Here is a 57671-nt window from a genome sequence, read left to right as displayed (position 1 = left end):
GGTAAAATTCTTTTACATCTTCATTTTCAAGTAATCTCTCGACAGGACCGTCCATTACGATACGACCGTTTTCCATAATGTATCCGTAGTGCGCAATCGATAATGCGATGTTCGCATTTTGTTCGACGACGAGAATTGTCGTTCCTTCTTCTTCATTAATTCGCTTAATAATCGAAAAAATTTCTTTCACAAGCAACGGGGCAATTCCTAACGATGGTTCGTCGAGCAGTAAAATTTTTGGTTTTGCCATCATACCGCGACCGATTGCTAACATTTGCTGTTCTCCACCCGATAAATATCCTGCTTGGCGATGGCGTAACATATGAAGCTTCGGAAAGTAATGATACACTTTTTGTAAATCTGCTTTAATATTGTGGCGATCTTTTCGCGTATGAGCACCGACGATTAAATTTTCTTCTACCGTCAAATGTTCAAACACGCGTCTTCCTTCCATACATTGAAAAATCCCTTTTTTTACAATTTCTTCTGCGTCTTTTCCCTCGATTCGTTCCCCATATAGCTCAATATATCCATCTGTTACTTCGCCATCTTCACTTCTTAATAATCCCGAAATGGCTTTTAACGTCGTTGTTTTCCCTGCCCCATTGCTGCCAAGCAACGCGACAATTTTTCCTTCTGGAATAACCATAGACATACCTTTTAACACGAGAATAACGCGGTTATACATCACTTCCACATTGTTTAACGTAAGCATTCGTCTCCCCCTTTCTGAAAGCGAAAGGGTGCTTCCTATTGAAAACACCCTTTCATTCACTTTAATATCCGAAGTAGTCTGTAAACACCTTAAACTGTCCGTTTTCAACTTTCGCTAAACGAATTTGATTCGTTCCTGCATGATTATCAGCTGTAAACGTAACTGGTGCAGCTAAGCCGCCTAAATCAAGATCTTTTAATTTTTCTAATCCTTGACGAATGCCTTCTCCCGTCGTTGGATCGTCCGCTTGCTTAATTCCTTCTACTAAAATTTTCGCTGTAACCCATCCTTGAATAAATTTTTGATTTTTGTCCTCTAATTTTTCACCCTTGCTTGCTAAATACTCTTTCACTTCAGCCATCCCTGGTAAATCTTCATATGGAAACGCATGTGTCACCACGCCGATAAATCCTTCTGCCGCATCTCCTGCAATCGGGAGCAATCCTTCACCAGTTGTCCAGTTTAAACCAATAAATTGCGTGTCAATGCCTAATTTTTTTGCATCTTTTAAAATCGTTGCTGTCGCACCCCATGTTTGCTGAATAATCGCATAATCCGGTGCTTTTTTCTTCATGTTCAATAGTTGAGATGTCGCATCAAGCGCTTTTAAGTCAACAATTTGTTCATCCACAATCTCTACACCAATTTCTTTCGCAAAGTCTTTTGCGTCTTGAATTGGTGATTTTCCAAATGCCGTGTCATTGTAAATAAGCGCAACTTTTGGCGTGCCACCTGCATGATTTTCTTTAATCCAACGAAGCACGGAGCGTGCCTGATCAGAATACGACGCCGCTGTCAAAAAGTTGTATGGGCTTTCTTTTATGTTTTTTAAATTTTCTGAATAAGAAGCTGAGAAAAATGGTATTTTATCTGCTGCAACTTGTTGTCGCAACGCTTCCGTATCGGCTGTTCCCCATCCTAAAATCGCCGACACTTTATCGCTCGCTTTATATTTTTGATACAGCTTTTGCGCTTCAGGAATTTTATAAGCGTAATCTTGTCCGACAAGCTCAATTTTATAGCCGTTTACCCCACCTTTTGAATTAATGTATTCAATATACGCTTTTTCTCCTTCAGCATACGGTGTACCAACATCTCCCGTTGCGCCTGTAATATCAAACAATGCACCAATTTTAATCGTTCCTTGCTCTTTTCCTCCTTCTTTTTCTGGTTCTGTCGCTGTTTTGTCACCTCCTGAACACCCGAATAACATGCTTGCCCCAAGGAGCAACGTAGCGAGTAGTGCACCTTTTTTCTTCATTCATTCATCCCCCTTATGTTTTTTGTTTGTATATAAAGCGGATATGCCGCTTTATACTACTTCGTATAAGAAAATGGCCAAAGGCGGAAATAATTTTTTATATTTGACCAAATTTTATTTAATCCATCTGGCTCATACACGAGAAATAAAATGATGACAACACCGAAGACGACTTCCTTCATTCCAACAAGTACTCCCTCTAGTCCAGGAAACGTGCCGCTCAATACATCGACAACGCTTCGTAATACAACAGGCATGAGCGTAATGAATACAGCCCCATATAATGAACCGAACACGCTTCCTAAACCACCGACTAAAATCATGGCCAAATATTCGATTGAAACAGAAATGCTGTAAAGCTCAGGGCTGACAATCATCGTGTAATGACCGAGAAGCGCGCCGGCAATACCGACGAAAAACGAGCTAACGAAAAAGGCAAGCACTTTATATTTAAACAAATCAATACCCATCACTTCTGCAGCAATGTCGCGGTCGCGAATCGCAATGAACGCTCGCCCAACACGCGTGCGAAATAAGTTGAGTGAGAAGACGATTGTGATCAGTAAAACGACAAACATTAAATAGTAATAGCTCGTTTCGCTCATAAACGTAAACGAACCGATTTGGGGACGATTCAATACAAGCCCAGCAGTTCCCCCCGTTAACGAATCCCACCTTGAAATGACAAACAAAATGATGACTTGCGCCGCCAACGTGGCAATAGCTAAATATAACCCTTTTAAACGCAAAGACGGGATCCCAAACAGAGCACCGACAAGCGCAGTAGTTAACCCAGCAAGCGGAAAAGCAACCCAAAAGCTAAGCCCTAATTTCGTTGTTAAAATCGCTGATGTATAACCTCCTACCCCTAAAAATGCGCCAACCCCGATCGAAATTTGACCAGTAAACCCTGTCAAAATATTTAATCCGATCGCACCAATGGCTGCAATCCCACATAATGTCGCCAAACCGACTATATAGTCTGTCGCGACCATAGGAAAAAGAGCAAATAGCGCTACAATCATAAAAATGCGCCAACGCACGCGAGCAATTTTCCAAATGGCCATATCTTGCTTATAATCAACATGAAATTCACCACATTGCATCACAAACGGATTTCGCACCATTTCTCACACCCTTTCGATTTCTTTCTTTCCAAATAGCCCATACGGTTTAACCATTAGAATGATGACTAAAATGACAAACGGGATCACTTCTTTCAATCCCCCACCGACAAGCGGGTCTAAATATCCTCCTGTCATACTTTCAATAATCCCGATTAAAATACCGCCAATGATCGCCCCGGGGATGCTGTCAAGCCCACCTAAAATAGCGACAGGTAACACTTTTAATCCGATTAGTGAAAGCGAAGAGTTAACTCCGTTAATATTTCCTAATAGCACCCCGCCAACAGCTGATACGATGGCTGCAATCGCCCAAGCAATCGCAAAAATTGTTTTGACGCTAATCCCCATAGACAAAGCGGCTTGTTGATCGTCTGCTGTCGCTCGCATGGCAATTCCAAACCGCGAATATTTGAAAAACAACGTAAAAATCATGAGCCAAATCATAACAATGACAAACGACCATGCGTATACAGGTGCGATAATGACTTCTCCGAACTGCAACGGTTTTTCTGAAAAAACAGGTGGATATACGCGCGTTTCGTGCCCCCAAATAATATGGACAATCCCTGCAAGTACGCTCGATAATCCGATCGTTGCCATAATCATAGAAATGACTGGCTTTCCAATGAAAGGACGCAACACAACTTTTTCTACGCTCCAGCCAAGCAACGCACTAAACGCTAAAGCGAGCAACAAGGCAGCAATGAACGGAACGTTATAGCTAGCCACAAGCGTCAAACAAACGTACGTCCCGATGAGCAAAAATTCACCTTGTGCAAAATTAATAGCGTCACTCGATTTGTAAATGAGCACAAACCCTAGCGCAACGAGCGCATATACGCTTCCAACGACGATACCAGTGACAAGCATTTGCAAGAAAAAAGCCATTTACGCTGCTCCCTCCCCTTCATCAATCGAGACGACTTTTAACGTCGTTTTAATGACTTGTTCTTTGCCATCACGATATTTAATTGTTCCTTCTACATCAATGTGATCCGTTTCTGAGTACATCCCTTCAATAAGTGAGGCATATTTTTTAGCAATAAATTGCCTGCGCACTTTTTTCGTTCTCGTTAATTCTTCATCGTCCGCATCAAGCTCTTTATAAAGCAAAACAAACTTTTTCACACGCGCCTTCTCTGGTAACGATTGATTAATTTCGTTCACTTGTTCTTGAATGAGTTGAATAACTTCTTGTTTCGCGGACAAATCAGAATATGTCGTATACACAAGCTGATTTTTCTCTGCCCATCGCCCGACATTAGCCATATCGATGTTAATGATCGCCACAACGTACGGACGATCGCGCCCAATGGCAACCGCTTCTTGAATGTATGGGCTAAATTTCAGTTTATTTTCAATAAACTGTGGGGAAAACATCTCACCTGTTTGTAAGCGAATGACATCTTTTAAACGATCAATAACATACAAATGGCCTGATTCATCTATATACCCTGCATCGCCTGTATGAAGCCAGCCGTCTTCGATCGTCTCTTTCGTCGCCTTTTCGTTTTTGTAATAGCCACAACATACGCTCGGGCTTTTTAATAAAATTTCGCCTTGCTCAGAAATTTTCACTTCTGTTTCTGGGATTGGTATGCCAACGCTATCTACTTTAATGTCCCCGTCGCGATGAACGATCGCAATTCCTGATACTTCTGTTTGACCGTAAATGCTTTTTACGTTCACCCCAATGCTATGGAAAAAGCGAAACACATCTGGACCTAACGGAGCACCGCCTGTATATGCTCGCTTTAAACGCAACAACCCAAAATGGTCACGAATAGCGCTAAAAACGAAATAATCAGCAAGTTTATACAAGCATTTTGTCCAAAAGGAAACATCGCTTTTCGTAAAATGAGCTTCTGCTACTTTTTCACCAATCGGCTTACACCATTCATACATTTTTCGTTTAAACAAACTTGCGTCTTGAATGCGCACTTGAAATTTTGAAACGATGTCTTCATAAATGCGCGGTGGTGAAAACATAACGTGTGGTCCGATCTCTCGTAAATTTTCAAACACCGTTGAAGGTTCTTCTGGAAAGTTCACAACAATGTTGCAGTGGAATGCCATTGAAATGGTCATCATTTGTTCGCCTATCCAAGCGAGCGGTAAAAATGAAAGGTATTCGTCTTGTTCGTCAAGTGGATCGATTTTTGCGAGGTTTTTTGCCATTTCGAATAAGTTGCGATAAGAAAGTTCCGTCCCTTTCGGATTGCCCGTCGTTCCAGATGTGTATGATAAAATGGCGATATCATCATAACATCCTTTTTGCACTTCATCATCAAAATATGTCGGGTGCATTTGTTCAAATTGGCGACCGAGCGTTTGTACATCTTGAAAATACAATAATTTATCGTGCTTATAGTTTCGCATACCGCGCGAATCGTAGTAAATGATATGTTTCACTTTCGAAAGCTCTTGTTCCACTTCTAACACTTTATCAACTTGCTCTTGATCCTCAACAATGACAAACGTCGCATCGCAATTGTCGATAATATACGCTAATTCGTTTGGTAACGACTCTTGATAAATGCCAACGGAAACGCCTCCTAAACTTTGAGCTGCGAGTTGGCTAAATACCCACTCAGGTCGATTATCGCCGATAATAGCTAATTTATCGCCGCGTCGAAACCCGAGCGAAGCAAGCCCTAATGCAAGCGCTTTCACTTGTTCGTAGTAGTCTCTATATGTGTATTCGTTCCAAATGCCGTAATCTTTTTCGCGCAGAGCGACTTGCGTTGGTTTTTGTCGCGCACGAGCGGCTAATAGCTGTGGAAACGTCATTTGTTCCATAAAACTCCCCCTTTATCCCGCATGTTCTTCTCCTAAATATGCTTCTATGACGCGCGAATTTGTTTGCACTTCTTTTGGCGTTCCGTACGCGATCAATTTTCCGAAATCTAACACAGCGATATGATTAGATAAATCCATCACAACGCCCATATCGTGTTCAATTAAAATAATTGTCGTCTTTTTTTCTTCGTGAATATCGATAATATAACGCGCCATGTCTTCTTTTTCTTCGTTGTTCATGCCAGCCATTGGCTCATCAAGCAATAGTAAATCAGGCTCCATGGCTAATGCGCGACCGACTTCTACCCGTTTTTGTAGACCGTAAGATAGCGTACCAACAGGCACATTGCGCACATGTTCGAGCTCTAAAAAATCGATTACTTCTTCGACTTTATAACGATGCTCTACTTCTTCTTTTTGCGCTTTCCCCCAGTACAATCCACCTGCAAGCACTCCTGTTTTCATGCGCACATGCCTACCGAGCATAAGATTATCCAATACAGATAAATGCGGAAATAACTCGATATTTTGGAAAGCCCGTGCAATGCCTAAGGCTGCTCGTTTATGCGGCTTCACATGTGTAATGCGCTCATCTTTGAAAAAGATATCGCCCTCTGTCGGTTTATACAGCCCGCTAATACAGTTCAACATACTCGTTTTTCCTGCTCCGTTTGGACCGATCAATGAAAAAATTTCCCCTTCTTTCACTTCAAAGGAAACCGAATCAAGTGCCAATACACCGCCGAAGCGAATCGACACGTTTTGCACTTTCAATATACCCACTTCATTCCCCCCTTTTTCTTCATTTCTCTCTCTTCCGATAACACTTTATGGACGTTTTTATATCTTTATGACTTTACACAACGAAAAAACAAAAATGTAAGCGTTATCAAAAGAGTTCACAAAAACATTTCTTAATTTTAAGAAAATTCTAAAAAGAATAGTACACAATTTTTTTTAGTCCGTCAAGCTTTTTTCCGCTCCGAATAAATCGGAGCGGAATATGTTATTTTTGCATCGCTTTCATTTCACGTTCGCGCAATTCAACACGACGAATTTTTCCCGAAGTCGTTTTTGGTAGATCGTCGACAAACTCGATTTTGCGCGGATATTTATACGGTGCTGTGAGTTGCTTTACATGCTCTTGAAGTTGTGGAATTAAATTCGGATCATTTTTATCTACCCCTTCACGCAATACAATAAACGCTTTAACAACGTGTCCCCGAATTTCATCTGGACTAGCGACAACAGCACATTCTTTCACAAATGGATGTTTCACTAGCGCATCTTCTACTTCAAACGGTCCAATCGTATAGCCGGAGCTAATAATAATATCATCGCCACGACCTTCGAACCAAAAATAACCATCTTCATCTTTTTTCGCTTTATCACCAGTAATATAATATTCCCCACGGAACTGCATCGCTGTTCGCTCCGGATCCTTATAATAGCATTTAAACAAAGCCGGTGTGTCAACATGAACAGCAATATCGCCAACTTCCCCAACGGCACAAGGCTCGCCAAACTCATTAATAATTTCGACACGATTTCCTGGCGTTGGCTTCCCCATCGATCCCGGTTTTATTTTCATTCCTTTCATAACCCCGACAAGCAATGTATTTTCTGTCTGTCCATATCCATCGCGAACTTGAACACTAAAATAGCGCTCAAACGTATCGATCACTTCACGATTCAACGGTTCGCCAGCGGATACAGCGCTATGCAAATGCGGTAATTTATATTGGGAAATTGTCGGAACTTTAGCCATGAGACGATATTCCGTCGGTGTACAACAAAGGACGTTGATATGATATTTTTCTAACAGCTGCAAATATTTTTCTGGCTCAAACCGACCGTAGTACACAAACCCTGTCGCTCCAGAGCCAAGAGTCGATAGAAATGGACTCCACACCCACTTCTGCCATCCAGGGCTTGCTGTTGCCCAAACGAGGTCCCCTTCTTCAATGCAAAGCCAATTTTTTGCTGCTGTTCGTAAATGGGCATATGCCCAAGCGTGCGTGTGCACTACACCTTTTGGATTTCCTGTCGTTCCCGATGTATACGATAAAAACGCCATATCTTCTCGCGACGTTTCTACAGCCATGAATGTATCGCTTTGCTTTGCCATTTCGTCATGCAAATCGAGCCAGCGCTCAGTCGAACCGCCGACAGAAAAAGAAACGATATTTTCCATACCTTCAATCGAAGAAAATTGTTCAATATATGGAAAATACGCAACAACTCCTTTTACTTCCCCATGAGAAATGCGATATTGTAAATCTTTTGTGCGCAACATTTCAGAGCTCGGAATAACGACAAGTCCTGCTTTCAATGCTCCAATATATACTGCATATGCCTCTAACAAACGCGGAAGCATAACGAGTACTTTATCGCCTTTTTGTAACCCGTGTCTAACGAAAGCGTTTGCAATTTTGTTCGCCTGTTTCATCAATTCAACATATGTAAGCTCTTTTGTTTCTCCTGCTTCACTTTCCCATTTTAAAGCAATTCGGTTTGGATCATCTGCATACTTTTCAAATTCACTTGTCAAATTATACTTTTCTGGTGCGATTAAATTCATTTCCCTCTCCCCCTTAACCATATGATACAAGAAAATTATACAAAAAAACCGAATGATTTTGTATAACTTTTCTAAAAATTTTTAAAAGATAAAAAACTCGGTAGGACGCGCTACCGAGTTTTGTTTATTATTTATTTTGACTACTTAGTTGTTGTTCTGCCATTTTCACGAGACGTTTTGTAATCTCGCCACCAACAGAACCGTTTGCTCGTGCAGTTGTATCTGGACCTAACTGCACACCAAATTCTTGAGCGATCTCGTATTTCATTTGATCAATCGCTTGTTGCACACCAGGGACGAGCAATCGATTTCGATTTGCCATTCGTTTTCACCCCCTCGCATCTATATGTTGTGCAAAACGAATGGACTTCATACGTCATCTAAAAGAGCTCATCCAATGGTTGATCTGGTTTCAACGTAATCGTTTCGACGCGAGCGACCGTCTCCGCAATCATTTCGTCTAAAGGTAAAAACTGTTCATATTGAATGATTTTCTCTTTTTTCGGTTTCGTTTTCGGTGCTTTTGGAGTAAAAATTGTACAACAATCTTCATATGGACGAATGGAAATATGATGTGTTCCAATTCGTTCAGCAATTGCAATAATCTCCGTTTTATCCATTGAAATAAGTGGTCGAAGAATTGGTGTCGTTGTTACATCGTTCACAACAACCATGCTTTCAAGTGTTTGGCTAGCTACTTGTCCTAAACTTTCTCCCGTCACGATCGCTAGTCCATTTTCCTTTTTGCGAATTTCATCTGTAATGCGCAACATCGCACGACGAGTGGAAATGAGGGAACAGTTTTCTGGCACCTGCTTATAAATGGCTTGTTGCAACTCCGTAAACGGCACAATATGAAGGCGAATCGTTCCGCCAAATTCGGTCAAACGTTGAGCTAAGTCAATGACTTTTTGCTTTGCTCGTTCACTTGTAAACGGCGGGCTAAAAAAGTGAACCGCTTCAATTTGCAAACCGCGCTTCATTGCCAAATATCCCGCTACAGGGCTATCAATTCCACCAGAAAGCATGAGCATCGCTTTCCCACTTGTTCCAACAGGCAAACCGCCCGCTCCCGGCACGTCGTACGCTGTAATATACGTTCCTTCTTTTCGAACTTCGACACGAACATCAATGTCGGGATGATGGACATCGACCGTTAAACCTGTTGTATTTTTTAACACATAACTCCCAAGCTCATAGTTTAATTCATTTGTTGTGACCGGGAATTGTTTATCCGCTCTTCTTGCGGATATTTTAAACGTTTTCCCTTCATACGGAAGTTGTTTAACAAAAAAAAGTGTCGCTTCTTTTATTTTTTCCAAATCGCTCTCCGTTTTTAACGCTAAACTTAACGATTGAATCCCGAACACTTCTTGCAATTTTTCAATGACGGGTTGCGGTGGTGTATGATGTAAACGAACGTACATCCGATCGCGCAACGCTTCAATTTGAATGTTTGGAAAATGTTTTAATTTTTTCGCTATGTTTCGTTTTAAGCATCGTACAAATTGCAAACGGTTTTTTCCCTTTGTCGACATTTCACCGTAACGAATTACAATATGATCGTACGTCATTTCGTTCCCCTCGCTACTATTTTTAATCGTTCGTATGCTCGTTCAATAGCTTCAACTATTATTGGAATGTGCTCCATTTGTTGTTCATATGATAAGCTTATGCGAATCGAGCGCTCCGCTCGCATTTTTTCAACTCCCATAGCTAACAATGTTTTGCTTGGCGCTTTTTTCCGAGATGAACAAGCTGATGTTGTTGATACATATACATGTTGTTTTTCTAATTCATGCACAAACGCCTCTGATTTGACTCCTTCTAAAGAAAAATGGATAATATGCGGAGCCGATTGTTCAAACGGGGTATGAACAACAATGCCTTCAATCGCTTGTAAACGTTCGATAAGCGCTCGCTTCATTTGTTCGAGGCGAGCAGAGGATTCGTGATATTTTTCAACAGACAATCGCAACGCTTTCGCCATCGCTACAATGGCAGCGACATTTTCTGTTCCAGAACGCAACTGCATTTCCTGAGCCCCGCCAGATAAAAGCGGAGAAAGGCGTACACCTTCGCGCACATATAATACGCCTGCTCCTTTTAAACCGTGAAATTTATGAGCGGAAATCGTATATAAATCAACATTTGCGCGCTTTAAATGAAGCGGCACCTTCGCCGCACCTTGTACTCCATCAACGTGAAAAAGCACTTTCGGATATTTTTTTAACAACATACCAATTTGTTCAATTGGCTGAATGGAACCTACTTCATTATTGACATGCATCACAGAAACGAGAATCGTATCGTCACGCAACGCTTGTTCAATATGTGTTGGAGAAACGATGCCACGCTCATCGACGGGCACATATGTTACTTGAAAGCCAAGTTGTTCAAGCTGCTTACACGCTTCGGTAACGGACGGATGTTCAATCGCTGTTGTAATAATATGACGCCCGCGCTGCTGGTGTTGCCAAGCAACCCCTTTAATTGCTAAATTGTTTCCTTCCGTCCCACCTGATGTAAAAATGACTTCGGTCGGTTTCACCTCGAGCAGACGTGCGATTTGTTCTCTTGCTTGTGTAAGCAATCGCTCTGCCTGCATGCCTAATCCATGTAGCGACGACGGATTACCGAAATAATCATTCGCTACTTTCATAAAAGATTGCAACACTTCTGGAAACGGTTTCGTTGTGGCGCTATTATCTAAATACATCATCGCCCTTGCCTCCATATACGTTCATATACAAACAGCCTTCTTATATTATCACATCTTTATTCAAAAAAGAAATGATCAAAGAATATTTTAAAGATTGAAACTTTTGATAAAAACGACAAAATTTTTATTTTATATGGTAGTATATAGGCTGGTACGGAGACAACAAAGGAGGATCAACATGTCGAAAAAAGATTTAATCGCTGTCGGTTTCATGTTATTTGCTTTATTTTTCGGCGCTGGCAACATGATTTTTCCTCCTGCTCTCGGACAAGCAGCAGGAGAAAACGTATGGATTGCTATTGCTGGCTTTTTAATGACCGGCGTCGGATTACCCGTTTTAGCCGTAAGCGCCATCGCAAAAACAGGAAGTGATTTACAACAATTAGCTAGTCGAGTACATCCTGTATTTGGTGTTATCTTCACAACGATTATGTATTTAGCGATCGGCCCATTTTTCGGTATTCCACGTACAGGGACTGTCTCGTTTGAAATTGGGGTGACACCATTTTTACCTGAAACAGCCGATCGTTCTATCATGTTAGCCGCGTATACAGTCATTTATTTCATTGTATCGCTTTGGTTGGCGTTAAATCCATCGAAATTAGTTGATCGCATCGGTAAGTTATTAACACCGCTTTTACTTATCGGCCTCACTTTGTTTTTTATCAAAAGTGTATGGACACCTATGGGCGAGATCCAAAAACCAACCGATGCATATGCACATGCTCCGTTATTTAAAGGGTTTATTGACGGGTATTTGACGATGGATGCCATTGCTGCGCTCGTTTTTGGTATTATTGTCATTCAAGCTATTCAACAAAAAGGAATAACAAACAAAAAACAACTGACAAAACTTTGCATTCAAGCTGGGCTCATTGCTGCCTCTGGACTAACGCTCGTTTATTTATCGCTCGCTTTCATCGGCTCATCAAGCGTGCAGGCGATTGGTTATCGCGATAACGGCGGAGAAATTATTAGCCAAGCAGCCACTTACTTATTTGGGCAAGCCGGGACAGTCATCTTATCGATTATTATTATGCTTGCGTGCTTAACGACATCCGTCGGTTTATTATCATCGTGCGCAAGCTATTTTTCGAAAATTTCGCCAAAGCTCTCTTATCGAATGCTCGTCATCGTGATGAGCGTCTTTAGCGCGTTCATCGCAAATGTCGGTTTAACAAAACTTATTTCGTTATCCATTCCTGTGCTTATTATCATTTATCCGTTAGCCATTACTCTTGTCGCTTTATCGTTTTTACATGACTATTTTGGCGGGAAACAAACGGTTTACATCGGAGCGATTGCTGGTACATTTCTTGTTAGCGTCGTTGATGGGCTAAAAACAGCGGGATTTAATGTATCAGCCATTTTACACGTATACGAAAAAACATTGCCTTTGTTTGAACAAGGAATTGGTTGGCTCACACCGGCGCTCGTCGGTGGCTTGATCGGTTTATTGCTAAACAAAACAAATCATGTCACACGTACCGAAAGAAAAGCAAGTTAAAAACGAGTGAAGGGATTCCCTTTCACTCGTTTTCTTTTAACCACTCACGAATACGTTCAAACGCTCCTTCCTCCACTTGCTCTACCGTAGCAATCGCCTTTTGTAAGGCTAATTCGTATTCGTATCGTCGGAACAACTGCTCCGCTTCCTCTAATCCTTCTTTCACCGTTTGGAAACGACGACGGTAACGGTTTCCATATTGAATGACTTGTTCAGCCAATCGAGCTTGTTCAATCATTTCTTTTGTTTGGTCACATACATGTTGCACAAACAAGATCGCCTCATCTAGCGCTTGATGAACGGCCTCCATATTTAACGGCTTTCCGTCTAATGTAAGCGACACACGCGTTAAGCTTTCACGCGCCTCGCTCACTTGCAACATATAAGATTCCGGTAACCCAGGAAGTTTGCTTTTTTTCACGAGCCGAATTGCTTCAGACAATTGTTTTTTCATTTCTGCTAATTTCTCACGCGCTGCTAATTCATCTTTCCTTAGCGCATATAAGTGCTCTCGAAACTGGGCGTGCTTTTCTTTCACCGCAGCGATTTGCGCTAAAATTTCTTCCAACTCTTCACGAATAAGCGAGTAAGCTAAACGTTCCTCGATCATTTTCGTTTGAATTAACATAAATCGTTTCATCAATTGTTGCACTTGCTTTTCAATGTGTCGATATTTGTCAAGATCACTTTGTGATAAATGATAGCTTTGCTGAACAAACAACGTTTCATCGCGCGTTTCTTTCGTTTCTTCTTCTAACTCGTAAAGCGTTTGCTCAATTTTTTCCGTTTCATCATGAACGAAGCGTTCCGCATACACTTCTTTCTCTAACAAATCGTACAACGTGTCAACATCTTCTTGCACTTCCCGAAGAAGCTTTTCTGCTTCATCGACAGCAAGCGTTTCTAACAGCGCAAGCACTTCTGACACTTTTCCGCGGATCGTCTCCACTTCTTTGTCAACTGGAAGATGGTCAAGCACATACCCTTTCTCTAACAGTTCACGATACCCTTCGACAATATTGTCAAGTTGTGCTGGAATTTCAACTTGCGCATCGCTAAGTAGAAGCGGAATTTGTTCAATAAAACGATTCAACTCATTTAATTCATTTTGAATGAGCAACACTACTTCACGGGCAGCTAAATAATTTCCTTCCGCCGTTAGCTGTTCAAATGTTTGAAATTGTTGTTGAAGAGTATTTAATCGCGATTCAAGCGCAGTTTCCGTGCGCCCGAATGTATGACGTTGAGTAAGCATCGCTTTTTTTACTTGGCGATACTTTTCCTTTAACTGTTCAATTTCTTCACGATTTTTCTCTTCACTTCCAACTAATTCTTGTAACTCTAATAAAATGCGTTGAATGCTCCCTTCAATTTCTTGAAGCTGCTGTTTTGTTTGCTGTAACGCATCTTTCGCTTTCATAAACCGATATTTGACCACTGCTTCCTCAATATCAAACAACTTCTCTTCTATGTTTGGCAGTTGAACAGCGACAATGTCATCCCATTCGTTCCGCCATTTTTCAAACAGCTGCTCTGTTTCCCCCATCATATTTAATGCCTTAATTTTCGCCATTTCTTCTGGTACGGGGCGATTCATTAAAGAAATTTTCCATTGTTCTAATTGATCGATTTGTTTATATAAACGTTTTCGGTACACGTATGTATATGTAAGTCCTCCAATAAAGAGGAGCGCACTAATCGCTACAAATTCCATAATGGGCCTCCTTGTTGTCAAGCTTTCTTTTTTATGGAGAAGGCATTTTCTTTTCAATGATTTTATGATACCATGTTAGCAACATTTTTTGAGCAAAAATTTTAATTTTTTTCCTAAAAAAAACGTGATTTTGTCGAATTTTGCGCCAAAAGAGGTGAAAAACGTGCGTGACGGGCATATTCATACACCGTTTTGTCCTCACGGAAGTGACGATGCGCTGCATGAATATATCGAAAAAGCCATTTCGCTTGGTTATACAGATATTTCATTTACCGAACACGCACCGCTTCCGAAAGGATTTATCGATCCAACCCCTTATCAAGATAGCGCGATGAAAGAAGAACAACTAGCGTCGTACGTATCAATTTTACAATCATTTAAAAAACAGTACGAAAGGCATATTCGTATTCATGTCGGATTAGAAGTTGATTTCATTGTCGGATATGAACACGAAACGAAAACATTTCTAAATGAAATCGGCCCACAATTAGACGATAGCATTTTATCCGTTCATTTTTTGCACATTGACAATCAGTACATGTGTATCGATTATAGCGAATACATGTTTGGGGACATCGTTGCATCGTTTGGTTCAGTTGAACGAGTGTATGATGCGTATTATAACACCGTTCTCGCTTCTGTTGTTGCCGATTTAGGACCATACAAACCAAAACGTATCGGACATATCACGCTCGTTCGTAAGTTTCATCGAGCATACCCGTGTGAATATGATGAGAACAAAATCATCACACGTATTCTAGATGAAATGAAAAATCGTCAACTAGAACTTGACTACAACGGTGCCGGCACAACGAAACCGCTCTGCTTAGAGCCGTATCCGCCTCATTGGGTCGTAAAAGAAGCGTTAAAACGCGGCATTCCGCTCGTGTACGGTTCAGATGCTCACTCGGTTGCTGGCCTTCACCAAGGAATTGAACATATGTTGATATAAAGGAGTGGAATACATGTTTCATGCACAAACATACACAGGGACAAGAGAAGAAAATTATACACTTGTCATCGACCAATTGAAAGCGTTAATTTCAGATGAAAAAAATGTTGTAGCGAACTTAGCCAATGCTTCTGCTTTATTGAACTACTTTTTACACGATATTAACTGGGTCGGTTTTTATATGACGGAAGGAAATGAACTTGTTCTCGGACCGTTTCAAGGATTGCCCGCATGCGTGCGCATTCCATTTGGCAAAGGCGTATGCGGAACAGCAGCGGCCGAAAAACGAACCGTGCGTGTGGCGGACGTTCATACGTTTCCAGGTCACATCGCATGTGATGCTGCATCTCAATCTGAAATTGTCGTTCCGATGATAAAAAGCGGCCGTGTCATTGGTGTGCTTGATATTGACAGCCCAATCAAAAATCGTTTCGATGAGGTAGACGAACAGTATTTACAACGTTTTGTTGAAACGCTTATTCAATATGTTAACATATAAGAAAGAGGCCGAAATATTTGGCCTCTTTTTAATATTCTTGAACAACGACGCGGTTTTTTCCTGTCCGTTTCGCTGTATATAACGCTTCATCGGCACGATTAAATAGCTCTTTCACAGAGTCCGCACGATTTTTCTTCCAGTACGATACCCCACAAGAAATCGTCACCGGTGGGTTTGTTAACTCACGAACTTTTTGTACTAAGCGGTTCGCAATCGATAAACCTGCATTAATGGACACTTTCGGTAAATAAATGGCGAGTTCTTCTCCTCCCCATCGAGCTCCGATGTCATTTTGGCGAATGTTTGCTTTAATAATATTTGCTACTTGAATAATAATTTCATCCCCTACTTGATGCCCATACGTATCGTTTATTTTTTTGAAATTATCAATATCTATTAAAATAAATGTACCTAATCCATCCTCTTCCATCGAACGTTGAATACGTTCATCTAAATAATGACGTGCATATAAATTTGTTAGCCGATCTGTAATGACCATTCGTTCAAGCTCTTCACGCAATGCTGCGTTTGTAAACGCCAACGTGGAATGATGAATAAGTGACTGTAACAATTTAAACATATCAAAAGAAAAATGGTACGCCTCTTGATGTAGCACGATCGCTACACCTTTCATCATTCCGCGCATCATCGGTACGGCCATAAGCGAACGAAAACGTTTCGCATGATCGTTATGAATTTTTACATCACCTAAAAATAAATTATCCCGCGGATGTTGAATGCGATGGAAAACGAAATCTACATATGCCTTTGCTTCGCGTGATTGGAAAAATGCCGTACTTCCAGGAAGTACTTTACGCTCTTTTTCTTGCAAAATAATAAAACCGACTTCTTCCGCATCAAATGACGTTTTAATTTTTTCAATCATAAACTGCAAGGCGTCTTGGAAGCGTAAGTTCGTATTTAAGTGGTGAATCGTCTCGTTAATGAGTTGTAAATCAGCAATTAATCGTTTTGATTGTTCGTATAATTTTGCATTCTCTAATGCGCTGCCAGCCGTATTTGCTAATAAGGAAATAAAGCGCATTTCTCGTTCTGGCAGCTCCATAATTGTCGGAGCAATCATTTCGATTACCCCGTAAATGCCTTGGGCTCCTTTAATCGGAGCATAAATTACAGACTTTTTATGAACGAGCGAATCGTGAAGCTGAATTTGTCCAGTAACATACGCCTGCATTGCCCCCATGTGCTCATCTTCATTTTCAAATGTAAGTAATTTAATCGGCAAATCTCGGTCTGTTGTGCTGTCATAAGATAAAAACAAATGAAACGTAAACGTCGGATACACTTCTTTTAACGTTTTTACAATTTCTTCAAGTACATCCCCAATATTCATAGATGCATGAATTTTTGTTGCCGCTCGATGCAATTGTTCATATCTTTTTTCCTCACTTAATACTTCAGACACTTTGCGAATGCGAGCAAACACTTTTAAAAAGTCTTGTCTCATTTGTTTAATTAACGACCTCGGTATCATATCTCGCACATGAAGCTGAAAACGAATAAGACCGAGTGAATCTTCTGAAAAATGTATCCCAAACTGAACGGTTTTGATTTCGCTTTCATCATCGATGACGACAACATCATCAAACTGTCGTTTTAGCTGATCATCAAATGGAATCATATATTTTTCTCGTTGCTGTTCAATGATGTGATTTGTCGTTACTTCAGGTTCAAAAGCGTGTTTAAACGGGTTAAGCACGTAAAACGTGACATCTAATAAGTGAAACTCTTTTTGCAATAAGGTGATCAGCGCTTGGATAATGCGAGGTAAATTCGTAAAATCTTCTTCTGTTAAAAACCAGTCGAAAAACTTTTGTTTAAATATGGCGTATTGATCGCGTTCTTGAATGTTCATTTTTTTCACTCACCCGCACATACTTCCTCTCTATTATATGTATGAACCATATAAATAAAAAAATGAGAGTTTATGTCATATTTCTAAAACTGAGGACCTACCGATTATATCATACCATACTCCTTATTATAAAGACTATACAAAAATTGTTGACTTAGACACGAAAAAAAACTATAATAGCCTTTGTGTAAAATATTGCAGCCTTTGTGCTCACATTTGTATGTCCATTTTGTTCCCCATAGAGAGCGTCATTCTCTAATTGGAGGTTGTATCGTGTAACTCTCAGCTGCTAGGGCGAGGATACATGAAAACAAAATGGCGATAAATGGTGAGGCACGACTGTTTTTATTTTACCAAAAATAAAAACAAAGGAGGAGCATTTATGGCTCGTTATACAGGTCCAACATGGAAAATTTCTCGCCGCCTTGGTATTTCATTGAGCGGTACAGGTAAAGAATTACAAAAACGTCCTTACCCACCAGGTCAACATGGTCCAGGACAACGCAAAAAATTATCTGAATATGGTATGCAGCTTCAAGAGAAGCAAAAACTCCGCCATATGTACGGTGTAAACGAACGCCAATTCCGTAAAACGTTCGAAGAAGCTGGTAAAATGGCTGGTAAACATGGTGAAAACTTCATGATCTTGCTTGAATCTCGTTTAGACAACCTTGTTTACCGTTTAGGTTTTGCGCGCACTCGCCGTCAAGCTCGCCAATTAGTTAACCACGGTCATATTTTAGTTGATGGCAGCCGCGTGAACATTCCATCTTATCGTGTAAAACCAGGTCAAACAATTTCTGTTCGCGAAAAATCTCGCAACCTTCAAATTATTAAAGAAGCGCTTGAAGTAAACAACTTCGTACCTGATTACTTAACGCTTGATGCGGACAAATTAGAAGGTACTTACACTCGTTTACCTGAACGCTCTGAATTGCCTGCAGAAATTAACGAAGCATTAATCGTCGAGTTCTACTCACGTTAATAAAAAATCCTCTCTGCCGAAGCAGAGAGGATTTTTTATGCATAACGGATTAAATAATATTTTTTCTTGCCGCGGCGAATAATCGTAAAGCGTCCTTCGATGCGATTTTCTTCTGTCATGATTTTATTTACGTCTTGCATGCGCTCACCGTTCACGTAAATCGCTCCATTCGCTACGTCCTCGCGCGCTTGACGTTTCGATGGACAAATGCCACTCGCTACGAGCAAATCAACAAGCGCCACTTCCTTTTCATGACATACATACGATGGTACATCTTTAAAACCTTGTTCAATCTCATTTGCTGTTAATTTTTCTACTTCTCCGCTAAAGAGTGCTTCAGAAATGTTCATCGCCTGTTGCAACGCTTCTTCCCCATGAACGAGACGCGTCATCTCCGCAGCTAATGCTTTTTGTGCTGCCCGTTTTTCCGGCGCTTCAGCTGTTTGTTTTTCTAATTCCATAATTTCTTCGTGCGATAAAAACGTAAAGTATTTCAAATATTTTACAACATCACGGTCATCTGTATTAATCCAAAATTGGTAAAACTCATATGGGGACGTTTTGTCAGCATCAAGCCATACCGCTCCACCTTCTGTTTTACCAAACTTCGTTCCGTCTGCTTTTGTTACGAGCGGAACAGTTAATCCAAACACTTTTGCATCTTCTTCTGTTTTTCGGATTAGTTCTAGCCCAGCTGTAATGTTCCCCCACTGGTCACTTCCACCAACTTGCAACTTGCAGTGATACATTTCATACAGTTTCAAAAAGTCGTATGCCTGCAAAATCATATAACTAAACTCTGTAAAAGAAATTCCTGTTTCTAATCGCGACTGTACAGATTCTTTCGCAAGCATGTAGTTAATTCCAAAGTTTTTCCCGACATCACGCAAAAATGTAATGACATCAAGCGAACCGATCCACTCGTAGTTATTGGCAATAATCGCTGGATTGTTTTCATTGTCAAAATCTAAAAAGCGGCTCAACTGTTGTTTAATCCGCTCACTGTAATGAGCGACCGTCTCTTTTTCATTTAATTTTCGCTCTGCTTTTTTTCCACTCGGATCTCCAATCAATCCTGTTGCCCCACCGACGAGCGCAATCGGCTGGTGACCAGCTTGCTGGAAGCGACGTAACATTAAAATCGGAAGCAAATGACCGATATGCAAACTATCCGCCGTTGGGTCAAAACCGCAATATACTTTTACGCTTTCTTCTGCTAGCAATGCTTTGAGTCCATCCTCATCTGTCATTTGATTAATTAAACCGCGAAATTGTAAATCTTGAAGCAAATCCATTTGAACCACCCTTTCCGTTTGTTATGGAAACAAAAAAACCCGTCCTTCATATGAAGGGACGAGTTTCATCGCGGTACCACCCTACTTAGAGAACATATATGTCCTCTCGCTTCATTGATATAACGGCTTATACCGTCTTTTGCTACTTTCGCACAAGCTGTTCGCAAAAGATGCTCACGGAGGTAATTCATGCTTACCTGTACGCTAGTTCGCACCAACCACTAGCTCTCTGTCAGCAGGGAGATAAGCACTACTCGTTCCGCTCATCGCTCGATTATTCACCTGTCAATATACCCTCTTTTATCATAAAACATCAACCGTTGTCAAGATCTTCAAACAAATTTAGACATTTTCCGATACGGAAAGACAAATTATGATATAATGATGAAAATACAATTCGGATGGGAGGTCACTATGTCAGAAAAACAAGTCCGATTTTCATGGCAAAAACTATGGCGCCATTTCACGATTACATACGAAGTCATTTGGAATGTATGTTTAATTATATTGATCGCATGTTTATGCGCGTTCAGTTTTGCCTTCGGTGTCGGTGCGGGATATTTCGCCTCGCTTGTGAAAGATGCTAAGCCGATTCCTTACAAAGAAATGAAAAAAGATATTTATAACTATGAAGAAACAACCCATATTTATTTTGCCAATCGTGAATATCTTGGCTATTTCCGTTCAGATTTAGAACGCGATGAAGTCAAACTTTCACAAGTTTCCCCTTACTTCATTCAAGCGGTCATCGCTACAGAAGATGAACATTTTTATGAACATAAAGGGGTTGTACCAAAAGCCATTATACGTGCCATCTTCCAAGAAGCGACAAACTCCTCGACGCGTAGCGGAGGGAGTACATTAACACAGCAGCTTGTAAAAAATCAAATTTTAACAAGTGAAGTGTCATTTGAGCGAAAAGCAAAAGAAGTGTTGCTCGCTTTACGGCTTGAGAAGTTTTTTTCTAAAGATGAAATTTTAGAAGCGTACATTAACGTTGTACCTTTCGGGAGAAACGCATCTGGGCGAAATATTGCCGGCGTCCAAGCCGCCGCAAAGGGTGTTTTCGGCATCGATGCAAAACAATTAACGTTGCCGCAAGCAGCTTTTTTAGCAGGGCTACCACAAAGTCCGTTTCGCTATACACCGTTCACTAGCGAAGGCGAGTTAAAAAGTGATTTATCTCCCGCGCTAAATCGGATGAAAACGGTATTAACGCGCATGAAAAAAGCTGGATACATTTCAGAAGAGCAATATAAAGACGCACTAGCATACGACGTTACGAAAGATTTTGTTTCTTCCTTGCCATCCCCAGTGGAAAAATATCCATGGCTGACGTTTGAAATCGAACGTCGTGCGAAAGATATTTTTATTGATTTACTAGCAAAAAAAGATGGATACGATCGGCAAGATGTGCGCTCGAACGACCAGTTATATAAAGAATATGCGGAAAAAGCAGAAAAGCAATTACGTCAAAACGGCTATACGATTTACACAACGATCGATAAAGACATATATGAACGAATGAAAGCGATTGTTGAAAAATATCCGTACTTCGGAAGCGATACAGTTGTTCGAAAAAGAGACGAAAAAACGGGACAAATCATTTCCGTCCGTCAGCCGGTAGAAGTCGGGGCGATTTTGATCGAAAACAAAACCGGACGCATCATTAGCTTTGTCGGTGGACGAGATTATAAACGGGAACAACTGAATCACGCAACTCAAGCATACCGTTCGAACGGTTCAACGATGAAGCCGCTTCTCGTTTATGCACCAGCGATGGAAATGGGCATTATTCAACCGGGATCTGTCATTCCAGATATTGATTTAGAAATTCCAACGCAACAAGGTCCATATCGCCCCAAAAATGCGGATGGTAAAACACACGGCTTAACATCTGTTCGTCACGCGCTAAAAAAATCGTATAACATTCCTGCCATTCGCACGTATGCTCGCATCATCGATCAACGACCCATTTCATATTTAGAAAAAATGGGCTTCACAGGCTTAACGACGGGAGACGGATATAATTTATCTCTTGCGCTCGGTGGGCTAACAAAAGGGGTAACGATTGAAGAAAACGTCAATGCATACGCAACGTTTGCAAATGGTGGGAAATTCATCGACGCGTATTTAATTGAAAAAATTGTTGATAAAAACGGGAACGTTGTATATGAACACGAGCCAAAACCAGTCGAAGTGTTTTCACCTCAAACAGCATATTTAACAATCGATATGATGCGCGACGTCATTCGCTCAGGTACAGCTGCTTTTTTAAATGGCAAGTTAAAATTTTCAGCAGATTGGGCGGGCAAAACAGGGACGAGTCAAAACACAAAGGACGCTTGGTTTGTCGCGACAAATCCGAATGTCACGTTCGGCACTTGGATGGGATACGATACACCAAAACCGCTTGAGAAAAGCTATAAAGGGCTATCATATTCCCAAAGAAACTTATTGCTATGGGCGCAACTGATGAATGGGGCATACGATATTCGCCCAGAACTCATCGCTCCGAAAGAACGATTCCATATGCCCGGAGGAATTGTTCAACGCTCATATTGTGCAATTTCTGGATTGCTCCCATCAGAAACATGTAAACGATTCGGACTGATCGAAAGCGATCTATTCAATACGGCATTTGTGCCGAAAACAGAAGATACGTATTTGATTAGCGGAGCTTTCGTTGAATTAAATGGAGAGAGATATACCTCTTTACCGACAACACCGAAAGAATTTACAAAAGAAGGCGTAATGATTGACGCTTCGTTACTTGAACAGTGGGGCATTCAGCATATAAAAGATTTGAGCAAATTACTCCCGCAAAACGATAAATGGAAACATGTATTTGTGGCAAAAACGCTTCAAGAAAACGGGAAAAAACCGGATCCACTAGCTGCACAACAAAAAGGAACGGCACTCGTTTGGAACGAACATCATGAACAGGACGTCATTGGTTATCGAGTATATTATGCGGCATCCGAAACAGCTACGTTTCAAGTTATCGCAACAATACGTAAAGGCGAACAAAAAAACATACCGTTAAAACAAGGAATATATTACGTGACGGCTGTTGATATTGCTGGATTGGAATCGAATCCATCTAATATCATTCGCATGTTGCCTGCTATACAACCTGAACAACCAACAAATGAGCAACCAGCAGAAGAACAGCCATCAACAAACTAAAAAAATCGGGCCATGCCCGATTTTTTTAGTCTTCCATTGTTGATAAATCGCCTGTCGGTAAGTTTAGTTCCCAAGCTTTCAAAACGCGGCGCATAATTTTTCCACTTCTCGTTTTTGGTAACTTATCACGAAACTCGATTTCACGTGGTGCGGCATGCGCAGCTAAACCTTTTTTCACAAAGTTACGAATATCTTCTTTTAATTCTTCTGATGGCTCGTACCCTTCGCGAAGAGCAACAAACGCTTTAATAATTTCACCGCGCACCGGATCTGGCTTTCCGATGACACCTGCCTCTGCAACTGCAGGATGTTCAACGAGTTTGCTTTCCACTTCGAACGGACCAACGCGTTCTCCCGCTGTCATGATGACATCATCAATTCGTCCTTGGAACCAGAAATATCCATCTTCATCCATATATGCTGAATCGCCAGATACATACCAATCACCCGGTAAGAAGTACGACTCATATTTTTGTGGATTGTTCCAAATCGCGCGCATCATCGAAGGCCAACCTTTTTTAATCGCTAAATTGCCCATGCGATATGGCGGTAACTCATTTCCTTGATCGTCAACGATTGCAGCTTTTACTCCCGGAATTGGTTTCCCCATCGATCCCGGTTTAATTTCCATACACGGATAGTTACAAATGAGTTGTGCCCCTGTTTCTGTCATCCACCATGTATCATGAATACGGCGATTGAACACTTTCATTCCCCAACGGACAACTTCTGGGTTTAAAGGTTCCCCAACGCTTAAAATATGGCGAAGTGAGCTTAAATTAAACTTTTTCACTAATTCATCGCCAGCCCCCATCAACATGCGGAAAGCTGTCGGTGCACTATACCATACCGTCACGCCATAATCTTCGATCGTTTTATACCACGCTTCAGGATTAAAGCGGCCACCTACAATGACGTTTGAAGCCCCACAAAGCCATGGACCGAAAATGCCGTACGATGTTCCTGTCACCCAGCCTGGATCAGCCGTGCACCAATACACATCATCTTCTTTTAAATCTAATACCCATTTTGCCGTTTGATAATGTTGAATCATCGCGTTATGCACATGCAGTACGCCTTTTGGTTTTCCTGTTGAACCAGATGTATAATGTAAAATGAGTCCATCCTCGCGTCCGACCCATTCAATATGAAAATGTTTGCTTGCTGCGTTCATCCGTTTTTTCAAGTCAAAAAACGGACCTTCTTCTTTAATGTCATCTCCAACTAAAAATACGTATTTTAATGCTGGTAATTCATCTACAGGTACACGTGGTAAAAGCTCAGGTGTCGTAATAATGACTTTCGCCTCGCTATCTTCTAAACGGTCACGTACTGCCCCTTCCATAAACGCTTCAAAAAGAGGTCCGACGATTGCGCCAAGCTTAATCGCTCCAAGCACAGAAAAGTACAGTTCAGGCGAACGAGGCATAAAAATGAAGACGCGATCACCTTTTTCTACATCGGCCACTTCTTTTAACACGTTGGCTACTTTGTTTGAAAACTCCTTCATTTCTTTAAATGTGTACTTTTCTTCTCTTGTCGCATCACGATAATAGAGAGCCACTTTGTTTTTTCGAAACGTTTCTACATGACGATCAATCGCTTCATACGCCATGTTTACTTTTCCTGTTTCATACCATGAAAAATGCTTTTCTGCTTCAGACCAGTCAAACGTTTTATACGTTTCTTCGTAGTTTTTCAAGTTGAAATCCCCTTGAATGACTGGTAGCGTTTCCACCTTAATCATCCCAAACTCCCCCTTGTTTGAAAGTGTTTACATTCGTATTATATTATACCATAAACAATTTCTCAATTTTTAAAAAATTTTCATTAATGTTTATTATGAAAACGATTTAATTTTTATTTTTTTATGTATAATTGAAGTGAGATTATTTCAGTAGGCGGTGGGGCAATGGAGCATAAAAAAACATATAACGCAAAACAATTAAAAACACCGAAAGGAACGTTAATTATTGAAGGGCCGATTTCCCCAGAAAAGTTGGCTAGCTATGAATTTCATCATGATTTAACAGCGTTTCGGCAACCGCACCAACAACATCAAGCGCTCATTGAAATTGCAGGCCTTCCTGAAGGGCGAATTATTATTGCCCGCCACGGTCACACGATCGTTGGCTACGTCACCTTTTTATATCCTGACCCCCTTGAAAGATGGTCACAAGGGAAGATGGAAAATTTAATTGAGCTCGGGGCAATCGAAGTCATTCCAGACTTTCGAGGGTGTGGTGTCGGGAAAAATTTATTGAAAGTGGCTATGATGGACGATGCGATGGAAGATTACATCATTATTACGACCGAATACTATTGGCATTGGGATTTAAAACGAACTGGTTTGAACGTATGGGAATATCGAAAAGTAATGGAGAAAATGATGAACGCGGGCGGACTTGTCTGGTATGCAACGGACGACCCTGAAATTTGTTCGCATCCGGCTAACTGCTTAATGGCGCGTATTGGGAAGCGCGTCGATCAACAATCAATTCAAAAGTTTGATCAACTTCGCTTTATGAACCGCTTTATGTATTAAAAACAAAGGGGATGGGGAAATGATTGTCGAACAAATGATGAAAACGGATGTCATCGCATTAAAGCCGTCAAATACAATTGCCGATGCGCTAAACATTGTGAAGCAAAAAAACATTCGTCACTTACCAATTGTTGATGATGAATATCATGTCATTGGAATCGTCACCGATCGCGATTTACGCGATGCAAGTCCATCGATTTTCCATGCCAATGAGCATCTAGAAGATTTACAAAAGCCGTTAAGCACCATTATGAAAACAAACGTCATTACAGGTCACCCGCTTGATTTTGTCGAAGAAGTGGCGGCTTTATTTTACGAACATCGCATCAGCTGCATGCCAATCGTCAAAGAAAATAAACTTGTCGGCATTATTACAGAGAGCGATTTGTTATATACGCTCGTACAATTAACAGGGGCTCATCAGCCCGGTTCGCAAATTGAAATTAAAGTGCCGAACCGAACGGGGATGTTAAGTGAAGTCGCTTCCATGTTTCAAAAAAGAAACATTAATATTTCAAGTGTTCTCGTATATCCTGATCAAGATGAAAAGTATAAAGTGCTCGTGTTTCGTATTCAAACAATGAACCCGATGGCGATTATTGAAGATTTAAAAGCGCAAGGATACGACGTATTGTGGCCAAACTTGCCGGGGGTTTCATCATGAGCAAAAATAGCGTATTCATTTATTCCGATGCGTTTCAAACGTATAAATTCCATGATCGCCATCCGTTCAACCAATTGCGCGTCAAACTAACGTATGACTTATTACAAACGGTCGGTGCGCTCCATGATTCACAAATTGTAGCACCGCGTCTTGCCACAGATGAAGAACTAGCTCTTGTTCACGATATGGATTACATTGAAGCAGTAAAAAAAGCGGGGAAAGGACTGCTTTCAGAAGAAATTGCAATCAATTATGGCTTAGGAACGGAAGATACACCTATTTTTCCAAACATGCATGAAGCAAGCGCCCTTCTTGTTGGAGGAACATTAACAGCCGTTGATTACGTACTTTCTGGAAAAGCTGAGCATGCGCTCAGTTTAGGCGGAGGGCTTCATCATGGATTCCGCGGCAAAGCATCCGGATTTTGCATTTATAATGACAGTTCTGTCGCCATTAAATATATGCAAGAAAAATACGGTGTCCGCGTCTTATACGTCGACACAGATGCCCATCATGGTGATGGGGTACAATGGACGTTTTATGACGACCCAAATGTTTGTACATTTTCCATTCACGAAACAGGACGTTACTTATTCCCTGGTACAGGAAATGTGAATGAACGAGGACAGGGGAAAGGATATGGCTACTCATTTAACATTCCTGTCGACGCATTTACAGAAGATGAGTCTTGGCTATCAGCATATAAAGATGCACTCATAGAAATTGCCGACTTCTTTCGGCCTGACGTCATTTTAACCCAAAACGGTGTGGATGCTCACTATTACGATCCGTTAACTCATTTATGTGCGACGATGCGCATTTATCGTGAAATTCCAAAACTCGCACACCAAATTGCTCATCAATATTGCAACGGTCGTTGGATTGCAGTCGGTGGCGGAGGATACGACATTTGGCGCGTTGTTCCGCGTGCATGGGCGCTATTATGGCTTGAAATGACAGAACAATCCGATATTTCTGGACCTTTACCGAAAGAATGGATTGCTCGCTGGCAACAATACGCCCCTGTTTCTTTACCGCTCGAGTGGGATGACCCGGACGACTTATATCCACCCATTCCGAGAAAGGCAGAAATTACAGAAAAAAATGCCCAAACTGTCATGAAAGCACTTCAACCAATTCGAAGCAATAAACAACGATTAAATTTATAAAAAAAAATCATAAAGAGGCTTCTGCCTCTTTATGATTTTGTCGAATCGCGATATTCAATTCGATGTGGTAATACAACAATGTGATTGTCCACATGTTCTTTGTTCATATATTTTGTTAATAAACGCATCGCCACCGCACCGATATCGTACATTGGTTGTACGACTGTCGTCAGCTTCGGGCGAACCATTGTCGCTAAACGAGTGTTATCAAAACCGACTACTTCTAATTCATCCGGAATGCGCACACCACGGTCTTGTGCTCCATGAATGACACCGAGCGCCATTTCATCTGTCCCAACAAAAACCGCTGTTGGTCGCTGGGCAAGTTCGGCTAGTTTTTCATACGCTTCCATTCCTGAATCATACGTGTAGTCGCCTTCAACAACAAGTTCATCATCATAAGCAATATTCGCTTCTTCTAAAGCGCGACGATAACCAGCTAATTTTTTCAGTCCGTTAATTGGATCATTTAACGGTCCTGTCACATAAGCAATCCGTTTATGTCCTTTTTCGATTAACATATGTACTGCATCATATGCAGCTTGCTCATAGTCAATATTGACGGACGGAATAATATTGTTTTTTTCAATGGTTGCAGCTAATACAATCGGTACATCTGACTTTTTAAACTGCTCGACATGCTCTTCCGTGACATCGCCACCCATAAATAAAATGCCATCGACTTGTTTCGCAAGCATTGTATTTAATAAATGCAGCTCTTTTTCTTTATTTTGATCTGAATTGCTTAAAATAATGTTATACTTATACATTGTTGCAATATCTTCGATGCCGCGAGCCATTTCCGCAAAGAAAATGCTTGATATATCTGGAATAATGACTCCGACCGTCGTCGTCTTTTTACTTGCCAATCCGCGCGCCACCGCATTCGGACGATATCCGAGTCGCTCAATGACTTCTAATACTTTTTTGCGTGTAGAAGGCTTGACGTTTGGGTTTCCATTTACTACACGTGAAACGGTCGCCATCGACACGTTTGCTTCTCTTGCTACATCATAAATTGTTACATTCATCACATACACACTCCTTTTCAGCGCTCTATATATCGAAAACTGTCGTACATCGCAATTTTATGTAAAAATATCATACGATAAATGATTACCTAAGTGCAACGTTTTCACAAATAAATTCATAAGAAAAGCTGGTGAGCACCTCACCAGCTTCTTCACGTTATGCTTTTACAAATTGTTTTTGAAATGATTTTAATTCTTCCATAAACTCATTGAATTGGTCAATATCCATCTGTTGTGCGGAATCAGATAACGCCACAGCAGGATCAGGATGCACTTCAGCCATGACGCCATCCGCTCCAATCGCAAGCGCTGCTTTCGCACAAGGTAAAAGTAAATCTCGACGCCCTGTCGAATGTGTCACATCAACAAAGACAGGTAAATGCGTTTCCTTTTTCAAAATCGGCACTGCAGAAATGTCAAGCGTGTTGCGCGTCGCTTTTTCATATGTGCGAATGCCACGTTCACACAAAATGATTTGTCCATTTCCTTGCGACATAATGTATTCTGCGGCATGAATAAACTCTTCAATCGTTGCAGCTAACCCGCGCTTTAGCAACACCGGTTTGTTCACTTGCCCAGCCGCTTTCAGCAACTCAAAGTTTTGCATATTGCGCGCCCCGATTTGAATGACGTCAATATAATCGAGCGCTGTTTCAATATCTGCAGGCGTCACAATTTCACTAATAACCGCTAAATCGAATTCATCTGCTACACGTTTTAAAATCTTTAACCCCTCTACTCCAAGTCCCTGGAAGTCGTACGGTGATGTGCGCGGTTTATACGCTCCCCCTCGCAACAATTTTAAACCGTGACGCTTGATTGCTTGTGCGACTTCCGCCACTTGTTCATAGCTTTCAACGGCGCATGGTCCCATGACAAAATATTGATTGCCATCGCCGATTTTTTCCCCTTTCACATCGACAATTGTATTTTCCGGCTTTTTCTTTCTTGATACGAGCAATGCTTTTTTATGATCGTCTTCTTGTAAATCAAGGCCTGCTTTAAAAATTTCTTTAAAAATATGTTTTAACGTCGCCGTATCAAACGGGCCATCGTTATGTTCTAAAATTAAATCCAACATTTTTCTTTCACGAACAGGATCATAAAAATACGTCCCTTGCGCATCTTTAATTTTCCCAATTTCTTGAACAAGACGTCCACGTTCATTAATTAACTTTAACAGCTGTAAGTTTAACTCATCAACCTTTGCTCTCAGCTCATCTAATCGTTCGTTACTCATTCATCTCATCCTTTCTTTATATAAGCTAAAAAATGTGGTACATTTCTATATAATTAGAGATTATTATAAACGAAGTGGATAAAGTTGTCACCCCTTTATTTATAAAACGCGTTTAAGTAATAAAGAATTTTTTAATTTTCAAAAAAGAAGGTGGGAAGCTTGATTTTTGCATTAGATATTGGCACTCGTTCAGTAGTTGGCATTATTTTAAAGGAAACAGACGGACAATATCAAGTTGAAGACATTGTCATCAAAGAACACGAAGAACGGGCAATGCTTGACGGGCAAATTCATGACGTGCTTGCTGTTTCAAAAGTCATTATCGATATAAAAAAAACGTTAGAGGAACGTCATGGGCCTCTTACACGTGTATGCGTCGCAGCAGCAGGTCGTTCATTAAAAACAGAAAAAGGAAAAACGACGATTTCAATCAAAGGTAAGCCGCTTTTAACTCATGAAGATGTGATGTATTTAGAACTCGCCGCCGTTCAACAAGCACAAATGACGTTAGCGGAAAAATCATCGAATGAAAAAAGTCATCATTATTACTGCGTCGGTTATTCGGTGACGCGCTATGAAATTGATGGCGAAGAAATCGGTAGCTTAATTGATCAACAAGGAGATGAAGCGAGCGTTGAAGTCATCGCCACATTTTTACCGAAACTTGTCGTCGAGTCGCTTCTTGCAGCACTGCAACGCGCCCACTTAGAAATGGAGGCGCTAACACTCGAACCGATCGCTGCACTCAATGTACTCATCCCTCCGACGATGCGGCGATTAAATGTTGCGCTTGTAGATATTGGTGCAGGGACGTCCGATATTGCAATTACAGATGGCGGGACAGTCATTGCTTACGGAATGGTACCGATGGCGGGGGATGAAATTACAGAAGCGATTTCTGATGCATATTTACTCGATTTCCCCCTTGCTGAACAGGCGAAACGTGACTTACATACAAAAGAAACGGTAACAATTACAGACATTCTCGGTTTTGAAACAGAAGTGCCTCGCGAACAAATGATTGCAACTATTTCCGGGGCGATTGATCGACTTGCTGATGCGATCAGCAAAGAAATTTTACGATTAAATAATCATCAATCGCCGAAAGCAGTGATGCTTGTTGGAGGGGGAAGCTTGACGCCAGAACTGCCAAAGCGGCTCGCTCAAAAGCTCCATCTTCCTGAAAATCGCGTCGCTATTCGTGGCATTGATGCCATTCAAAAGTTGCACATCGATCGGGAAGAAATGAAACATCGTCCAGAGCTCGTCACCCCTATTGGCATTGCAATTGCTGCAAAGCAAACACCGATTCAATACGTAACGGTAGAGGTAAACGGACAATCGATTCGTTTATTTGATATGAAGCAACTAACGATCGGTGATGCGCTATTAGCTGCAGGGATTCAATTACATAAACTATACGGCAAACCCGGATTAGCTTGCGTCGTTACGTTAAACGGAAATACAATTACTATTCCAGGAACACATGGAGAGCCGCCAATCATTATGAAAAATGGTGAGACGGCAACATTCGATACACCTATTAAAAACAGTGACCGTATCGTTGTTGAAAAAGGGAAAGATGGGAAGCAAGCAACCGTTCAACTTCGTGATTTGCTTGAATCATTGCCGACAAAACAAGTGACGATCAATGGACAACAATATACGATTGAACCGCTTGTGTTGCGAAATGGAGAACCCGCTTCCCTCGATGCTGTTTTATGTGATCGTGACGACATTGTTGTCCATATGCCAGAAACGATGGAACAACTTTTGCAAGCAACAAAAAATGACGATCTTCTTCAACAGCTTGAGCCATTTACGATCACGTTAAATGGAAAAAAAATAAAATTTTCTGAATGGTGCGCAACGATATATCGAAACGGAATGGAATGCCCACGATACGCACCGTTTGAAGACGGCGATCACATCGTCATTCATCAACAAAATGAACGAACAGTTGCCCAAATAGCTGAAGCAAGACAGCTGAAACTTCATTACTCGCTTCCAGTTATATTTAACGGTGAAACATTAACATTAACAAAACAAATTGGTGCGTTTTATCGTAACGGTGAACAGCTTCATGAGGACGATCTCGTTCAACATGGAGATGAGCTTCAATTTAGCGAGAGAAAAATCGAGCCGTTTATTTTTCAAGATATATTTCAATACGTCCAAGTTGATATTCCTCAAGGAGCGTCAACAACATTTACATTACTAAAAAACGGAAAACCAACAACATTTTACGAGACGCTTGCCCCAGGTGATCAACTTGAAATTGTTTGGCAGAAGAAAAAGCAACTATGAGCAGTCCATAGTTGCTTTTTTCTTTTATTTTAAGTTTTCTGGGTTTAATGGTTGTAACTCTGGAAGGACAAAACGTCCATCTTTACGAATAAGTACACCATCAAAATATATTTCACCGCCACCATATTCTGGACGTTGGATCATAACCATATCCCAATGGATGTTCGAATGGTTGCCATTGTACGCTTCATCGTAACATTGACCCGGTGTGAAATGGAAGCTACCGTCGATTTTTTCATCAAATAAAATGTCTTGCATCGGATGTTGAATGTACGGGTTGACTCCGATCGCAAATTCACCAATGTAACGCGCACCTTCGTCTGTATCAAAAATTTGATTAATCCGTTCTGTATCGTTTGCTGTTGCTTCAACAATTTTTCCATCTTTAAATGTTAATTTGACATTTTCAAACGTAAATCCTTGATAAGGTGAAGGCGTATTAAACGAAATAGTACCATTGACCGAGTCGCGAACAGGAGCCGTATACACTTCTCCGTCTGGAATATTCATTTGCCCTGAACATTTTACTGCAGGAATATCTTTAATGGAGAACGTTAAATCTGTGCCTGGCCCTGTAATGCGCACTTGATCCGTTTTATCCATCAGCTCAACAAGCGCATCCATCGCTTTATCCATTTTACCGTAGTCTAAGTTACATACGTTAAAATAAAAATCTTCAAACGCCTCTGTGCTCATTTTCGCGAGCTGCGCCATAGACGGATTCGGATAGCGGAGCACGACCCATTTCGTTTTCGGTACACGAATGTCCCGATGCACTTTTTGCATAATCGTTTTTCCGTGAATTTTCATTTTGTCAGCTGGCACATCCGCAAACTCGTTAATGTTATCCCCAGCACGTAATCCGATGTAAGCATCCATTTCTTTCATGACATTTGCTTCAAATTCAGCCATCATGTTAAACTGCTCTTCTTGCGCACCAAGTAGAAGCGCACGATCAACTTGATGATCTTTTAATGAAACAAACGGATACGCTCCTACAGCATACGCTTCACGCACAAGTGCAATGACGAGCTCCCGTTGCAAACCGAAGTTTTCGATTAATACTTTTTCTCCTTTTTGCAGACGAAGCGAGTAATGAATTAAGTTTTTCGCCAACTTTTCAATGCGCGGATCTTTCATTTTGTATTCCTCCATTCCATCGTATGTACATGTATATTGTAACCGATCCACAAAAAATTTGGAGTTTTTTGCAGGATTTTTTCTCTTTTTGTCGAATAGATTACAGGGTAGACAGAAAGGAGTTTTTACAATGGACATCATTTTGTATAGTAGCATTGCACTCATTGCGATCGCTTTTCTTATTTTAGTCATTTATGTCGTCCAAACATTAAAAACACTTCAAACGACGTTACAACATGTCGCGAAAACTGTGGAAGAAGTTGAAAAACAAATGCATGAAATCGGGAAAGAAACGGCACAATTACTACATAAGACGAATGCTCTTGCAGATGACGTGCATAAAAAAGCAGAAAGCTTGCAAAGCGTATTCGATGCGGTAAAACAAGTAGGGGTTACCGTTCAAACATTTAGCGACTCGATTTCTAAAACGTTAACAACAAACGAAAAAAAAATTGCGCAGGCGATTCAGTGGGGACAAACACTTATTGAAATATGGACAAAATGGAAAGAGAAACGAAAATAAGGAGGCATTCATATGGCGAAAAACGGTTCTTTTCTACTTGGGGCAATCGTTGGGGGAATTGCGGGTGCAGCAGTAGCACTATTCTTGTCAAGCGAACGTGGAAAGCAGTTATTGACTGAATCAACAGAACAAGGGAAACAGCTATTGAATGAGTTGAAAGAGAGCAATATAAACAAATGGGGGAAAAGCGAAGAAAAAGAGGAACCGACAAAAAACGAACAAGAGAAACCGCATTCCGTTTCATCTATCCCGATTCCGCTCCCTTCATCAGATGTGGAACAGTTATTAAAAGAAACCGAACAGGCGGTTCATGATGCCGAAAAACGTTTGAATAAAGGAACTGATGCACATGGAGAAAGTTGAAACAATTGAGCAATTTGAGCAAATTTGCTTGTCACATCGCCCGTTTTTATTTATGAAACATAGCCTTACATGTCCAATTAGCCATCGGGCATGGGGAGAGTTTGAGCGCTTTACAAACGATTTTCCACACATTCGCGCCTATTACTTGCATGTGCAACATGCTCGCCCTTTGTCACAACATATCGCAGAAGCGTTCCAAGTAAAGCACGAATCCCCTCAAGTGCTATGGGTGACGGAACAAGGGGTAGAGTGGCATACTTCACATTGGAACGTCACATATGAACAAATGAAAAAGGCAACTATGAGCGCATCATAGTTGCTTTTTGCTTATACGTGAACCGATTGTTCGTATTTCTCTTGAAACTTTTGAATATCGCCTGCTCCCATAAAAATAAGGACAGCGTGATCATGCTGTTTTAACACATCAACTTGTTCCTCATGCAAAAGCTTTGCTCCATCAATTTTTTCACGTAAATCTTCGATCGACAATTTCCCTTGATGTTCGCGCGCCGACCCAAAAATATCGCACAAATATACCGCATCAGCAAGCGATAAACTTTCCGCAAACTGTTGTAAAAATGTTTGCGTTCGTGTATATGTGTGCGGTTGAAAAATCGCAACAATTTGACGCTCTGGATACTTTTGTCTTGCCGCCTCAATCGTTGCCCGTATTTCTGTCGGATGATGAGCATAATCATCAATAAGCACTTGCGAACCGAACGGCTTCTCATGAAAGCGACGTTTCACCCCAGGAAACGTTTTTAATCGTTCTTGAATAATGCTTACATCAATTCCTTCATAATGGCAAAGCGCAATGACAGCGAGCGCATTAAGCACGTTATGATCGCCATATCGCGGAATATGAAAAGAAGCGAAAAACGTGTGGCGCACAAACACATCAAACGATGTACCTTCCGATGTTTTTACAATATTTCGTGCTTGGAAATCGTTATCTTCACCAAATCCATAAAAAACAACAGGAACTTTCGCTTGGATTTTTTGTAAATATTCATCATCCCCACAGGCGATAATTCCTTTTTTCACTTGCCATGCCATTTGTTGAAATGCTGAAAACACATCTTCAATATTTGCAAAATAATCTGGATGATCGAAATCAATATTTGTCATAATCGCATAATCAGGAGAATAGGCTAGAAAATGGCGACGATACTCGCACGCTTCAAATACAAAATACTTACTTCCTTCTCTTCCCTTTCCCGAACCATCCCCAATCAAATATGACGTCGGTTGCGCTCCTTGCATCACATGAGCGAGCAATCCGGTCGTTGACGTCTTTCCATGGGCGCCAGTCACAGCGATACTAGTGAATTTTTGTAAAAATTCACCTAAAAATTGATGGTAACGAATGACGGGTACACCGAGTTCGCGAGCGGCTACAATTTCTTCATGAGTATCTGGAAATGCGTTCCCTGCAATCACAACCATATCTTTTTGAATATTTTCAGCACTAAATGGGAAGATAGGAATTCCTCGTTCTTCTAAAGCTTCTTGCGTAAAAAACCGCTTATCGTAATCTGAACCTTGCACAGCACATTTCATATCATGTAACACTTGAGCAAGTGCGCTCATTCCAGTTCCTTTAATGCCGACAAAATGGTAAGTAGTCATAAAAAAACCTCCACCAACTATCGTTGATCTATATAGCAGTATATGACACAAATTCCGTTTTGCTATTTTCATCTTATGTAACAAACTTCATTATACCATCGTTTGCGAGCAATGATAAGAAAAACTGATAGAAGCATCATTCTTCTATCAGTTTTTCCGTGTTACTGACCAGTATACTCCACTTTTTCAAGACGTGGATTTGGACGGTAACGCCGCCCTGCTTTCGCTTGATGTTTTCCGTTTAATAACACGTTATCACCAGTAAAACCGATATGTACTTTTAACAAACTACTTCCTACACCGTACATATCAACCGGCACACCTTGCTTTTCGAACTCAATAATGCGCTGTTCGTTGAATCCACCGCTAACAACGATTTTCACATGCTCAAATCCTTCGCGATCAAGTGCCTCACGCAAAGCGAAAATAAGTGGTGGATTCACGCCACGCGGATCAAAAGTACCGAGCACTTCTGGATGGCGAATAAAATATTGGTCGATCATTGTTCGAGACGTATCAACGCGAACAGCCTTTAACTTATCACCAAACTCTCGCGCCACTTTCAGCGCATCTGTAATACAGTCATTGTTATAATCAACAAGAACAATTAAATCATCGTCTGGATATTTTTCGTGATACGCCTTTGCCGCCGCAACAACATCCCCATCAAACAATTGAATGAGCGCATGCGGCATCGTCCCCATTCCTTGTTTTCCCCACCATTCGTTCATCGCATGTGTCGCTTGTGCAGTTGAACCACCAATAAAAGCAGCATATCCGTCGCCTGCTTGCATCATAAAATGGTCATCACGATCTCCCATAAAAATGACCGGTTTTTGTACACCAGATAAAGCTGCTGCTTTAACAACGTTATACACGTTTGTTGCTACAGATGTTCGGCGCGCTAAAATTCCATCAATAATGCCTTCTAAATATCCGAAATTTTGATACGGACCGGTAATAGTGAGCACTGTCTCAAACGGACTAATTTTATCTCCGTCTTTTAATGAATAAATTTCTAATTTTTCTGGCTCATCGGCAAACGTATGCAATAAAGCAATCACTTCATCCGTTCCGCATAAAACGGCATGTTCTTTTTGAAAAAACTGCATCGTGACAATATTATTTGGGCGAAATTGTTTTACAATTTCACGCGTTTTCAAAAAATATACAGCTGAAAACCAGCCATCTCGCACACGCTCATCAAATTTAAATGTTTTATTCGTTAACCGTTTAATTTTTCCTTGTAGCTTTAATTCGATTTCTTTCATTTTGCTTTCCCCTTCAACCATCGTTTTCACGTATTTAGCATAGCATGTTTTCTATTTCACGACTACTTTATCTAAATTGTGTCTTGTAGTTGTTCAAGATCTTGTTCATCAATTAAAACATCGCGTGGCTTGCTTCCTTTCGGAGCGGATACGATTCCGCGTTGCTCCATCATCTCGATTAAGCGTGCTGCTCGGTTGTAGCCAATGCGAAAGCGACGTTGTAAACTTGATGTGGAAGCTCCACCCTGTTGAACAACAAACTCACACGCCTCGTAAAACAATTCATCATCTTCATCAGCTTGTACATGTTGTTGCAACAGCTCGTCATGTTGGAATAAGTAAGACGGTTCCATTTGCTGACGCACATGGGCGACAACGCGCTCAATTTCTTCATCGGATACGAAATTGCCTTGTAAACGAATCGGCTTCGCCGTTCCATTTTCTAAAAACAGCATATCGCCTCGCCCAAGTAACTTTTCTGCGCCGTTTATATCGATAATCGTACGCGAATCAATTTGCGACGATACAGAAAAGGCAATGCGTGTTGGAATATTTGCTTTAATTAAGCCGGTAATCACGTCCACCGATGGCCGTTGTGTAGCAACAAGCAAGTGCATACCGCATGCTCGCGCTTTTTGAGCAATACGACAAATCGCTTCCTCGACATCAGCGGGCGCAACCATCATTAAATCGGCAAGCTCATCAATAACAATGACGATATAAGGTAAATGTTGTTCCGGTTTTTGTGATTTTCGCACTAACTCGTTATAACGAACAATATCACGCACACCCGTATGCGCGAATAGTTCGTATCGTCGCTCCATTTCAGATACAGCCCATTTTAACGCTGCTGTTGCTGCTTTTGCATCAGTGATGACCGGGCTCACTAAGTGTGGAATATAATTGTATGGTGCAAGCTCGACCATTTTCGGATCGATCAATAGCAACTTCACTTCATGTGGTGTTGCTTTATACAGCAAGCTGACTAACATCGCATTCATACATACACTTTTTCCTGATCCTGTTGCCCCAGCGATCAATCCATGGGGCATCTTTTTTAAATCGGTCACAATTGGCCTTCCTGCAATATCTAATCCTAAAGCAACAGTTAATGGAGAGTCTGACTTCTGAAACGCTTCGCTTTGTAACACTTCGCGAATAAAGACCGGGCGACTTGATCGATTCGGCACTTCAATCCCTATCGTGTTTTTCCCTGGAATAGGTGCTTCCATACGAATATCGACAGCTGCTAAATTTAATTTAATATCATCTGCTAAATTCGTAATTTTATTCACTTTTACGCCAAGTTCCGGCTGTACTTCAAAACGAGTAACTGTCGGACCTTTCGTTACATGAACAACCTTTGCTCCAACGTTAAAATTTTTAAACGTCTCGTTCAATCGCTCCGCTTGTTCTTTTAACCATGTTTCATCGTCTTCTTGACGGATAAGTGGCGGATGCAACAACGATAAGGACGGAAACACGTACGTTGACTGTTTTTGTCGCTCTTTCCATTTTTCCCGATCTTGCTTTAACATCATCACATTGTATGGCACACCACTTCGCTGACGTACTCGCTCCTCTTTTTCTTCTAATCGCTCTTGCTCTTTATTTTCTTGCGGCTGTTTTTGTTCCGTTTCCTCTTCAGCCATTTCTCCTTCTTCTCGTTTTTCGTCTTCCTTTTCAAGAACAAAATCGTCCACCTCATGACGAAGTGGCTCACTCTCCTGTATATGCGCATGTTCGTTTGTCTCAGCAACAAAATGTTCTTCTTTTTCTATCGACTCAGTTGCCTCTACATTCACGCATTCGTTTGTTTCGACTTTTTCAACACTCGGAAGTTCAAATTCAACCATTTGTTTATCTTCATTTTTTCGTTCTACACGTTCCATTCGTTTATAACCAAACACAGGTGATGGGACATCCGTTGGGCGAAATGCGCGTGATTCACCCGCTTGACGATCGAGACGATATACTTTTTTCTCAAATGAACTCGTTTGTGACGACGTTTCATCTATTCTATCTTTTCTTCTTTCTTTCGGTTCATCTGGAATTAACGGAAAGCGAAACTTTCCTTTCGGATATTCATAAACGACTTTTGCCTCCATCTCTTTATGTTCGTTTTTTGGCACGGATGGAGAGTGTTTTCGCGTCTCTTTTATCTCATCGTTTTCTCCAAATAAATAACGAAATAATGCCTTTAACCAACCCATTCAGTCCTCACTCTTTCTTTGTACATTCAGTTTTATTTTATCACAAAAAAAGCTGACTGCCGCAACGGAAGTCAGCTGAAAAATGGTTGGCCTACTTCGTACTTATCATTTAAAACGAGAATGCCTTTCTCCTGAGGAGCGTTCGGTAAGTTTAGTTCGCGTGCCGAACAAATCATTCCGTAAGATTTTACGCCACGCAGCTCTGCCTCTTGAATGACAAGACCGCTTGGCATGACTGCGCCAACTTTTGCAACAACAACTTTTTGCCCAGCGTCAACGTTTGGAGCGCCACATACAATTTGCAACGTCTCCGTACCGACATCGACTTGACAAACGCTTAATTTATCCGCATTCGGGTGTTTCTCTTTTTGTTTCACGTAACCGACAACAAACTTCGGTGACAAATCAGCCGCTACTTGCTCATCTACACCATTTTTTTTCAGTATATCATTAATTGTGGCAATCAGTTGTTCTGTTCGTTCGACGACACCATTTCCTTCAAATGTGCCGTATGTAGACGCTTGAAAAATATTGTAACCGACCGTCTCACCTGTCTGCTCATTGAAAATGCGCACGACATCTCCTTTTTTCTCAAAAGCTCGCACTTGCGGATCAACAGCTTTCAATGTAATAAGTAACGTATCTCCGATCCCTTCACGATTGTAAAATACATTCATTGTGTCTCATCCTTTCGACGATTTTTTCCAAGAATAAAAATCGGTTGAAGTTGCCCATCTTCGTATAAAAATGAGAGGGCGGTAATCGGCACTCGACCGCTTGCAAAAAAACTCATCGTCAACTGCGCAAGTACATCATATCCGATTTCGTTCTCAATGTCAGCAATAATAAGCACATCTTGATGGGGCACTGCCAATAACATTGTTCCTTTTATTTTTTCAGAAAACTTTTTTAAAAAAGCATCGTTTAATATGCGACTTGCATCATACCCATCGTTTGTATTCAAAAAGTAAAACGTATTACCTGCAACACGGTCTTCTTTTACCGTTGTCGGCAATGACCGAACATTAAAACGCGCAATTTCTTTTAATTGTTGCACATCCCAACGCTCCGATTCAACTAACCGCTCATCAATAAGCCGATACGTTGTTCCTAAATCAAGTGCATAATAAATGCGCGTTTCTGCCGTATGCTCATCATAAATAAACATCGCTCCTTCGTTCGTCTTTGTCGGAAACGAAGTAGAACGAATAACTGGATATACGTGCTTTTCTTTTCCACGCAACGGTGAATCATGATGTAATGCGTTCAATGTTTGTTCTACATAATAAACGACTTCATCAATGGCGCGCTCTTTTTCTAGTTCCCATTTCGCAATAATTGGAGGCAAGGAGATCGTCACTCCTTTTTTCGTTTCGCGATGTTCAATGCGGAGTGTATCTTTTTTTCGATCCCATTGAAACTCCCATGGATAATGAGATAATCGCTGTTGAATATGCTCGCTTATTTGTTTACTATTCATCACGCTCACCTAAATGTTCAATAAAAGCAACGATTTCTTCTTTTGTTTTCCGATCTTTGCTGACAAATCGGCCTCGTTCTTGCCCGTTTTCATACGCGATAAAGCTTGGAATGCCAAATACGTTATGCGCTGTAAACAAATCGAGCAATTGATCGCGATCAACCGCATAAAACGTATAATCCGAAAACTGTTCTTCGATTTCTGGCAAAATCGGCTTGATGACTTGACAATCAGGACACCAATCAGCCGTAAACATCATAATGACTTTCCCATGTTGAATGACTTCGTTATATTGCTCCATACGTTCGATTGTTTTCATCTATCTATCCATCCTTTCTTTTGATGTTCATACTGTCCTTTTAACAGATGAACAATATGTGTATACATCGTTGTTCGATCGATCGCTCCGTTCGTCAAAATACCAATCGCCCCTTCATTTGAACGAACGTCGCAGCGATTTGCGTATTCATCCATCACTTCAGCTAATTCTTTTCCACCTCTTAATTGTTCACCGATTTCAGCAGGGAGGGGAATACGCGCCCCTCCTGCCACAACAACAACTCCATCGCGATCAACGAGCGCCCCCCAATTACATAACCAAATTCCCCCGTTTTGTGCGACGAACACGCCACCTTCTAAACCGATCCCGATATGTGCTTGTTGTTTACAAACAGCTAACGTCGCCCGCTCAATCGCACCTTGCAACGTTTCTTCATCGGAAAACGGCTGTTTTGACACGCTCGGTTGCACATCACTCGAAATAATCGTATAGTGTGCCTCATGAAACACAGCCTTTACCGCTTTCACTTTCGTGTTATTTTTCGTTCCAACAGCTATGTTCATCTCTCGATCTCCTTAAGCGTTATGACGAATCGCGTCTACTGTCGCGCGGTCACATCGTTTCACAAGAGCGACTAATAACTGTTTTGCCGCTTCATAGTCATCCACATGAATGATGGAAGCATGCGTATGAATATAGCGTGCACAAATGCCAATGACAGCTGAAGGGACGCCGCTATTCGCGATATGTACTCTTCCTGCATCTGTTCCACCGCCTGGTGAAATAAAATATTGGTATGGAATGTTGTTTGTTTCTGCGATATCTAAAATAAATTCACGCATGCCGCGATGCGTAATCATTGTACGATCGTAAATGCGTACAAGTGCACCTTTGCCGAGATGCCCAAACTCTTTTTCGTCTCCTGTCATATCGTTCGCTGGGCTTGCATCTAGCGCAAAGAAAATATCTGGTTTGATCATTGTTGCTGCCGTTTGCGCCCCACGAAGCCCGACTTCTTCTTGGACCGTTGCTCCAGAATATAATACATTCGGTATCGTTTCATCTTTTAACTCTTTTAACAACTCAATGGCTAAACCACAGCCGTAACGATTGTCCCATGCTTTCGCCATAATTTTTTTCTCGTTTGCCATCGGTGTAAACGGACAAATAGGCACAATTTGTTGCCCCGGGCGAATGCCCATGCGCTCAGCATCATTCCGATCATCTGCCCCAACATCAATGAGCATATTGTTTATATCCATTGGCTTTTTTCGCTGCTCTTCGTCAAGCAAATGAGGAGGAATCGAGCCGATCACACCAATAATCGGACCGCGATCTGTTATAATTTGTACACGTTGTGCTAACAATACTTGATTCCACCAACCTCCAAGCGGCTGAAAACGAATCATTCCTTGTTCTGTAATGGCGGTGACCATAAAACCTACTTCATCCATATGCCCTGCAACCATCACGACTGGACCATTTTCTGTTCCGCGCTTCACTCCAAAAATGCTCCCAAGCCGATCTTGCACAATATCATCAGCATATTTTTGTAACTGTTCACGCATAAAGGCACGCACCCCATGTTCATTCCCCGGTGCCCCCGGCAATTCGGTTAACGTTTGAAACAACTGCAAATCCATCGTTTTTTCCCCTTTCTTTGCTCGCTATTTGTCATTGTAGCGAATTTTACATGTAGTTTCCACTCGAACAATTCGGTATACTAAAAGAAAAAGTGGAGGAATGGATTATGCGCGTCAAAACGTTTCTTACTGGGATCGTTGTCGGTGCAACGGCAGCATACATATGGAATGAGTGGCAACATCAACGTTTTATTTCATCTGAACAAGCGCTTCAAAAGGCGAAAGAAGCGTTTCAACAAACGGGTGACATTACAGGATCGTGGATCCAAACGACCGTTGAAACAATTGAAAAAAATGGGCTACGCTACAACGTCTATCGAGGTGGCATTACTCGTCCAACTGGTGCATATGAGTGTCTCATTGATGCAAAAACAGGAACAATTATTGAAGCACGAAAATTGTAAAACCCAAGCAAGCCGCTTGGGTTTTTATTGACGTTTAATCGATTCAACGATTTGAAACTCGCCATTCCAACGGACAGCACGGTAATACGCATCGTGATAAAACGTAAACCATGCACCGTTTTCCATTCCATAGGCGAGCCATTTTTGTTTAGCGAAAATGGACGTCATCGGATAATCATCATACGCCATCACCCAAAGCGGATTTTGATGTGCATGCGTCGGCATTAAATCACCGAGATGAACGGCTGTTTCTCCTTCAGATGTAATAATAATAATGGCATGTCCATCACTATGACCGCCTGTATGAATCATCGTAACACCAGAAACGACTTCTAACTTCTCAGCAAACGTATCCACTTGCTCGACAATCGCTTCCCAGTTTTCTTTCCAATACGTATTGCGAGAACGAATATTTGGCTCTTTCATCTCCGCCCATTCCACTGCCGATGTAATAATGCGCGCACGCGGAAACGTGGGAACGAGTTTATTTTCTTCCCATTTTGTTAAGCCGCTCGCATGATCGAAGTGCAAATGCGTCATTAATACAAGATCAATGTCTTCAGGAGTTAAAGAAAGAAGCGCAAACTGCTTTTCTAAGTCAGATTCTTCCGTTACACCAAAGTTTCGTTTTTGCTTCTCATTCAATTTTCCTTTTCCAATGCCTGATTCAATTAATATGTTTTTCCCATCTACTTGCAATAAAATCGGATCCGTGCGAAGCGGAATTTGATTTTGGTCGTTGCATGGGTATTTTTTCATCCAAAGCGGCTTGGGCACGACACCGAACATCGCTCCCCCATCCAAATGTGTAATTCCCCCATTCAACCACGTCATCGTTATTCGACCGATCGTTAATTTCTCCATCAGTTCTCCCCCTCTCATGATTTATTTTAACATTACAAAAATATTCAGAAAAGAAAAAAACCTATGCCCAATTACGACATAGGTTTTCGATATTTTACTTCACAGCGATAAATCGGATTTCCTTTTTCAGAAAACTTTTGTTCATACTCTGTCATGACATTTCCTTCGAAATCGCTTCGATGGAGATCAAGGCTGACATATTGAAGAACTAAACCGTATTGAGAAAAGCTGACAAGGGAATATTCAAACAATCCACGGTTATCTGTTTTAAAATGAATTTCCCCTTCATCGACTAAAATGTTTTCATACAGCTCCAAAAATGAACGATATGTTAACCGTCTTTTCTCATGTCGCTTTTTTGGCCACGGATCGGAGAAATTTAAGTAAATACGCTCGACTTCTCCCTTTGCAAAAATGTTTGTTAATTCTTTCGCATTCACATTCAGTAAACGTAAATTTGGCAAGTCGTTTTCAATAAGCTTGTCCAGCGCACATACAATGACGCTTTCATATAACTCAATGCCGATATAGTTGATATGTGGATGCATTTTCGCCATTTCCGTGATAAAGCGACCTTTCCCTGTCCCAATTTCAATATGAATGGGATGGTCGTTTGCAAACAATTCATGCCAACGGCCTTTATATTGTTCCGGTTGTGGAATGATATATTGTGGGTATGATGCAATTTTTTCTTTCGCCCAAGGCTTATTTCGTAAACGCACGTCTCATCCTCCGTTTCTTTGCATATAAAAAGATAAAAATGGCCATATTATAAAATGAATAGGGGGATGAACATGGCCATTAATCATGAGCATCAATTAACCGTGTTAAAAGACATTTTATCAGAGCATCAACTTGATCGTTCAGGGACAGTAGCCGAATGTGAACAAATTGAACGGCTCGCCAAATCATTAATAGCGAACGATGCTGTCCATTCTGAACTCAAACAAACATTATCCCATATTTACACGTACAGTCAAAACGGAAAAAATGCAACTGATCTTTCTTCACACATCGATCAACATGAACAACAACTCGCTGAATGGATGGATCAATTAACGTAACACATGCTCGAGGAAATGCAACAATCGTTGCATTTCCTTTTCATTATTCCGCCCTTTATGCCATGCAAGCAACACGATCGTCTGAGCCAACGTATACCATTTCATGCGCAACATCAATTGATCATTGAACGGTAAACCGTATTGCTCTAACCAGCTCTCCCATTGTTCTCTTGGAATGTAAGCATACAACAACACCCCGATATCAATGGCCGGATCAGCAATCATCGCGCTATCCCAATCAATTAAATAGAGCTGGTTATCTTCTGTTAACAACCAATTGTTATGATTCATATCACAATGACAAACGACATAACCCTCATGATACACATCATTTACATGTTTCTCTAGAAACGCAATAGCCTGTTGCACGACAGCATTTTCTTTTATGACACATTCGTTCTTTTTCACTTCCTCTAGCAAACGATTCGGCAATAAAGGTTTTTTACCGAGCCGTTCCATCATCGCTAACAATTCTTTTGAGCGATGAATTTTTCGAAGCAGTTGGGCAACTTGTTTGCTAGTCATATCGTGCGGCTTTAATTCGCGCGCTTGTAAAAACTGCTGGGCTGTAATCACATCCCCGTTTTCCATTCGTTTCGTCCAAACTAATTTTGGAACGATTCCTTCTGCCGACAAAACAGCTAAAAATGGAGAAGAGTTGCGCTTTAAAAACAACTTCTTCCCATCATGCTCCGCAATATATGCATCCCCTGTCGCACCGCCTGCTGGGGAAATTTCCCACTCCTTACCTAGTAACTGTTCCAAGTGAGCTCACCTTTCGACTTAGTCAAAATAAAAATAGCGATTGTCATCTTACTAGATTTTATCTTTCTGATCGTTTCCACGTCAACATTCAATTAATACCCACGTACCAATTCCATTTATTTCAACAAACTGTTCGTATACTTTTCCTATTTCTTCTTGATTTGAACTAAAAACGACTTTCCATTCCCCTTCAGAAAGAGGCAACGTCGTTTTCTTTTCTTCATTATGGTGAACGACAACAATTTGTTCCCATGGACCGTACAGTCCAACATCAACAAGCTGATAAGCAATGACAGATGGATGTGTATCGTAAAACTTCATATGCCGTCGGACTTGATCAGCAGTCAAAAAACGAAACGCACCGTGTCTTTTACGAAGCGCAATGAGAAGCATCATTTCCCGCACGTCTTCTTCCCAATCATTTTTGCGTTCCCAATCGATTTGGTTTACTTCGTCAGGAGCATTATAGCTATTTTCAATCCCTCGTTTCGTTCGATAAAACTCTTGACCGCTATGCAAAAAAGGAATGCCTTGAGATAATAAAACGATCGCTGTCGCTAGCTTTTGACGTTTCCGTCGAATATATTCGCTCTCATGTGCATTGGCAATCATCATTTTATCCCATAGCGTATGGTTATCGTGACATTCGACATAATTCACACTTTGCCTTGGCGAAAAGAAAAGATGAATACTTCCGCGAATCGCTTCCATTACTGCTTCTTTATATGAGCAATCCCCTAATGCAAATCCTCGATCACGAACTTGAAACGTGCTGCCTTTTACATAGTCGCGAAATTGATCATTAAAATAAGCGATGCGTGGGGTATGTTTTGCGTTCGCAATCATCGTCTTTTTTTCGCGAGGCAACGGAGTAGCTAGCTCCCAACCTTCCCCGAGCACAATGACTGTCGGATCTATTGCATCAATCGCTCGACGGACGTCATTCATCGTATCTATATCTAAAATGCCCATTAAGTCAAAACGAAATCCGTCAACACCATATTCGTTTAGCCAATGCATGACGGAATCAATAATAAATTTACGTACCATTTTCCGCTCAGATGCTAAATCATTTCCAACTCCTGTCCCGTTTGACGGATAGCCATTTGATCCGTATCGAAAATAATAACCAGGAACAAGATGTTCAAACGACGATGTTTCTCGAATATATACGTGATTATATACAACGTCTAAAATAACGCGAATACCTTCGTTTTGAAACGCACGAATCGCCCGCTTTAACTCGATAATACGCGCATATGGATCGGTTGGATCGGTTGCGTAACTCCCTTCTGGGGCGTTGTAATGAACGGTGTTGTATCCCCAATTGTACATTTGAAGGGGCTGAAGTTCATCCACTCCTTCAAAATCTTGCACAGGCATGAGTTGAACATGTGTCACACCGAGCTGTTTCACGTACGAAAGACCTGTCACCGTTTCGTTCGGTCCAAATGTATCTCGCTCCGTTAAACCGAGATATTTCCCTTTATGTTTCACCCCACTTTTAGGATGAATCGTGAAATCACGCACGTGCATTTCATAAATGATCGCATCCGTCATAGAAATAAACGGAGGCATGGTCGGTTTCGGGATATTTATCTTCGTCAGGTCAATGACAACACCATATGTGCCGTTTACTGAAACAGCTTTTGCATAAGGATCAACCGCCTCACGCCAAACAAAATTCACATACGTCATATACGTATAAAAAAATCGTTCAACATTTTCATAAATGGTATACGTCCATACCCCTTTTTGTTCTCGTATCATTTCATAAGTTGTTTCTTCTTTCGTCGTTGGATTAATAAGCTTTAGTAACACGTTTGTAGCAGTTGGCGCCCACACTTTAAACGTCGTTTTTTCCGGTTTGTACATTGCACCGAGATCGTTCCCGTCATATGCATATAAATCATCGAACGCTTTTGTTCGCATTACTGCCCCTACTTGTAGAGGGGCTTGCCATCCTTCTTCTGTATAAACAACATATCGTTTTCCTAATTCAACAATAAAAGGGACAGTACATTCATATTTTGTAAATAAGTGTTGTCTTTCTGTTGAACGAATCGTTAAACGGTATGCTGTTTGTTCTTTATCACATAAAAAAAATATCGGTGCACGCTCGTGAACAACATCGTTCGGTATTAAAATTGTAATGACTGTCAGTTCATCTAAGTAGGCTTCAAACGGTTGTTGTTTAAACATTGTCGGTCACCAACTTCCACTTTTTAAATGAATGGTTTTTGTTGTAAAATGGATAAATAGGGGGGGAGAAATGATGTATTCATGCATTTCATGTAGCGTTCCATTTCCACTTTTACCATCTGGTTACTTACTTATTATGCAAGAACAACAAAAAAAGTATTTATGTTATTCGTATGATTCATTACAACAATTAGCGACATATGTAGAAACGATCCATGAAAAAGAAAAAATGTTAGCGACGTTATGTACAAACCCTGATGTGCCAGAATCGTTCGTTCCACTTCATGAATTAAGCATGCGAATTATGCATGCAGATGTTGTCCAATGCATCACAAATGAACCGTTGATGAGTTATTTACAACCGATTGTTCATACGAATACCGGGGACGTTTTTGCCTACGAATGTTTATTACGTTCACAACGATTTTCGCCTGGTCAGCTTTTTTCCGTTGCCAAACAAACAGGTTTGCATACGTTTTTAGACCGTCGAGCACGTGAAGAAGCGATTCGATCACGCACAAAAATAAAAAAAGGGATTAAAAGTTTCATCAACTTTTTACCATCAACAATTTACAATCCTGAATTTTGTCTTCGACATACATTTTCCATCGTCGAACAATATAACGTAGCGCCTGAAGATCTCGTATTTGAAGTTGTTGAGACAGAGAAAATTGTTGATATTGACCATTTAAAAAACGTATTTGCCACATATAAGCGCTCAGGTATGAAAGTCGCTTTAGATGATGTCGGTGCAGGTTTTTCAACGATCGACATGCTTACGTTATTGCAACCCGATTATGTAAAAATCGATCGGCACTACATTCAAAACTGCGACAAAGAAGAAGAAAAGCAGGCGTTCTTAAAGGAAGTCACTCGAATCGCCAACACGCTTGGCATTCACGTACTTGCCGAAGGAATTGAACGAAAAGAAGAATTAGACTACTGCCGAGAAATTGGCATTCCGTTTGCCCAAGGATATTATATCGGCAAACCGAGTCCAGATCCGCTATAAAAAGAGGCTGACCGTTACTCATCAGCCTCTTCAAATTGTTCTACAACGAGCGGATCGTAGTAACGCGCATCACAATATGTCAGCAATGATTGAGCTGCCTTCAACTGCATATGCTTCAGCGGCATCGTCAATTGTCTTAGCGACATAAACCATGCCTCATAATGTCGCCGATCAATGATTTCAAGATCGCTTGGTGCATAACGATAATCAATATATCCTTCACGATTGATTAACAATTTTTTTATCGGCATATCGACGGCAAATTGTTTATAAATCGTTTGAACAACTTTTTCTGTTCGGTGAAGGGAAATCATCGGATTGACGATTTTTCGTTCCACATCGTCAACCATCTCCGTCCAAAATCGTTCAGCCGAGCCGACAATAATGTTGTTTTTTCGTTCTTCTGTAAACGCAATACACCAAGTCGTTGTCGGACTAATTAAAATCGTATTTAGCTCGACAGGGGCTTTTTTCAATAAAAATACAGGTTTATACATACATAAGTATGTATCAGGAAAACGTTGCAAAAAATATTTTAATTGTACATCATAATAATATTTCGGATCAATAATAGATTCTTCCGTTAATGTTGAACTTGCCCAACGAATTTGCAGTTGAAACAGCTTTTCTAAAAATAATATTTTTAACTCTTCAAGCGTTCGCGGCTCAGACGTAATGGAAACGACAAATTCTTCCTCTTCGTTCGGCTGTTCGCTTTCATTTTCTATGTCTTTTACTTTTTTTCGTTTCCATAGTTGTTTCACTTTATCAAAAAGCGATGGCTCTTCTTCAAGCCATTTCCACGATTGTTGTGAATGCAGCTCCGTCCTCATCGCAAGTTGACCTGTCTCCCACGCCTGCTTCATTCGTTCCCATTGTTTTTTTTTCAAACGAATGAACTCGCTCGGGTAATGATAAATATCTAGTTCATAGCGCGAAATATAGTCTTGAAGCTTAATGAGCTGTCCCACACTGTAACCTCCAGCAACAAATAGTTACTTTCATTCTACAACAAAAGCAACAACGGGCAAAGAAGAGAAGCAAAAATTGCGCTTAACGTCATAGCAACGGAGCTAATCGCCGCTTCTTTTCTCCCAATTTCAAGCGCTTTTGCGGTACCAATACCGTGAGAAGCTGCCCCAAGACCACTTCCAATCCCTAAAGCTGTTGTAATGTGCAAACGTTGAAAAAGAATCGGACCAAACATTGCACCAAAAATTCCCGCAATCATGACATATACAGCAGCAAGCGTCGGTATACCGTCAATCAACTTTGCAATATCCATCGCAACAGGCGATGTGACCGATTTGGGAATGATGGAACGAACAATTTTTTCTGGCAAATGAAAAAGACGTGCGAACAATAAACCGCTCCCCATTCCAATGATCGTGCCGAAAAATGTGCTACATAACAATGGCCATAAAAACTGTTTTAACGTATGCCGATGTTGATAAAGTGGCAAAGCTAACGCGACAACTGCTGGACCAAGCAAATGAGCGAGCCATTTCCCTCCAGTCATATATTGTTCATACGACAAATGAAAAAGCGATAACGTGATGATGATGACTACCGTGCTTGTTGCGACGGGTACGAGCAACGGAAAATAAAAGCGAGCATACAATTTGCGCATCGCTATATATACGACGATCGTCCATATGAGCAAACTGACGCCAATCATGCCCCTTTCACCTCACGCACTCGCTTCTGCTCACGTGTTTGTGCCCATTGCCCAATAAAGCCAGCAAACACCATGACCATCATTGTGCTGACGATCACAATGACAACGGACCATATTCCCTTCCCTGAAAAAAGCTCAACATAGTCCATGACTCCAACCGTTGCTGGGATAAATAAAAGCGTTAAGTGAGATAAAAGCATATTTGCACCACGCGCAACCCACTTTTCTTTTACGATTCCGGTCATTAATAATAAAAATAACAGCAACATGCCAATCATACTCCCCGGAATTGGAATGTGTAGCAGTTGCTGAATGAACGAACCGATCATATACAACGCATACAATCCCCCGATTTGAATGACCGTAATCCCCATCTTTTCTCACCCTCTTATTAAATTATGAAAGAGGAAAACGCATCAGCGGCTTATATTTCGGCGTTTGATCCATATGTGTTTCATATAACACAACGTCATGGACGAAAAAGCGAATGTCTTCTCCTTCCATTTTTCTCGGATATGTTTCAAGCGAGAACGGAAACGATCCACTCCATTTTTTCGCCAACGTAATATGCGGTGTAAACGGTCGTGAATCAAGCGAAAAACCGATGCGCTGGCACACGTTATACACATCTTGACGAAGAGAAAACAAACGCGGTTCCTCTTTCACTCCATACCATAAAATACGAGAACCGAATGAGTACACCTCGCTCAGTTGTAACGAAAATGACTGATGTTTTTTTACTACATCTGGCATCATCTCTGCAATTTGCTTTCGCTCCGTTTCGGTTGCCCGACCTAAAAACGCAAGCGTTATATGATAATCGGCTTCATGAACGAACAACCGAAATGGCGCTCCCCATTCAGAAATAAAAGCATGCAGCCGCTTTTTCACCTCGTTTGGTAGAGGAATTGCCAAAAAGTAGTGCATCTATCGTCCCACCTTTTAATTTTCTAAATTTTATCAAAATTCATATAGTTTTCGCAACGTCTTTTTCGACTGCCAAGCAAAAATCACCATGCCACCAAACGTCAACAATCCAAAAAATAAATATACATGCTCAATTGTCCAACGTTCTAAAATATACCCTCCTACAAATGTACAAAACCAGCTCCCGAGCCCGTTTCCAACTGTAGCATAAAGCGATACAGCTGTTGTACGTACGTGTGCAGGAGTGACGTCGCGCACATATTGTAGCGCAGCTGGAATAAATAAACCGACGGACGCCCCTTGTACGATTGTCGTGGCATACACGATCATTAACGGTGGTTCAAAAAAGTAAAATAACCAACGAGCGCAAGATAATGCTGTGGCAACGAATAAAACATTCATCATGCCAAACTTTCGCACGACCCCGTCAGCAAATTTCATAAACGGCGCTTCGCTTCCTGCTGCTAATAAAAAGGCAAAGCCGACCCCTGCAAGCGTTCCACCTAAATCAGTAATCAAAATGCCAAAATAAAAATTGTTGGCATAAATTGGACCAAAGACAAGAAACGTCGTCAACAAAAACAAAAGAAACGGTGGAATGCGAACTAACTCTTTCATTCCTTCACGAATGTTCACTTTCGCACTTGACTGCTCTTTTGGCAACTTCCATGCAAGCACACTCGACGTAATGAGTAAAGCAACGAAAATGTAAAAAATGAAGCGAAGATGAAACATCTGAGCAATTTGTCCAGCAATCGGGACAGCAGTCGCAAACCCAAGCGCTCCCCAAAGGCGAATCGAGCCATACCGTTCGTTTGCTTTTTGTACGTAATGAAGCGTGATACTATCAGATAATGGAACAATACCACTTTGCATAACAGCAAGTAGCGCGGCAATAATAAGCAACCACATATAAGAATGAACGAGCGAATACATAAAACCAAAAAAAGCTGTTCCTAGTAAAGATACGATTAACACTTGAACCGGTTGACGCGTATAATCGCTTACCATTCCCCAAATTGGTTGAATAAAAATCATAACAATAGGGCTAATGGACATAATCATCCCGATTTCTGTTCCTGACAATCCAACTTCATCTTTTAAATACACAGATAACAAAGGAAAAAGCGATCCAAAACTAAAAAACTGTAAAAAGTAAAATATGCGAAAAATACGTGTATACACAAAAATCCCCCATATCAAATAAAATAATGAAAAAGCACCGTCATGAGCGACGGCACTTTTCATTATAACATATTTTTGGAAATTGTCATTTTGCTAATTCATAAATCGCTTGGGCATAAATGGCTGTTGCTTTAAACAAATCATCGATAAACATATATTCGTCTTTTTGATGCGCCACATCTGGACGATTCGGGAATAATGGACCGAACGCTACTCCTGCTTGTAAAGAACGCGCATACGTTCCACCACCGATCGCAAGCAATGATGCTCGTTCGCCCATCTGCTCTTCATATACGCGTTGCAACGTTTGAACGAGCGGATGATCTTTTGCGACATAATGTGGTGAGGAGTTCGAAAAGTTGTTTAATACGAACTGATGACGTTTAGCTACTTGCTCAATGATTTCTTTTGTGCGCGTCATATCGTTCGTGACAGGGTAACGTAAATTGAGCCCCATCTTTCCCCCACGTTCGTTCGTATACGAAAGAACACCGACGTTAATCGTTAAATCCCCAAGTTCCTCGTTTGTATGCGCAACACCTAATCGCTTTCCGCGCGTATCTCCATAAAAAAATTGCGACACAAATCGAACAAATTCATTAGCTTGTGCATCTAGTGTTTCATTTGCTAAAAATTTCGCGAGCCATATGCCTGCATTCACCCCATTGTTCGGTTCCATCCCATGTGCAGAAACACCACGAAGGCGCAACGTAAGTGTGTCACCATCCCCATGTGCTTCCCCTTCAAGCGCATGCGTACGTAAAAATGTAAGAAAACGCTCTTTCATGTCGTTTTCATTCGTTAACTGCAATATAGCTTCTGCAAAATCTGGAACCATATTGTATCGCTGACCAGCTTGAAACGAAAGAAGAATATCATCATGCACTTGTTTATTCATTGGTTGCTGAATGAGATCAAAATCAGCAATTCCTTTTTCAGCATATATAATTGGAAAATCGGCATCTGGAGCAAATCCAATTGTCGGCATTTGTTCCGTTTGAAAATATCGTTCGACACATTGCCAATCGCTTTCTTCATCTGTTCCAATAATCATGCGTACGCGCTTAGAAAGCGGCAACCCGAGCTCTTTGACAATTTTCATCGCATAAAACGCAGCAATTGTCGGACCTTTGTCATCTAATGCGCCGCGCGCATAAATTTTTCCATCCACAATCGTTGCCCCGAACGGATCAAACGTCCAACCGTCACCAGCAGGAACAACATCAACGTGACATAATATGCCAACAATCTCTTCCCCATCTCCCATTTCAATATGCCCTGCTAATCCATCAACATTTTTTACGGCAAATCCTTCTTCTTCCCCTCGTTTTAACATATAACAAAGCGCTTCGTACACTTCTTTTCCTAAAGGTGCTTCTTGCGTTGCGGTCTGCTCATTTCGTACGCTCGGAATACGCAAAAACGTTTGTAAATCTTGTAAAAATACCTTTTCTCGTTTTTTCACTTCTTCCATCCAATTGATGTTCATCGTCACTTTCCCCTTTCTTTAAGAAAAATATGGTTTTAATTGTGTTAATATTGTGTAAAATTCAGCAAATTTATAGCATTTTTCTTACGTTTTCGTGTAAAATAAATAGTGAGACATCTAGTTTTTCATCTTTGTTGTACCATGCGAATGATGTGACGATAGGGAGTGATCATTTGAAACCATCTACCGATCGCATGCTAACCCGTATTAAGTCCGTCTACATGTTCATTAGCGAAAGAGGAACAGTGACAACGCAAGAGCTCGTGGACGAATTCGGCATTACTCCACGAACGATTCAGCGGGATTTAAACGTGTTAGCATACAACGACTTAATTCACAGCCCTAGCAAAGGTAAATGGACAACAACTAAAAAAAGAGTGAAGATGTCATCATAACGAAATGCATATAGACGGAACCTGATTAGTGCAGGTTCCTATTTTTTGTCTTCTCCTTTTAATAAAGCCATTTCTTCATCAGTCAACTCACGATATTCCCCCGGTTCTAACGTTTCATCGAGCGGAATCGGTCCCATTTGTATGCGTTTTAAGTAAATGACACGTTTACCAACTGCCTGAAACATTCGTTTAATTTGATGAAATTTCCCTTCTGTAATCGTGATGCGCACATCTGAACGCAAACCGGAACGAATGATGACAAGCTCTGCTGGCTTTGTTTCATATCCATCGTCAAGCACGACACCGCGTCGAAATGCTGCAATATCATCTTCTGTCACTTCCCCATCAATAATTGCTTCATACGTTTTCGGTACATGCTTTTTTGGTGATAATAGCTGATGAGCAAGTTGACCATCGTTTGTTAACAACAGTAGCCCTTCCGTATCTTTATCAAGCCGTCCGACTGGAAATGGATCAAAAATACGATCTTCCTCTTCCAGTAAATCAACGACTGTTTCCTCCACAGCATCCTCTGTTGCTGAAATGACCCCTTTTGGTTTATTCATCATTAAATAAATAAACGGTTTATACTCTACTTCTTCTCCCCATACGGTAACGACTTGTTCTTTCGGATTGACGTGTGTTTTTGCATCTTTCACCGTCATCCCATCGACTTTGACAACCCCTGCTTTCAATAATTTTTTCACTTCTTTTCTCGTTCCATATCCCATGTTTGCTAGCAGTTTATCAATGCGCAACATAAAAATCCCTCCAAATGTTTTTCTTTTTTAGGCGTTCGTCCATACACCTATGTCAACTGTCACATATACTGCCTACGTAACAATTAAAGCGAAAGGAGTTTTCCAAATGGACGAACGCCAACAACAGCAACAAATGCCGGGCATGCCTTATTACGGGGGCTCTCCATTTACACCAGGATTCCCTGGTGGATTTCCGGGCACACCAGGATTTCCTGGAACACCAAGTTTTCCAAGCGGCTCTCTTGAACGTCGAGTTGATCGCCTCGAGCGCATCACAGAACGCCAACAACAACAAATTAACAACTTAAATCGACGTCTTCAACGCGTTGAACGTCAACTCGGATTCCCATTTAGCAGCGACTTTTAATACAAAGAAGAAGGCTATGACAAAGCCTTCTTTTCTTTCTTTTTTAAAAATGAAAAGCGGTTCCCAAATAACGCATATAACAAATTCGAACGTTCACTTAAATAAAAGTAAACAGCCGCTCCGATCAATCCGCCGAGTGCAACGATGATGACCGATTGGATCATGCTACCGTTGTAATGAAGAAAACGGTCCATCAGTTTTGCGACCGGCCAAACGACAGCACACATTATTGTTGTTAAAATCCCCATAAACAACATACGCTTGGCAACAAAATGATAACGATAATTTGTATACCGTTGAATGACCCATAAGTTTAAACTAACCGACAAAGCGTATCCAATCGTCGTTGCCAAAATAGCTCCTACCGTTTCAAACGAAACAATGAGTATGTAGTTAAAAAATAATTTAAACAATAATCCGATACATAAACTAATGACGGTAAATTTTTGTTTATTAATCCCTTGTAAAATGGCCGCCGTCACAGAAAATAAAGCAAAGAAAATAGCGGTCGGTGCGTATGCCCGCAACACCTGTGTGCCAAGTGGATCGTAGCTGTAAAAAGCGGCATATACATATTCAGATAAAAGCGCCATGCCAATGACTGCCGGCAACGTAATAAACATAACGACTTGAAACGTGTCATTTAAATATTTTTTTAGTTGCTTGCTCTCTCCTTGCACATACGCTTTCGTAATCGTCGGAATGAGCGTTAAGCTAAATGACGTCGCTAATGTTACTGGGATAATGACAAGCTTTTGTGCCCATACGTTGAAAATGCCGTATGCGTCCTCTGAAATGGCACCGAGCCCGATGCTTGCCATCGCTTTATTAAACGTAAATTGGTCAATGAGTTGATATAAAGGCATTGCTAAGCCAACAAAAGCAAACGGGGCAGCATAGGCAATCAATTCTTTATACATCTCTTTTAATGACATATGGATCGTACCGCGATCTTGCTTTAATAGTTCATCTAAAAACGATTTTCGCTTAAACCAATACATGAATAAAACAGCTAGTCCACCAACCGCACCGATAAATGCTGCAAACGTCGCCACTTGAATAGCCGTCACAAGCGAGCCGTCGAAGATGCGTAAAACGATGTAACTCCCTGCAAGCAAAAAGATGATGCGGACAAGTTGTTCAACGACTTGCGACAACGCTGTCGGCCCCATCGATTCATGACCTTGAAAAAACCCTCGAATTAAACTCATCATCGGCACAAGCAATAAAGCGAAACTAACTGCGCGAATGACAGAAGTAACATCCGCAATCGAGTTGCCGTGTCCGTCATCATTGACGACAAACGGGGCTAATAACGGGGCACTCATATATAAAATGAGCCAAGCGAGAAACCCTGTGATCGCCATTAACGTCATACCTGAACGAAACAATTTTCGTCCAATCGCATATTCGCCAAGTGCATTATATTTCGAGACAAACTTTGATACAGCTAGCGGCACCCCCATCGTTGCTATACTAATAAACAACGTATACGGAACGTAACCGTACGAATAAAGCGCTCCCCCTTGTTTCCCAACAAGTTGATAAAACGGGAAGACGTATATAAGTCCTAATATGCGTGATAAAAACACGCCTCCCGTTAAAATAAATGTGCCTCTTAACAACTTTGACGATGACATATTATCCCTTCCTTAACGGATTCATTGCTCCACCTATTTTAGCACACTTTTTTCTTTTCCATAAAATCATTATAATCATAACAGAAAGGACGTGAAAATGATGACATATGATGTCGTAGTCATCGGCGGGGGGCCGTCAGGATTAATGGCAGCGATCGCTGCTGGTGAACAAGGTGGACGCGTTCTCCTTCTTGATAA

The 57671-nt window shown here is 41.1% G+C and carries 55 protein-coding genes and 1 other annotated feature (2 of these 56 cut by a window edge); of the genes, 18 read left to right on the top strand and 37 right to left on the bottom strand.

Annotated features, from left to right (window positions below; translation table 11 throughout):
- The 10 genes from HNR63_RS07230 to HNR63_RS07185 form a co-directional block, all read right to left on the bottom strand.
- Window positions 1-715: the 5' portion of an ABC transporter ATP-binding protein gene (locus HNR63_RS07230; protein WP_009361542.1), read on the bottom strand. 74 nt of this gene lie to the left of the window's left edge; the window shows 715 of its 789 coding nt (coding positions 1-715); the start codon lies at window positions 713-715; its stop codon lies off the left edge, out of view.
- A gap of 61 nt (window positions 716-776) precedes the next feature.
- Window positions 777-1976 carry an ABC transporter substrate-binding protein gene (locus HNR63_RS07225; protein ID WP_181520296.1) on the bottom strand — a complete coding sequence of 400 codons (1200 nt, stop codon included), beginning with the start codon at window positions 1974-1976 and terminating at the stop codon, window positions 777-779.
- 56 nt (window positions 1977-2032) lie between these two features.
- On the bottom strand, window positions 2033-3103 hold the full coding sequence (locus HNR63_RS07220) for a branched-chain amino acid ABC transporter permease (RefSeq protein ID WP_181520295.1): 1071 nt from the start codon (window positions 3101-3103) through the stop codon (window positions 2033-2035).
- Between the two features lie 3 nt (window positions 3104-3106).
- Window positions 3107-3991, bottom strand: coding sequence for a branched-chain amino acid ABC transporter permease (locus HNR63_RS07215; protein ID WP_009361545.1), 885 nt, complete (start codon window positions 3989-3991; stop codon window positions 3107-3109).
- On the bottom strand, window positions 3992-5902 hold the full coding sequence (locus HNR63_RS07210; protein WP_181520294.1) for an AMP-binding protein: 1911 nt from the start codon (window positions 5900-5902) through the stop codon (window positions 3992-3994). It lies immediately after the preceding gene.
- Between the two features lie 12 nt (window positions 5903-5914).
- Window positions 5915-6685: an ATP-binding cassette domain-containing protein gene (locus tag HNR63_RS07205; RefSeq protein WP_181520293.1), complete on the bottom strand. Its 771-nt coding sequence runs from the start codon at window positions 6683-6685 to the stop codon at window positions 5915-5917.
- A gap of 223 nt (window positions 6686-6908) precedes the next feature.
- Entirely contained in the window at window positions 6909-8483 is a 1575-nt protein-coding gene (gene mbcS, locus HNR63_RS07200) for an acyl-CoA synthetase MbcS (RefSeq protein WP_181520292.1), read from the bottom strand.
- 127 nt (window positions 8484-8610) lie between these two features.
- On the bottom strand, window positions 8611-8805 hold the full coding sequence (locus tag HNR63_RS07195; protein WP_009361549.1) for an alpha/beta-type small acid-soluble spore protein: 195 nt from the start codon (window positions 8803-8805) through the stop codon (window positions 8611-8613).
- A gap of 58 nt (window positions 8806-8863) precedes the next feature.
- Window positions 8864-10057 carry a tRNA uracil 4-sulfurtransferase ThiI gene (gene thiI / locus HNR63_RS07190; RefSeq protein ID WP_181520291.1) on the bottom strand — a complete coding sequence of 398 codons (1194 nt, stop codon included), beginning with the start codon at window positions 10055-10057 and terminating at the stop codon, window positions 8864-8866.
- Window positions 10054-11205: a cysteine desulfurase family protein gene (locus HNR63_RS07185; protein WP_181520290.1), complete on the bottom strand. Its 1152-nt coding sequence runs from the start codon at window positions 11203-11205 to the stop codon at window positions 10054-10056. The genes thiI and HNR63_RS07185 overlap by 4 nt, the downstream gene beginning before the upstream one ends.
- A 178-nt stretch (window positions 11206-11383) precedes the next feature.
- On the opposite strand from HNR63_RS07185, the gene brnQ reads away from it, so the two are divergent.
- On the top strand, window positions 11384-12712 hold the full coding sequence (gene brnQ / locus HNR63_RS07180; RefSeq protein ID WP_181520289.1) for a branched-chain amino acid transport system II carrier protein: 1329 nt from the start codon (window positions 11384-11386) through the stop codon (window positions 12710-12712).
- Between the two features lie 22 nt (window positions 12713-12734).
- Here the strand turns inward: brnQ and ezrA are convergent, their stop codons facing one another.
- Window positions 12735-14426, bottom strand: a complete 1692-nt coding sequence (ezrA, locus tag HNR63_RS07175; RefSeq protein ID WP_181520288.1) for a septation ring formation regulator EzrA — start codon at window positions 14424-14426, stop codon at window positions 12735-12737.
- A gap of 163 nt (window positions 14427-14589) precedes the next feature.
- On the opposite strand from ezrA, the gene hisJ reads away from it, so the two are divergent.
- Both hisJ and HNR63_RS07165 read left to right on the top strand, forming a co-directional pair.
- A complete protein-coding gene (hisJ, locus tag HNR63_RS07170) occupies window positions 14590-15378 on the top strand; it encodes a histidinol-phosphatase HisJ (RefSeq protein WP_181520287.1) in 789 nt (262 codons plus the stop codon).
- 13 nt (window positions 15379-15391) lie between these two features.
- The gene (locus HNR63_RS07165) at window positions 15392-15877 is read left to right on the top strand and encodes a GAF domain-containing protein (protein WP_181520286.1); all 486 of its coding nucleotides are present in this window, start codon (window positions 15392-15394) and stop codon (window positions 15875-15877) included.
- A gap of 28 nt (window positions 15878-15905) precedes the next feature.
- Here the strand turns inward: HNR63_RS07165 and HNR63_RS07160 are convergent, their stop codons facing one another.
- Complete coding sequence (locus HNR63_RS07160) at window positions 15906-17753, bottom strand: sensor domain-containing diguanylate cyclase (RefSeq protein ID WP_220127437.1); 1848 nt, start codon at window positions 17751-17753, stop codon at window positions 15906-15908.
- Window positions 17754-18135: 382 nt separating this feature from the next.
- Between HNR63_RS07160 and rpsD the strand changes: the two genes are divergently transcribed.
- A complete protein-coding gene (gene rpsD / locus HNR63_RS07155; protein WP_021095613.1) occupies window positions 18136-18738 on the top strand; it encodes a 30S ribosomal protein S4 in 603 nt (200 codons plus the stop codon).
- A 35-nt stretch (window positions 18739-18773) separates the two neighbouring features.
- Here the strand turns inward: rpsD and tyrS are convergent, their stop codons facing one another.
- Complete coding sequence (gene tyrS, locus HNR63_RS07150) at window positions 18774-20033, bottom strand: tyrosine--tRNA ligase (protein ID WP_181520284.1); 1260 nt, start codon at window positions 20031-20033, stop codon at window positions 18774-18776.
- Between the two features lie 51 nt (window positions 20034-20084).
- Window positions 20085-20309, bottom strand: a binding site (T-box leader).
- Between the two features lie 138 nt (window positions 20310-20447).
- Here tyrS and HNR63_RS07145 point away from each other — a divergent pair.
- Window positions 20448-23222: a transglycosylase domain-containing protein gene (locus HNR63_RS07145; RefSeq protein WP_181520283.1), complete on the top strand. Its 2775-nt coding sequence runs from the start codon at window positions 20448-20450 to the stop codon at window positions 23220-23222.
- A 25-nt stretch (window positions 23223-23247) separates the two neighbouring features.
- Here HNR63_RS07145 and acsA read toward each other — a convergent pair whose 3' ends face one another.
- Entirely contained in the window at window positions 23248-24966 is a 1719-nt protein-coding gene (gene acsA, locus HNR63_RS07140; protein ID WP_181520402.1) for an acetate--CoA ligase, read from the bottom strand.
- 168 nt (window positions 24967-25134) lie between these two features.
- Between acsA and HNR63_RS07135 the strand changes: the two genes are divergently transcribed.
- The 3 genes from HNR63_RS07135 to HNR63_RS07125 are packed head-to-tail and all read left to right on the top strand — an operon-like array spanning window position 25135 to window position 27600.
- The gene (locus HNR63_RS07135) at window positions 25135-25767 is read left to right on the top strand and encodes a GNAT family N-acetyltransferase (protein ID WP_003398366.1); all 633 of its coding nucleotides are present in this window, start codon (window positions 25135-25137) and stop codon (window positions 25765-25767) included.
- A gap of 19 nt (window positions 25768-25786) precedes the next feature.
- Entirely contained in the window at window positions 25787-26431 is a 645-nt protein-coding gene (locus HNR63_RS07130) for an acetoin utilization AcuB family protein (RefSeq protein WP_085788850.1), read from the top strand.
- Window positions 26428-27600, top strand: coding sequence for an acetoin utilization protein AcuC (locus HNR63_RS07125; protein ID WP_181520282.1), 1173 nt, complete (start codon window positions 26428-26430; stop codon window positions 27598-27600). The genes HNR63_RS07130 and HNR63_RS07125 overlap by 4 nt, the downstream gene beginning before the upstream one ends.
- A gap of 29 nt (window positions 27601-27629) precedes the next feature.
- Here HNR63_RS07125 and ccpA read toward each other — a convergent pair whose 3' ends face one another.
- Both ccpA and HNR63_RS07115 read right to left on the bottom strand, forming a co-directional pair.
- Complete coding sequence (gene ccpA, locus HNR63_RS07120) at window positions 27630-28631, bottom strand: catabolite control protein A (RefSeq protein WP_021095607.1); 1002 nt, start codon at window positions 28629-28631, stop codon at window positions 27630-27632.
- 157 nt (window positions 28632-28788) lie between these two features.
- Window positions 28789-29871, bottom strand: coding sequence for a bifunctional 3-deoxy-7-phosphoheptulonate synthase/chorismate mutase (locus tag HNR63_RS07115; RefSeq protein ID WP_021095606.1), 1083 nt, complete (start codon window positions 29869-29871; stop codon window positions 28789-28791).
- A gap of 150 nt (window positions 29872-30021) precedes the next feature.
- Here HNR63_RS07115 and HNR63_RS07110 point away from each other — a divergent pair, with 150 nt between their 5' ends.
- Window positions 30022-32178: a pilus assembly protein PilM gene (locus HNR63_RS07110; RefSeq protein ID WP_181520281.1), complete on the top strand. Its 2157-nt coding sequence runs from the start codon at window positions 30022-30024 to the stop codon at window positions 32176-32178.
- A 24-nt stretch (window positions 32179-32202) separates the two neighbouring features.
- Here HNR63_RS07110 and HNR63_RS07105 read toward each other — a convergent pair whose 3' ends face one another.
- A complete protein-coding gene (locus tag HNR63_RS07105; protein ID WP_181520280.1) occupies window positions 32203-33318 on the bottom strand; it encodes an aminopeptidase in 1116 nt (371 codons plus the stop codon).
- 130 nt (window positions 33319-33448) lie between these two features.
- On the opposite strand from HNR63_RS07105, the gene HNR63_RS07100 reads away from it, so the two are divergent.
- The 3 genes from HNR63_RS07100 to ytxJ are packed head-to-tail and all read left to right on the top strand — an operon-like array spanning window position 33449 to window position 34520.
- Window positions 33449-33841 (top strand): DUF948 domain-containing protein, encoded by a 393-nt coding sequence (locus HNR63_RS07100; RefSeq protein ID WP_085788846.1) that lies wholly within the window; start codon window positions 33449-33451, stop codon window positions 33839-33841.
- 12 nt (window positions 33842-33853) lie between these two features.
- Window positions 33854-34204 carry a YtxH domain-containing protein gene (locus tag HNR63_RS07095; RefSeq protein WP_181520279.1) on the top strand — a complete coding sequence of 117 codons (351 nt, stop codon included), beginning with the start codon at window positions 33854-33856 and terminating at the stop codon, window positions 34202-34204.
- Window positions 34191-34520: a bacillithiol system redox-active protein YtxJ gene (ytxJ, locus tag HNR63_RS07090; protein WP_181520278.1), complete on the top strand. Its 330-nt coding sequence runs from the start codon at window positions 34191-34193 to the stop codon at window positions 34518-34520. The genes HNR63_RS07095 and ytxJ overlap by 14 nt, the downstream gene beginning before the upstream one ends.
- A gap of 11 nt (window positions 34521-34531) precedes the next feature.
- Here ytxJ and murC read toward each other — a convergent pair whose 3' ends face one another.
- From murC to HNR63_RS07050, 8 genes are all read right to left on the bottom strand, one after another.
- Window positions 34532-35833 carry a UDP-N-acetylmuramate--L-alanine ligase gene (murC, locus tag HNR63_RS07085; protein WP_021095600.1) on the bottom strand — a complete coding sequence of 434 codons (1302 nt, stop codon included), beginning with the start codon at window positions 35831-35833 and terminating at the stop codon, window positions 34532-34534.
- A 161-nt stretch (window positions 35834-35994) separates the two neighbouring features.
- Window positions 35995-37104 (bottom strand): nicotinate phosphoribosyltransferase, encoded by a 1110-nt coding sequence (locus HNR63_RS07080; protein ID WP_021095599.1) that lies wholly within the window; start codon window positions 37102-37104, stop codon window positions 35995-35997.
- 71 nt (window positions 37105-37175) lie between these two features.
- Complete coding sequence (locus HNR63_RS07075; RefSeq protein ID WP_181520277.1) at window positions 37176-39317, bottom strand: DNA translocase FtsK; 2142 nt, start codon at window positions 39315-39317, stop codon at window positions 37176-37178.
- 71 nt (window positions 39318-39388) lie between these two features.
- Window positions 39389-39994 carry a YtpR family tRNA-binding protein gene (gene ytpR / locus HNR63_RS07070; RefSeq protein WP_181520276.1) on the bottom strand — a complete coding sequence of 202 codons (606 nt, stop codon included), beginning with the start codon at window positions 39992-39994 and terminating at the stop codon, window positions 39389-39391.
- A complete protein-coding gene (locus HNR63_RS07065) occupies window positions 39991-40797 on the bottom strand; it encodes a DUF1444 domain-containing protein (protein WP_181520275.1) in 807 nt (268 codons plus the stop codon). Before HNR63_RS07065 ends, ytpR begins: the two co-directional genes overlap by 4 nt.
- Window positions 40790-41116, bottom strand: a complete 327-nt coding sequence (locus HNR63_RS07060; protein WP_021095595.1) for a thioredoxin family protein — start codon at window positions 41114-41116, stop codon at window positions 40790-40792. Before HNR63_RS07060 ends, HNR63_RS07065 begins: the two co-directional genes overlap by 8 nt.
- The gene (locus HNR63_RS07055; RefSeq protein WP_181520274.1) at window positions 41113-41640 is read right to left on the bottom strand and encodes a DUF84 family protein; all 528 of its coding nucleotides are present in this window, start codon (window positions 41638-41640) and stop codon (window positions 41113-41115) included. The genes HNR63_RS07060 and HNR63_RS07055 overlap by 4 nt, the downstream gene beginning before the upstream one ends.
- A 12-nt stretch (window positions 41641-41652) precedes the next feature.
- Window positions 41653-42720, bottom strand: coding sequence for a M42 family metallopeptidase (locus HNR63_RS07050; RefSeq protein WP_181520273.1), 1068 nt, complete (start codon window positions 42718-42720; stop codon window positions 41653-41655).
- 107 nt (window positions 42721-42827) lie between these two features.
- Here HNR63_RS07050 and HNR63_RS07045 point away from each other — a divergent pair, with 107 nt between their 5' ends.
- The gene (locus HNR63_RS07045; RefSeq protein ID WP_035047505.1) at window positions 42828-43124 is read left to right on the top strand and encodes a PepSY domain-containing protein; all 297 of its coding nucleotides are present in this window, start codon (window positions 42828-42830) and stop codon (window positions 43122-43124) included.
- A gap of 24 nt (window positions 43125-43148) precedes the next feature.
- On the opposite strand, the gene HNR63_RS07040 is transcribed toward HNR63_RS07045, so the two are convergent.
- Together HNR63_RS07040 and trmB are read right to left on the bottom strand one after the other, a co-directional pair.
- Window positions 43149-43988, bottom strand: a complete 840-nt coding sequence (locus HNR63_RS07040; protein WP_181520272.1) for a YtnP family quorum-quenching lactonase — start codon at window positions 43986-43988, stop codon at window positions 43149-43151.
- Window positions 43989-44059: 71 nt separating this feature from the next.
- Window positions 44060-44710, bottom strand: a complete 651-nt coding sequence (gene trmB / locus HNR63_RS07035; RefSeq protein ID WP_021095590.1) for a tRNA (guanosine(46)-N7)-methyltransferase TrmB — start codon at window positions 44708-44710, stop codon at window positions 44060-44062.
- A 72-nt stretch (window positions 44711-44782) separates the two neighbouring features.
- Here trmB and HNR63_RS07030 point away from each other — a divergent pair, with 72 nt between their 5' ends.
- Complete coding sequence (locus HNR63_RS07030; protein WP_021095589.1) at window positions 44783-45052, top strand: YtzH-like family protein; 270 nt, start codon at window positions 44783-44785, stop codon at window positions 45050-45052.
- Here the strand turns inward: HNR63_RS07030 and HNR63_RS07025 are convergent.
- Both HNR63_RS07025 and pulA read right to left on the bottom strand, forming a co-directional pair.
- Window positions 45044-45817 (bottom strand): phosphotransferase family protein, encoded by a 774-nt coding sequence (locus tag HNR63_RS07025; RefSeq protein ID WP_075039491.1) that lies wholly within the window; start codon window positions 45815-45817, stop codon window positions 45044-45046. The two genes, HNR63_RS07030 and HNR63_RS07025, sit on opposite strands and share 9 nt — an antisense overlap.
- Before the next feature lie 81 nt (window positions 45818-45898).
- Entirely contained in the window at window positions 45899-48019 is a 2121-nt protein-coding gene (gene pulA, locus HNR63_RS07020) for a type I pullulanase (protein WP_181520271.1), read from the bottom strand.
- Window positions 48020-48092: 73 nt separating this feature from the next.
- Between pulA and HNR63_RS07015 the strand changes: the two genes are divergently transcribed.
- Window positions 48093-49031, top strand: coding sequence for an EAL domain-containing protein (locus tag HNR63_RS07015; RefSeq protein WP_181520401.1), 939 nt, complete (start codon window positions 48093-48095; stop codon window positions 49029-49031).
- Window positions 49032-49045: 14 nt separating this feature from the next.
- On the opposite strand, the gene HNR63_RS07010 is transcribed toward HNR63_RS07015, so the two are convergent.
- The 6 genes from HNR63_RS07010 to pepV form a co-directional block, all read right to left on the bottom strand.
- Complete coding sequence (locus tag HNR63_RS07010) at window positions 49046-50002, bottom strand: NERD domain-containing protein (protein ID WP_181520270.1); 957 nt, start codon at window positions 50000-50002, stop codon at window positions 49046-49048.
- Window positions 50003-50037: 35 nt separating this feature from the next.
- Window positions 50038-50709: an LrgB family protein gene (locus HNR63_RS07005; protein ID WP_181520269.1), complete on the bottom strand. Its 672-nt coding sequence runs from the start codon at window positions 50707-50709 to the stop codon at window positions 50038-50040.
- A complete protein-coding gene (locus tag HNR63_RS07000) occupies window positions 50706-51083 on the bottom strand; it encodes a CidA/LrgA family protein (protein WP_181520268.1) in 378 nt (125 codons plus the stop codon). Before HNR63_RS07000 ends, HNR63_RS07005 begins: the two co-directional genes overlap by 4 nt.
- Before the next feature lie 22 nt (window positions 51084-51105).
- On the bottom strand, window positions 51106-51636 hold the full coding sequence (thpR, locus tag HNR63_RS06995) for an RNA 2',3'-cyclic phosphodiesterase (protein ID WP_085788829.1): 531 nt from the start codon (window positions 51634-51636) through the stop codon (window positions 51106-51108).
- A 33-nt stretch (window positions 51637-51669) separates the two neighbouring features.
- Window positions 51670-52821: an MFS transporter gene (locus tag HNR63_RS06990; RefSeq protein ID WP_085788828.1), complete on the bottom strand. Its 1152-nt coding sequence runs from the start codon at window positions 52819-52821 to the stop codon at window positions 51670-51672.
- Between the two features lie 85 nt (window positions 52822-52906).
- Window positions 52907-54310, bottom strand: coding sequence for a dipeptidase PepV (gene pepV, locus HNR63_RS06985; RefSeq protein WP_181520267.1), 1404 nt, complete (start codon window positions 54308-54310; stop codon window positions 52907-52909).
- 173 nt (window positions 54311-54483) lie between these two features.
- On the opposite strand from pepV, the gene HNR63_RS06980 reads away from it, so the two are divergent.
- A complete protein-coding gene (locus tag HNR63_RS06980) occupies window positions 54484-54705 on the top strand; it encodes a DeoR family transcriptional regulator (protein ID WP_003398403.1) in 222 nt (73 codons plus the stop codon).
- A 38-nt stretch (window positions 54706-54743) separates the two neighbouring features.
- Here the strand turns inward: HNR63_RS06980 and HNR63_RS06975 are convergent, their stop codons facing one another.
- A complete protein-coding gene (locus HNR63_RS06975) occupies window positions 54744-55466 on the bottom strand; it encodes a pseudouridine synthase (protein WP_181520266.1) in 723 nt (240 codons plus the stop codon).
- A gap of 106 nt (window positions 55467-55572) precedes the next feature.
- On the opposite strand from HNR63_RS06975, the gene HNR63_RS06970 reads away from it, so the two are divergent.
- On the top strand, window positions 55573-55833 hold the full coding sequence (locus HNR63_RS06970; protein WP_021095578.1) for a hypothetical protein: 261 nt from the start codon (window positions 55573-55575) through the stop codon (window positions 55831-55833).
- A 14-nt stretch (window positions 55834-55847) separates the two neighbouring features.
- Here HNR63_RS06970 and HNR63_RS06965 read toward each other — a convergent pair whose 3' ends face one another.
- A complete protein-coding gene (locus HNR63_RS06965) occupies window positions 55848-57473 on the bottom strand; it encodes a putative polysaccharide biosynthesis protein (protein WP_181520265.1) in 1626 nt (541 codons plus the stop codon).
- Window positions 57474-57573: 100 nt separating this feature from the next.
- On the opposite strand from HNR63_RS06965, the gene HNR63_RS06960 reads away from it, so the two are divergent.
- Window positions 57574-57671, top strand: the 5' portion of a protein-coding gene (locus HNR63_RS06960) for a BaiN/RdsA family NAD(P)/FAD-dependent oxidoreductase (RefSeq protein WP_181520400.1). Its footprint extends 1168 nt past the window's final position; the window shows 98 of its 1266 coding nt (coding positions 1-98); it begins with the start codon at window positions 57574-57576; its stop codon lies beyond the right edge, outside the window.

Origin of the sequence: Anoxybacillus ayderensis (assembly GCF_013761015.1) — a bacterium.
GTDB lineage: Bacteria > Bacillota > Bacilli > Bacillales > Anoxybacillaceae > Anoxybacillus > Anoxybacillus ayderensis.
This window is presented reverse-complemented; position numbering and strand designations above follow the sequence as displayed.

Bases quoted from the DNA above. Each gene is read 5' to 3' on its own strand.
- HNR63_RS07065 (WP_181520275.1), bottom strand. From the start codon at position 40,797: ATGAATAGTAAACAAATAAGCGAGCATATTCAACAGCGATTATCTCAT.
- brnQ (WP_181520289.1), top strand. From the start codon at position 11,384: ATGTCGAAAAAAGATTTAATCGCTGTCGGTTTCATGTTATTTGCTTTA.
- HNR63_RS07040 (WP_181520272.1), bottom strand. From the start codon at position 43,988: ATGGAGAAATTAACGATCGGTCGAATAACGATGACGTGGTTGAATGGG.
- mbcS (WP_181520292.1), bottom strand. From the start codon at position 8,483: ATGAATTTAATCGCACCAGAAAAGTATAATTTGACAAGTGAATTTGAA.
- HNR63_RS07160 (WP_220127437.1), bottom strand. From the start codon at position 17,753: ATGAACATTCAAGAACGCGATCAATACGCCATATTTAAACAAAAGTTT.
- thiI (WP_181520291.1), bottom strand. From the start codon at position 10,057: ATGACGTACGATCATATTGTAATTCGTTACGGTGAAATGTCGACAAAG.
- HNR63_RS07125 (WP_181520282.1), top strand. From the start codon at position 26,428: ATGAGCAAAAATAGCGTATTCATTTATTCCGATGCGTTTCAAACGTAT.
- ezrA (WP_181520288.1), bottom strand. From the start codon at position 14,426: ATGGAATTTGTAGCGATTAGTGCGCTCCTCTTTATTGGAGGACTTACA.
- HNR63_RS06970 (WP_021095578.1), top strand. From the start codon at position 55,573: ATGGACGAACGCCAACAACAGCAACAAATGCCGGGCATGCCTTATTAC.
- HNR63_RS07080 (WP_021095599.1), bottom strand. From the start codon at position 37,104: ATGAAAGAAATCGAATTAAAGCTACAAGGAAAAATTAAACGGTTAACG.
- ytxJ (WP_181520278.1), top strand. From the start codon at position 34,191: ATGGAGAAAGTTGAAACAATTGAGCAATTTGAGCAAATTTGCTTGTCA.
- thpR (WP_085788829.1), bottom strand. From the start codon at position 51,636: ATGCACTACTTTTTGGCAATTCCTCTACCAAACGAGGTGAAAAAGCGG.
- HNR63_RS07225 (WP_181520296.1), bottom strand. From the start codon at position 1,976: ATGAAGAAAAAAGGTGCACTACTCGCTACGTTGCTCCTTGGGGCAAGC.
- HNR63_RS07000 (WP_181520268.1), bottom strand. From the start codon at position 51,083: ATGGGGATTACGGTCATTCAAATCGGGGGATTGTATGCGTTGTATATG.
- HNR63_RS07165 (WP_181520286.1), top strand. From the start codon at position 15,392: ATGTTTCATGCACAAACATACACAGGGACAAGAGAAGAAAATTATACA.
- HNR63_RS07095 (WP_181520279.1), top strand. From the start codon at position 33,854: ATGGCGAAAAACGGTTCTTTTCTACTTGGGGCAATCGTTGGGGGAATT.
- rpsD (WP_021095613.1), top strand. From the start codon at position 18,136: ATGGCTCGTTATACAGGTCCAACATGGAAAATTTCTCGCCGCCTTGGT.
- HNR63_RS07060 (WP_021095595.1), bottom strand. From the start codon at position 41,116: ATGAAAACAATCGAACGTATGGAGCAATATAACGAAGTCATTCAACAT.
- HNR63_RS07050 (WP_181520273.1), bottom strand. From the start codon at position 42,720: ATGGATTTGCAGTTGTTTCAAACGTTAACCGAATTGCCGGGGGCACCG.
- HNR63_RS07030 (WP_021095589.1), top strand. From the start codon at position 44,783: ATGGCCATTAATCATGAGCATCAATTAACCGTGTTAAAAGACATTTTA.
- HNR63_RS07015 (WP_181520401.1), top strand. From the start codon at position 48,093: ATGTATTCATGCATTTCATGTAGCGTTCCATTTCCACTTTTACCATCT.
- HNR63_RS07045 (WP_035047505.1), top strand. From the start codon at position 42,828: ATGCGCGTCAAAACGTTTCTTACTGGGATCGTTGTCGGTGCAACGGCA.
- HNR63_RS06975 (WP_181520266.1), bottom strand. From the start codon at position 55,466: ATGTTGCGCATTGATAAACTGCTAGCAAACATGGGATATGGAACGAGA.
- HNR63_RS07055 (WP_181520274.1), bottom strand. From the start codon at position 41,640: ATGAACATAGCTGTTGGAACGAAAAATAACACGAAAGTGAAAGCGGTA.
- ytpR (WP_181520276.1), bottom strand. From the start codon at position 39,994: ATGAATGTATTTTACAATCGTGAAGGGATCGGAGATACGTTACTTATT.
- HNR63_RS07115 (WP_021095606.1), bottom strand. From the start codon at position 29,871: ATGAGTAACGAACGATTAGATGAGCTGAGAGCAAAGGTTGATGAGTTA.
- HNR63_RS06965 (WP_181520265.1), bottom strand. From the start codon at position 57,473: ATGTCATCGTCAAAGTTGTTAAGAGGCACATTTATTTTAACGGGAGGC.
- HNR63_RS07145 (WP_181520283.1), top strand. From the start codon at position 20,448: ATGTCAGAAAAACAAGTCCGATTTTCATGGCAAAAACTATGGCGCCAT.
- HNR63_RS07135 (WP_003398366.1), top strand. From the start codon at position 25,135: ATGGAGCATAAAAAAACATATAACGCAAAACAATTAAAAACACCGAAA.
- HNR63_RS07195 (WP_009361549.1), bottom strand. From the start codon at position 8,805: ATGGCAAATCGAAATCGATTGCTCGTCCCTGGTGTGCAACAAGCGATT.
- HNR63_RS07005 (WP_181520269.1), bottom strand. From the start codon at position 50,709: ATGATTGGCGTCAGTTTGCTCATATGGACGATCGTCGTATATATAGCG.
- HNR63_RS07185 (WP_181520290.1), bottom strand. From the start codon at position 11,205: ATGATGTATTTAGATAATAGCGCCACAACGAAACCGTTTCCAGAAGTG.
- pulA (WP_181520271.1), bottom strand. From the start codon at position 48,019: ATGTTTAAACAACAACCGTTTGAAGCCTACTTAGATGAACTGACAGTC.
- HNR63_RS07220 (WP_181520295.1), bottom strand. From the start codon at position 3,103: ATGGTGCGAAATCCGTTTGTGATGCAATGTGGTGAATTTCATGTTGAT.
- HNR63_RS07210 (WP_181520294.1), bottom strand. From the start codon at position 5,902: ATGGAACAAATGACGTTTCCACAGCTATTAGCCGCTCGTGCGCGACAA.
- HNR63_RS07075 (WP_181520277.1), bottom strand. From the start codon at position 39,317: ATGGGTTGGTTAAAGGCATTATTTCGTTATTTATTTGGAGAAAACGAT.
- HNR63_RS07215 (WP_009361545.1), bottom strand. From the start codon at position 3,991: ATGGCTTTTTTCTTGCAAATGCTTGTCACTGGTATCGTCGTTGGAAGC.
- murC (WP_021095600.1), bottom strand. From the start codon at position 35,833: ATGACTACTTACCATTTTGTCGGCATTAAAGGAACTGGAATGAGCGCA.
- HNR63_RS07100 (WP_085788846.1), top strand. From the start codon at position 33,449: ATGGACATCATTTTGTATAGTAGCATTGCACTCATTGCGATCGCTTTT.
- ccpA (WP_021095607.1), bottom strand. From the start codon at position 28,631: ATGAATGTAACAATTTATGATGTAGCAAGAGAAGCAAACGTGTCGATG.
- HNR63_RS07105 (WP_181520280.1), bottom strand. From the start codon at position 33,318: ATGAAAGATCCGCGCATTGAAAAGTTGGCGAAAAACTTAATTCATTAC.
- HNR63_RS07130 (WP_085788850.1), top strand. From the start codon at position 25,787: ATGATTGTCGAACAAATGATGAAAACGGATGTCATCGCATTAAAGCCG.
- pepV (WP_181520267.1), bottom strand. From the start codon at position 54,310: ATGAACATCAATTGGATGGAAGAAGTGAAAAAACGAGAAAAGGTATTT.
- tyrS (WP_181520284.1), bottom strand. From the start codon at position 20,033: ATGGATTTGCTTCAAGATTTACAATTTCGCGGTTTAATTAATCAAATG.